This is a genomic window from Thalassobacterium sedimentorum (assembly GCF_031127905.1).
GTDB lineage: Bacteria > Verrucomicrobiota > Verrucomicrobiia > Opitutales > Coraliomargaritaceae > Thalassobacterium > Thalassobacterium sedimentorum.
In genome coordinates, this window is the sequence record NZ_JARXIC010000025.1 from 1 (window position 1) to 57,671 (window position 57,671).

General features: G+C 50.2%; 50 protein-coding genes and 2 tRNA genes (1 of these 52 running past the window's edge). 25 read left to right on the forward strand and 27 right to left on the reverse strand.

The window, feature by feature from the left end; all coding sequences use genetic code 11:
• Positions 1–117 precede the first annotated feature (117 nt).
• Complete coding sequence (locus QEH59_RS13610) at positions 118–1,035, reverse strand: LysR family transcriptional regulator (protein WP_308985925.1); 918 nt, start codon at positions 1,033–1,035, stop codon at positions 118–120.
• Between the two features lie 112 nt (positions 1,036–1,147).
• Between QEH59_RS13610 and QEH59_RS13615 the strand changes: the two genes are divergently transcribed.
• From QEH59_RS13615 to QEH59_RS13640, 6 genes are all read left to right on the forward strand, one after another.
• Entirely contained in the window at positions 1,148–2,587 is a 1,440-nt protein-coding gene (locus QEH59_RS13615; RefSeq protein ID WP_308985926.1) for a catalase, read from the forward strand.
• A 60-nt stretch (positions 2,588–2,647) separates the two neighbouring features.
• Complete coding sequence (locus tag QEH59_RS13620) at positions 2,648–3,151, forward strand: ankyrin repeat domain-containing protein (protein ID WP_308985927.1); 504 nt, start codon at positions 2,648–2,650, stop codon at positions 3,149–3,151.
• Positions 3,152–3,892: 741 nt separating this feature from the next.
• On the forward strand, positions 3,893–4,201 hold the full coding sequence (locus QEH59_RS13625) for a hypothetical protein (protein WP_308985928.1): 309 nt from the start codon (positions 3,893–3,895) through the stop codon (positions 4,199–4,201).
• A gap of 23 nt (positions 4,202–4,224) precedes the next feature.
• Positions 4,225–4,788: a hypothetical protein gene (locus tag QEH59_RS13630; RefSeq protein WP_308985929.1), complete on the forward strand. Its 564-nt coding sequence runs from the start codon at positions 4,225–4,227 to the stop codon at positions 4,786–4,788.
• Between the two features lie 96 nt (positions 4,789–4,884).
• Entirely contained in the window at positions 4,885–6,087 is a 1,203-nt protein-coding gene (locus tag QEH59_RS13635) for a hypothetical protein (protein WP_308985930.1), read from the forward strand.
• Positions 6,088–6,110: 23 nt separating this feature from the next.
• Entirely contained in the window at positions 6,111–7,496 is a 1,386-nt protein-coding gene (locus tag QEH59_RS13640) for an ammonium transporter (protein WP_308985931.1), read from the forward strand.
• A 111-nt stretch (positions 7,497–7,607) separates the two neighbouring features.
• Here QEH59_RS13640 and QEH59_RS13645 read toward each other — a convergent pair whose 3' ends face one another.
• From QEH59_RS13645 to QEH59_RS13665, 5 genes are all read right to left on the reverse strand, one after another.
• Positions 7,608–8,171 (reverse strand): hypothetical protein, encoded by a 564-nt coding sequence (locus QEH59_RS13645; protein WP_308985932.1) that lies wholly within the window; start codon positions 8,169–8,171, stop codon positions 7,608–7,610.
• Between the two features lie 7 nt (positions 8,172–8,178).
• The gene (locus QEH59_RS13650) at positions 8,179–8,454 is read right to left on the reverse strand and encodes a hypothetical protein (RefSeq protein ID WP_308985933.1); all 276 of its coding nucleotides are present in this window, start codon (positions 8,452–8,454) and stop codon (positions 8,179–8,181) included.
• 76 nt (positions 8,455–8,530) lie between these two features.
• Positions 8,531–8,779, reverse strand: coding sequence for a GIY-YIG nuclease family protein (locus tag QEH59_RS13655; protein ID WP_308985934.1), 249 nt, complete (start codon positions 8,777–8,779; stop codon positions 8,531–8,533).
• 7 nt (positions 8,780–8,786) lie between these two features.
• Positions 8,787–9,176, reverse strand: coding sequence for a YchJ family protein (locus QEH59_RS13660; protein ID WP_308985935.1), 390 nt, complete (start codon positions 9,174–9,176; stop codon positions 8,787–8,789).
• A 163-nt stretch (positions 9,177–9,339) separates the two neighbouring features.
• Positions 9,340–10,413, reverse strand: a complete 1,074-nt coding sequence (locus QEH59_RS13665) for an alkene reductase (protein ID WP_308985936.1) — start codon at positions 10,411–10,413, stop codon at positions 9,340–9,342.
• Positions 10,414–10,512: 99 nt separating this feature from the next.
• Between QEH59_RS13665 and QEH59_RS13670 the strand changes: the two genes are divergently transcribed.
• Positions 10,513–10,821 (forward strand): ArsR/SmtB family transcription factor, encoded by a 309-nt coding sequence (locus tag QEH59_RS13670; RefSeq protein WP_308985937.1) that lies wholly within the window; start codon positions 10,513–10,515, stop codon positions 10,819–10,821.
• Between the two features lie 72 nt (positions 10,822–10,893).
• Here QEH59_RS13670 and QEH59_RS13675 read toward each other — a convergent pair whose 3' ends face one another.
• From QEH59_RS13675 to trhO, 13 genes are all read right to left on the reverse strand, one after another.
• Complete coding sequence (locus tag QEH59_RS13675; protein WP_308985938.1) at positions 10,894–11,718, reverse strand: MBL fold metallo-hydrolase; 825 nt, start codon at positions 11,716–11,718, stop codon at positions 10,894–10,896.
• Positions 11,719–11,926: 208 nt separating this feature from the next.
• Positions 11,927–16,174 (reverse strand): DNA-directed RNA polymerase subunit beta', encoded by a 4,248-nt coding sequence (gene rpoC, locus QEH59_RS13680; RefSeq protein ID WP_308985939.1) that lies wholly within the window; start codon positions 16,172–16,174, stop codon positions 11,927–11,929.
• A gap of 41 nt (positions 16,175–16,215) precedes the next feature.
• A complete protein-coding gene (rpoB, locus tag QEH59_RS13685; RefSeq protein ID WP_308985940.1) occupies positions 16,216–20,001 on the reverse strand; it encodes a DNA-directed RNA polymerase subunit beta in 3,786 nt (1,261 codons plus the stop codon).
• A gap of 164 nt (positions 20,002–20,165) precedes the next feature.
• Positions 20,166–20,546 (reverse strand): 50S ribosomal protein L7/L12, encoded by a 381-nt coding sequence (rplL, locus tag QEH59_RS13690; RefSeq protein ID WP_308985941.1) that lies wholly within the window; start codon positions 20,544–20,546, stop codon positions 20,166–20,168.
• Positions 20,547–20,688: 142 nt separating this feature from the next.
• Positions 20,689–21,207, reverse strand: coding sequence for a 50S ribosomal protein L10 (rplJ, locus tag QEH59_RS13695; RefSeq protein ID WP_308985942.1), 519 nt, complete (start codon positions 21,205–21,207; stop codon positions 20,689–20,691).
• 15 nt (positions 21,208–21,222) lie between these two features.
• A complete protein-coding gene (rplA, locus tag QEH59_RS13700) occupies positions 21,223–21,927 on the reverse strand; it encodes a 50S ribosomal protein L1 (RefSeq protein ID WP_308985943.1) in 705 nt (234 codons plus the stop codon).
• 53 nt (positions 21,928–21,980) lie between these two features.
• Positions 21,981–22,406, reverse strand: a complete 426-nt coding sequence (rplK, locus tag QEH59_RS13705) for a 50S ribosomal protein L11 (RefSeq protein WP_308985944.1) — start codon at positions 22,404–22,406, stop codon at positions 21,981–21,983.
• Between the two features lie 6 nt (positions 22,407–22,412).
• Positions 22,413–22,991 carry a transcription termination/antitermination protein NusG gene (gene nusG / locus QEH59_RS13710; RefSeq protein ID WP_308985945.1) on the reverse strand — a complete coding sequence of 193 codons (579 nt, stop codon included), beginning with the start codon at positions 22,989–22,991 and terminating at the stop codon, positions 22,413–22,415.
• A gap of 76 nt (positions 22,992–23,067) precedes the next feature.
• Positions 23,068–23,271, reverse strand: coding sequence for a preprotein translocase subunit SecE (gene secE, locus QEH59_RS13715; RefSeq protein ID WP_308985946.1), 204 nt, complete (start codon positions 23,269–23,271; stop codon positions 23,068–23,070).
• Between the two features lie 11 nt (positions 23,272–23,282).
• Positions 23,283–23,358: transfer RNA gene (locus QEH59_RS13720), tRNA-Trp, on the reverse strand.
• Between the two features lie 96 nt (positions 23,359–23,454).
• Entirely contained in the window at positions 23,455–24,645 is a 1,191-nt protein-coding gene (tuf, locus tag QEH59_RS13725; protein ID WP_308949775.1) for an elongation factor Tu, read from the reverse strand.
• A 58-nt stretch (positions 24,646–24,703) separates the two neighbouring features.
• Positions 24,704–24,778, reverse strand: a tRNA-Thr gene (locus QEH59_RS13730).
• A 246-nt stretch (positions 24,779–25,024) separates the two neighbouring features.
• Complete coding sequence (gene trhO, locus QEH59_RS13735) at positions 25,025–25,861, reverse strand: oxygen-dependent tRNA uridine(34) hydroxylase TrhO (RefSeq protein WP_308985947.1); 837 nt, start codon at positions 25,859–25,861, stop codon at positions 25,025–25,027.
• A 230-nt stretch (positions 25,862–26,091) separates the two neighbouring features.
• Here trhO and QEH59_RS13740 point away from each other — a divergent pair, with 230 nt between their 5' ends.
• From QEH59_RS13740 to QEH59_RS13755, 4 genes are all read left to right on the forward strand, one after another.
• On the forward strand, positions 26,092–28,275 hold the full coding sequence (locus tag QEH59_RS13740; protein ID WP_308985948.1) for an ABC transporter substrate-binding protein: 2,184 nt from the start codon (positions 26,092–26,094) through the stop codon (positions 28,273–28,275).
• Between the two features lie 181 nt (positions 28,276–28,456).
• Positions 28,457–30,082 carry a DEAD/DEAH box helicase gene (locus QEH59_RS13745; RefSeq protein WP_308985949.1) on the forward strand — a complete coding sequence of 542 codons (1,626 nt, stop codon included), beginning with the start codon at positions 28,457–28,459 and terminating at the stop codon, positions 30,080–30,082.
• 124 nt (positions 30,083–30,206) lie between these two features.
• A complete protein-coding gene (nusG, locus tag QEH59_RS13750) occupies positions 30,207–30,737 on the forward strand; it encodes a transcription termination/antitermination protein NusG (protein WP_308985950.1) in 531 nt (176 codons plus the stop codon).
• A gap of 167 nt (positions 30,738–30,904) precedes the next feature.
• On the forward strand, positions 30,905–32,572 hold the full coding sequence (locus QEH59_RS13755; RefSeq protein WP_308985951.1) for a glutamine--tRNA ligase/YqeY domain fusion protein: 1,668 nt from the start codon (positions 30,905–30,907) through the stop codon (positions 32,570–32,572).
• A gap of 53 nt (positions 32,573–32,625) precedes the next feature.
• Here QEH59_RS13755 and QEH59_RS13760 read toward each other — a convergent pair whose 3' ends face one another.
• Positions 32,626–33,690, reverse strand: coding sequence for a TolB-like translocation protein (locus tag QEH59_RS13760; protein WP_308985952.1), 1,065 nt, complete (start codon positions 33,688–33,690; stop codon positions 32,626–32,628).
• 134 nt (positions 33,691–33,824) lie between these two features.
• Here QEH59_RS13760 and QEH59_RS13765 point away from each other — a divergent pair, with 134 nt between their 5' ends.
• Positions 33,825–35,408: a sodium:solute symporter gene (locus tag QEH59_RS13765; protein WP_308985953.1), complete on the forward strand. Its 1,584-nt coding sequence runs from the start codon at positions 33,825–33,827 to the stop codon at positions 35,406–35,408.
• Positions 35,409–35,419: 11 nt separating this feature from the next.
• Here the strand turns inward: QEH59_RS13765 and QEH59_RS13770 are convergent, their stop codons facing one another.
• Positions 35,420–36,697, reverse strand: a complete 1,278-nt coding sequence (locus tag QEH59_RS13770; RefSeq protein ID WP_308985954.1) for an MFS transporter — start codon at positions 36,695–36,697, stop codon at positions 35,420–35,422.
• 225 nt (positions 36,698–36,922) lie between these two features.
• Here QEH59_RS13770 and QEH59_RS13775 point away from each other — a divergent pair, with 225 nt between their 5' ends.
• A complete protein-coding gene (locus tag QEH59_RS13775) occupies positions 36,923–38,317 on the forward strand; it encodes a C39 family peptidase (RefSeq protein ID WP_308985955.1) in 1,395 nt (464 codons plus the stop codon).
• On the opposite strand, the gene rsmG is transcribed toward QEH59_RS13775, so the two are convergent.
• Positions 38,314–38,982 carry a 16S rRNA (guanine(527)-N(7))-methyltransferase RsmG gene (gene rsmG, locus QEH59_RS13780; protein WP_308985956.1) on the reverse strand — a complete coding sequence of 223 codons (669 nt, stop codon included), beginning with the start codon at positions 38,980–38,982 and terminating at the stop codon, positions 38,314–38,316. The two genes, QEH59_RS13775 and rsmG, sit on opposite strands and share 4 nt — an antisense overlap.
• A gap of 134 nt (positions 38,983–39,116) precedes the next feature.
• Between rsmG and dinB the strand changes: the two genes are divergently transcribed.
• From dinB to QEH59_RS13805, 5 genes are all read left to right on the forward strand, one after another.
• The gene (dinB, locus tag QEH59_RS13785; RefSeq protein ID WP_308985957.1) at positions 39,117–40,166 is read left to right on the forward strand and encodes a DNA polymerase IV; all 1,050 of its coding nucleotides are present in this window, start codon (positions 39,117–39,119) and stop codon (positions 40,164–40,166) included.
• Positions 40,167–40,222: 56 nt separating this feature from the next.
• Positions 40,223–41,137, forward strand: a complete 915-nt coding sequence (locus QEH59_RS13790; RefSeq protein ID WP_308985958.1) for a hypothetical protein — start codon at positions 40,223–40,225, stop codon at positions 41,135–41,137.
• Between the two features lie 469 nt (positions 41,138–41,606).
• Entirely contained in the window at positions 41,607–41,972 is a 366-nt protein-coding gene (locus tag QEH59_RS13795; RefSeq protein ID WP_308985959.1) for a DciA family protein, read from the forward strand.
• Between the two features lie 77 nt (positions 41,973–42,049).
• Complete coding sequence (locus tag QEH59_RS13800; RefSeq protein ID WP_308985960.1) at positions 42,050–42,844, forward strand: thymidylate synthase; 795 nt, start codon at positions 42,050–42,052, stop codon at positions 42,842–42,844.
• A 3-nt stretch (positions 42,845–42,847) separates the two neighbouring features.
• Positions 42,848–43,309, forward strand: a complete 462-nt coding sequence (locus QEH59_RS13805; protein WP_308985961.1) for a dihydrofolate reductase — start codon at positions 42,848–42,850, stop codon at positions 43,307–43,309.
• A 9-nt stretch (positions 43,310–43,318) separates the two neighbouring features.
• On the opposite strand, the gene QEH59_RS13810 is transcribed toward QEH59_RS13805, so the two are convergent.
• The 4 genes from QEH59_RS13810 to QEH59_RS13825 are packed head-to-tail and all read right to left on the reverse strand — an operon-like array spanning position 43,319 to position 47,182.
• Positions 43,319–44,134, reverse strand: a complete 816-nt coding sequence (locus tag QEH59_RS13810; protein WP_308985962.1) for a class I SAM-dependent methyltransferase — start codon at positions 44,132–44,134, stop codon at positions 43,319–43,321.
• Between the two features lie 4 nt (positions 44,135–44,138).
• Positions 44,139–44,927, reverse strand: coding sequence for a helix-turn-helix domain-containing protein (locus tag QEH59_RS13815; protein WP_308985963.1), 789 nt, complete (start codon positions 44,925–44,927; stop codon positions 44,139–44,141).
• A gap of 26 nt (positions 44,928–44,953) precedes the next feature.
• The gene (locus tag QEH59_RS13820; protein ID WP_308985964.1) at positions 44,954–46,612 is read right to left on the reverse strand and encodes a DNA repair protein RecN; all 1,659 of its coding nucleotides are present in this window, start codon (positions 46,610–46,612) and stop codon (positions 44,954–44,956) included.
• Between the two features lie 12 nt (positions 46,613–46,624).
• On the reverse strand, positions 46,625–47,182 hold the full coding sequence (locus QEH59_RS13825) for a YIP1 family protein (protein ID WP_308985965.1): 558 nt from the start codon (positions 47,180–47,182) through the stop codon (positions 46,625–46,627).
• A gap of 64 nt (positions 47,183–47,246) precedes the next feature.
• Between QEH59_RS13825 and QEH59_RS13830 the strand changes: the two genes are divergently transcribed.
• The 7 genes from QEH59_RS13830 to QEH59_RS13860 all read left to right on the forward strand — a co-directional run bounded on the left by QEH59_RS13830 (position 47,247) and on the right by QEH59_RS13860 (position 56,583).
• Entirely contained in the window at positions 47,247–49,175 is a 1,929-nt protein-coding gene (locus tag QEH59_RS13830) for an ABC-F family ATP-binding cassette domain-containing protein (protein WP_308985966.1), read from the forward strand.
• 100 nt (positions 49,176–49,275) lie between these two features.
• Positions 49,276–52,317: a tetratricopeptide repeat protein gene (locus tag QEH59_RS13835; protein ID WP_308985967.1), complete on the forward strand. Its 3,042-nt coding sequence runs from the start codon at positions 49,276–49,278 to the stop codon at positions 52,315–52,317.
• Between the two features lie 41 nt (positions 52,318–52,358).
• Positions 52,359–53,465: a tetratricopeptide repeat protein gene (locus tag QEH59_RS13840; RefSeq protein WP_308985968.1), complete on the forward strand. Its 1,107-nt coding sequence runs from the start codon at positions 52,359–52,361 to the stop codon at positions 53,463–53,465.
• Positions 53,466–53,527: 62 nt separating this feature from the next.
• A complete protein-coding gene (locus tag QEH59_RS13845) occupies positions 53,528–54,322 on the forward strand; it encodes a MotA/TolQ/ExbB proton channel family protein (protein ID WP_308985969.1) in 795 nt (264 codons plus the stop codon).
• A gap of 30 nt (positions 54,323–54,352) precedes the next feature.
• Positions 54,353–54,757, forward strand: a complete 405-nt coding sequence (locus QEH59_RS13850) for an ExbD/TolR family protein (protein ID WP_308985970.1) — start codon at positions 54,353–54,355, stop codon at positions 54,755–54,757.
• A 2-nt stretch (positions 54,758–54,759) separates the two neighbouring features.
• Positions 54,760–55,191, forward strand: a complete 432-nt coding sequence (locus QEH59_RS13855) for an ExbD/TolR family protein (protein ID WP_308985971.1) — start codon at positions 54,760–54,762, stop codon at positions 55,189–55,191.
• Between the two features lie 9 nt (positions 55,192–55,200).
• Positions 55,201–56,583 carry a hypothetical protein gene (locus QEH59_RS13860; protein ID WP_308985972.1) on the forward strand — a complete coding sequence of 461 codons (1,383 nt, stop codon included), beginning with the start codon at positions 55,201–55,203 and terminating at the stop codon, positions 56,581–56,583.
• Positions 56,584–56,724: 141 nt separating this feature from the next.
• On the opposite strand, the gene QEH59_RS13865 is transcribed toward QEH59_RS13860, so the two are convergent.
• A protein-coding gene (locus tag QEH59_RS13865) for a homoserine dehydrogenase (protein ID WP_308985973.1) crosses the window boundary here: on the reverse strand, positions 56,725–57,671 show its 3' portion. The gene runs 382 nt beyond the window's last position; 947 of the gene's 1,329 nt are visible here — the last part of the coding sequence; its start codon lies off the right edge, out of view; the stop codon is at positions 56,725–56,727.

Genomic DNA, 57,671 nt, shown 5'->3' on the forward strand with positions numbered 1-57,671 from the left:
ACGAGACTTTCACTCGCGCAAGTGGTCCGGTTCGCTACGCGACCGGTCTTGTCGGCGCTCCGCGCCTCGGAACAAGTCTCGTCTATCCCGCCATTCATAAAAAACTATCAAGCAGGTTCAGTTAGCACAACTTAGGCAGTGAGAATGCGCGGCCTCTAGCAATTTTTTAGCAGCCTTGGAAAGCTGCGTGCCGCTGCGATGCAGCAAGTATATTTTACGTGCAGGGACTGGACTTGCAAACTCGCGAAACACCACATTGGACACCTTACGATCAGCAACTGCAAGTTGCGGCACCACAGCAACTCCAAGATTAGCCGCAACCATCGCAATCGCAGTTTCAAGCTGATCACATTGAAGTCGCGAATGACACTCGTTCAACCCACAGGCCTGCAACACCTGATCACGCAAACAATGCCCATCTTTAAGATGAATCAGCTCATCCAACTGCAGTGATTCTATTAATGGCGCCACTCTCTGTTGCGCCAACGGATGCCCTTCATGCGCAGCAAGTAGTAATGCTTCTGTAAATAAGTGCTGCGTCTGCAAAGAATATTTATTGAGCTCCCGATCTGCCACATCACTAAGGATCGCGAACTCAATCTTGCCAGACACAATTTCCTGAATAAGCGAAGTGGTGCGGTCTTCAACAACTTCAATCTCAATACTAGGGTACTCGCGCTGAAACTCAGCAAAAAGTAGAGGCAATAAATAAGGTGCTAAAGTTGGAATAATACCAAAATGGACCTTCCCCATCTGCAACTCACAGCGAGCACGCAGTTGCTCGCGCAAAATTGACTCTTCCCGCAGTAAACGTTTAGCGTGACGCAAGAGCAACTCACCAGCAGCTGTCAATTCAATGCCACGCGGACGACGCTCCATGAGTTGCTCCCCAATCTCTTCCTCTAAGGACATAATTTGCTGACTGAGCGAAGGCTGACTGATCAAACAGCGTTTCGCCGCCGCACTTATTGAGCCCGTTTCTGCGGCAGCAGTAAAATAGCGTAATTGACGTAAATCCATACATTTTCGTGACACATCCTCAAAGTATAGGCAATCCCTATATTTAGTATTATTATAAAATGTTTTACCTATGCCAAAAAAGCTTACAGATTCTTGTTAATCAATAATCACACCAACCCACGAATCTATGAATCACACACACAAGCAAATGACCACCACAGCGGGCAATCCGATCGCTGATAATCAAAACTCGATGACAGCTGGCGCCCGTGGCCCTGTTTTGATGCAGGACTATCAGCTGTTGGAAAAATTGGCGCACCAGAATCGCGAGCGCATCCCGGAGCGTGTCGTGCATGCCAAGGGCTCCGGCGCTTTTGGCAAATTGACCATCACGCACGATATCACCCAATACTCGAAAGCAGCCGTATTCTCAGAGATCGGCAAAGCAACGGACTGCTTATTGCGCTTCTCCACAGTGGCGGGTGAACGTGGTGCGGCCGACGCCGAGCGCGACGTGCGTGGCTGGGCCTTGAAGTTCTACACCGATGAGGGCAACTGGGACATGGTGGGTAACAACACACCGGTATTCTTCGTCCGCGATCCGCTCAAATTCCCGGATTTCATCCACACTCAAAAGCGCCACCCAAAGACCAACATGCGAAGCGCCACTGCGATGTGGGACTTCTGGTCCTTGAGCCCCGAAAGCTTGCACCAAGTCACCATCTTGATGTCGAATCGCGGCTTACCCAAGAGCTACCGCCACACCAATGGCTATGGCTCACACACCTATAGTTTCATCAATGCCAAGAACGAGCGCTTTTGGGTGAAGTTCCACTTCAAGACACGCCAGGGCATTCAGACTATGACTAACGAGGAGGCCGCCAAACTGATCGGAGAGAATCGTGAGTCTTCACAGAAAGATCTCTACGAAGCGATCGAAGCAGGCGACTTCCCTCAGTGGGACTTCAAGATCCAAGTCATGCCCGAGACCGATGCGGAGCACTACTCGATCAATCCCTTCGACTTGACCAAAGTATGGCCGCACGCGGACTACCCTTTGATTGATGTCGGCACCTTGGAGCTCAACCGTAACCCGGAAAATTACTTCCAGGAAATTGAGCAGGCCGCCTTCTCGCCTTCCAACATCGTGCCTGGCATCAGCTTCTCGCCCGACAAAATGTTGCAGGCTCGCATCTTCTCCTACGCCGATGCCCACCGCTATCGCGTCGGCACCTGGTATGAATCCCTTCCGGTCAATCGTCCCAAGTCACCCGTCAATACCTACCACATGGACGGCTCGATGAATGCGGCGACGCCCTCCAGTAGCGACGCATATTACGAGCCCAACTCAATGGGCGGCGCCACCGAAGATGCACGTTTCGCCGAACCACCACTCAAGATCTCGGGCGACGCCGATCGCTACAATCATCGCGAGGGCAACGATGATTACAGCCAAGCCGGCGACTTGTTTCGCTTGATGAGCGAGGATCAAAAGCAGCAACTCTTCAATAACATCGCCGCTGCCATGCAAGGCGTACCGCAACACATCGTAGAGCGTCAATTGGCGCACTTCGACCAAGCCGACCCCGCCTATGGCGATGGCGTGCGAGCCGCGTTACAAGCCTAAGACCCAGCCATTCAATCTGGGCTACCACACTCAATATAAAAACATTTAAGCAACATTCCTATGATTACCGAAACTGAAGAAAACCGCTATGCCGAATTGCAACAGATTGCCCTCGATGCCGCCCGCAATGGAGATCTGGATACATTACGACCAATGATCCAAGCAGGACTCCCAGTAGAACTCAAAGACGACAAAGGTAACAGCTTATTAATGTTGGCCGCCTATCACGGCAATCTACAAACCGTGCGTATGCTGGTGGCCGAAGGTGCCAACCCGGATGCGCTGAACGACCGCAACCAGACACCACTTGCGGGCGTGGCTTTCAAAGGCTATCTGGATATCGCTAAAATTCTGGTTGAGTCAGGTGCAGACCCGTCCGCCGACCAAGGCGGCGGACGCACGCCGGTAATGTTTGCGGCAATGTTCGGCCATCAGGCGATGGTCGAGTATTTAGAATCACAGACTCAGGTGAAAATCACTTCGCGCATATGGGGAATACGAGTGAACACACTAGCACGCTTCGTCGGAGGGGTGCGTCGGCTCTTCAGTTTAAAGGCAGCTTGAAGCGTCTAACTGCATATTAATAAGGATGCTTGCGGCTTGCGACAAATAACGCCACAAGCATCCTATACACAGTCAGTTACGGGGCAGAATATTCACTCACACGGACAAGTAAGCCTGCGCTCAACAAATCCCCTACCTCTGTTGGGCGCCTCAGACCATAATACCAAATCGTAGCAGTTTTGAAGATGTACGGGCCTTGGCGATTCCTCAAAATGAGCACCTGCTGCCACTGCCAATTTTCCAATCAAATGATCGATGGAGCTCGACTGCAACTGATAGCCTAACCGGAAATGCCGGCACCCCGATCAGGGATACCTCAATAGAAGGTGAAGAGACTGTGTTGATCACACTCGCTTTCCTCTGCAAATTATGCCCTCGCCGCGACCACGGCGGAAATCACCATTGAGAATCTCCCTTTCGATGCCTTTAGGTATAGCTATTTTAATAATTCTACGGTCGGCATCGCGGAAGAGGACGATTTTCTCAAAAACGTTAAGCGTACATTCCTAGCGTAGAGTGGGCGATTAAAGGCCACGCATTATTTTTGCCTCACTGAGATAATTCACTAAGTATTTTCTACGGATTAAAATAAGCATTCATACCAAACATAGCTAGATCATAACCCTCAGTAGAATTATTTACTTGCTATCATTCTCACGAATATACGCCAAAAAAGATGTAAAGCCCTGCTCACAAATGAAAATTACAAAAAATTGGCACCCCAAGTGCTAATTTTACGTTATGTTCGAAAACGCGAATCTAACAGAGCTTAAGGAACGTGGACTCGTCGGAGCCATTGCATGCACATCCACTGGATCCGTCATCGATGCCACCAATGATGAACTCGACGTCTTTGGTAGTATCCTCAGCTATATCTCACAAGTCGCTGACATGATCGGTGAACCCTTCGGAATGGATTCTATCGAGGAGGTGCATCTCATTAGTTCCAATGCCACGGCAATCTGTATCCCTCAGGAAGGCGATTGCCTAGGTGTCCTGTGCTCCAGTCGTGCCAATATCGATGAGATCTTAAATGAACTGCTCGATTAACCTAGTCTACTGACTCCGAAGCAATGATTGAAAAAATAATTAAAAATGTACTCGAGTTACCAGGAGTGGACGGCGCCTGCATACTCGACAAAAAAGGCAATTTACTTCACAATGCGCTACCAGACTTTTTCCTTGAAGACTTCTTAGAGGATTTATCCCGTCGTGTCACAACACTCTATGAGGCCGTCGATGAGAATTACATGCCTTGTGATGACTACATTCTAAAATTCCCACAGAAGTACATTCAGTTAAGGCGCAGTCGCCACATTTACTTATTAGTGGCAGTGGAACCCACCACTAATTTGGTGTCTCTTAGAATGGTGACCAACTTAGTGCTAAAGCACATAACCCCGAAAATTTTAGGCGAACTACGTGCGCAGCTCAAAGCCAGTGCCAATGAAGCGGCAGTAGCCGCACCGCCCCCCCCAGTGGCCCCCACTCCCGCCGAACTCAGTCCGCCCCCAGTGCCACCTGTCGAGGCAAGCCCCGAACCGGACCCCACATCAACTCACACAACCACTGTAAATGGACGTAAACGTCCCGTTCGGCCACGCCCCACAAGATCTTTTCGCGGAAGCACTTATTAGCGACCGCGCCCCACATTCTCGATGCTCAACTAATCGTTTATGATATACGTGCTGACGACTGACCGTCATATAAAAAGTCAATTATCCTTACTCCTTATGGATATGGGGCACTCTCCCAGTTTCCATGCATCTTGGACAACCTTGGCCAAAGCAATAAGCCAATCACCCAATACATCGGATTATCTATTCTTAGACCTCAGCATGCCGATCGACAGTATTGAGTTTGAACAATTAAAAATTGAGCACGCACAACTCCCTCTCATCGGATTCGAATCACTAAATGCGCAACGCTTGGCCAGCAATGAATCTTTATTCACGCAGCTCAGTCAATCGCTGGTACTGCCGCCCCACGCAGAACGAGCGAAGAGTCGTCTAAAATCGGTGCTAAAAAGCGTAAACCGAAACCAAACACAGAATCGATCCGGTGCAGCCAATGGGCTACCACGCCTGACCAGGCCCAGTTTCAAGCGTACCGCGAGCCATTTCATCAACTATTCTAGAAGCTCGTCAGCGCCTACTCAAAGTGCCAAAAGTAGCCAATATACATGCACTAAAAGTCAACAATCGCTCGGCTTTTTGAAGCAAATCCAAAGCCTGGTGTCCCCGAATCTGCTACTGTTAAAAGGTGAAGAAGGCTCTGAATTTGAACTAATTGCACGTGAAATTAATTTCCAATTATTCGATGAATCCCATCCTTTGCTAATTCTTTCGGGTGATGAATTACGCTTAGATACCTTGGAGAAGTTGGAACGTAGCGCCAAAACATCTCAATCAATACAATGTTGCCTAATTGGAAAAACAGAAGATCTCACTGAAGCATCCGCCCGTGAACTAGGCCTATACATCGAGTATTTAAGTCATCTAAGGAACCCATACCTATGCTTAATCTTATGCCATGAGTTAGGCTCCGAAGCCTACTTCCAGGCGGGTATGTTTGATCATTATCGTCAATTCACATCCAAACTACTGATCTTGGACATTCCGCCGATTCGTAAGAGAGCAGAGGACATCCCTTCGTTGTGTCGTCAATCAATCGCCTCGATGCGCACTGCACACCCCTTTTTACAAGTCCATGCCATCAGTAACGAGGCCATCGACTACTTGGTCCAAAACAAAGACAAATTTAGCTATGATAAAATCGTACGCACAATACGTAATGCCATGGCACTGAGCCAACGCCCTCAACTTTGCGTCGAAGATCTGATCAACTACGGCGAAAGCGACCACGTCACACAGCACTTACTCGAAAGCATGGCGGACGAACAATTTTTCCCGACCGCAGAAGCGGCCAATTCCTAACATAACAGATCCAAACAAATCCTATGACGATTCAAGCACGACGCAACATTGGCTGGCTGGCGCTTCTCGCCCTGGCACCAGCGCTAGTATCTGCCCAAGAACCCAGTACGGAGGTCGCGTATCTCCCACAAAATACCGGCGACATTTTATGGTATCTGGTTGCGGCGGTGCTAGTCTTTTTTATGCAAGCTGGCTTTGCGCTTATCGAAAGCGGGCTCACACGCGCAAAGAATGCCTGCAACATCATGATGAAAAACATTCTGGATTTTTCCTTTGGTGTATTGGCCTTCGCAATCGTAGGATATTCATTTATGTATGGTGATACTATCGGTGGTTTTATTGGCTGGAGCTCAGACTATATATTTATGGGTGATGCCTTAATGGTGGGCGATGATCTCGCAGCTACAAATCTAGTTGCAGCCGAATGGCTCTTTCAGGTGGTGTTTGCAGCCACTGCGGCCACCATCGCATCAGGTGCAATGGCCGAGCGCACTAAATTTATCGCTTATATCCTATATTCCATTGCCATTACCTGCCTCATTTATCCCATAGTCGGGCATTGGATCTGGTCAGAAAACGGCTGGCTAACATTAATGGGCATGCGTGATTACGCCGGCTCAACAGTGGTGCACTCCGTCGGAGCCTGGGCTGGCTTGGCCGGCGCCATCGCCCTCGGAGCACGTAAGGGAAAATACACACCGGACGGAAAGCCCTTGCCGATTCCCGGTCATAACATGCCGATGGCCACTCTGGGCTGCTTTATTCTGATCGTAGGTTGGTTTGGCTTCAACGCAGGCTCCACTCTGGGAGCTAGCGACAGCATGGCATACATTGCAATGGTCACCCTCATCGCAGCTTCCTCTGGCTGTATCGGAGCAACCATTGCCACATGGATGAAATTTAAAAAGCCCGATCTTTCCATGACATTGAATGGCTGTCTTGCTGGGCTAGTCAGCATTACCGCCTGCTGCGGCAGTGTTTCGATTATCGGATCGATGGCCATAGGCTTAATAGGTGGCGTCATCGCAGTCTTTGCGGTCCTCTTTTTCGAGCGCACCCTTAAAGTGGATGATCCCGTAGGTGCAGTCAGTGTGCATGGCCTGTGTGGCATATGGGGCACCCTCGCGGTGGGACTCTTCGGAACAACAGCCATCGATAGCGGCTTGACTTCAGATGGTCTGTTCTATGGCGGTGTCGCACAACTGGGCATTCAAGCAATCGGCGTCCTAGCCGTATTCGCCTTCGTCTTTCCAAGTTGCTATGTTTTATTTAAAATAATCAGCGCCACTGTTGGCCTACGAGTTAGCGAAGACGAGGAATTGGAAGGTCTGGACATTTCGGAGCACGGCAATGAAGCGTATGCCGACTTCCAAGTCTATGCCGATCTGCCGGAAGAAGAATTAGCATAAGTTTGTCACTACGCTCATAGGCTCGACATCTTTTTTTTTTAAGCGACTCCTCCCGTTGACTGGAGGAGTCGCTCACAAGAAATGGACACTAAGAGTTGATGATGATCATGGCTATTTAGCTTTAAAGCGCAGCTCATCAGCTTGAGCCGATACAAATAAATCACTCCAAGGCTGCACAGCCTCGATTGTAGCTGGTACCGCATCAATCTGAGTATTTAATACACCAATAACAGCGATACTTTCTTTGCGATTAAACATACGCATGCGTAAGCCTAATTCATCCAGCATGGGTTGCAACTCAGTCACATCGACTCCTTTAGCCAAATGAATCGAAATTTGATCTGCCGCCATAAAACGAAATTGACCGTCAGCAAGTGTTTCAACAGCGCGCACATACGGGTAACTCTCTTCGAAGTTAAGTAACCAAACCCGTTCCCTAGGCTGTTCTGCACTGGGCAAATAACCAAAATCAATAATCTGCCCTTGATGAATCGATTCCGGCATTTCAGGAGGCAATGGCTCAGCACCCGCCTCGATCATCTTGGCATTATGAGCAACCCATGGATCCTGTGCAGCTGCTTCCTTTGCAGAGCGACGTGAAAGCAGCATTGAGACGAGGAGTATGCCGATCAGGCATCCGACTACATAAACGATAATACGATCAGAGTTTTTCATTTCGTGCCTACTCTCCCGATTCTCCGTGAGTCTGCAAGTACTCCTTACGAGCGCGAATGACACATAGTACAATCGCGAACCCGCCTGCCCAGACCCCTCCATATTTCAAGCCATTAGTGAAACCAAAGGCGGCCAAGAAGCTATAGTCGGGCTCTGTCATAAAACAAAGTCCGAAAAATACATGTGTCAGTACTCCTAGCACCGCCCCAATAAAGCAGATGATCAGTACAAAATAAAACCAGGTCAGCAACCAACGAAGCGTTTGAATAAAAATTTGCAGCATGATGCCCAAAACTTGGAACTCTCAAGACAAACAAGCAAGTCATTCATCTATTATAGCAAGCGAAGCTCAGTGCTTCTCACAGATTTGCCACAAGCCGAATCTTTTGAGCTTTTGTAAGCCCTTTAATTCTACATTCTTCAATCGTGGCTTCCGACCGCGTCCCAATCGCTCGTTGATAAATCAATTTCAGAGGTGTGCGTCCCCGCAAGTATTTTGCTGACTTAGGGCTCCCCATCGAATGCTCCATAAAGCGACGCCCTACATCTGTAGAAATTCCAGTATAGAAAGTGCCATCCGCACAGCGGATAATGTAAACCGACCACATACCCTCACTAACTCACATAGCCATCTAGATAATACCACTTGCCGGCATAGCGTTTAAATCGGGATTTCTCATGATGAATCGCTCGTTGGCCATCCTGAATATAACTCGCCCGAAACTCTACCTTACCCATATTATCTGACTCAGCACCATTAAGCGTCTGCAGTATCTCCAAGCCAATCCATTGAATACTATTCGCCGTATGACTATATCCGTTAGCCAAATCTACGTCCCGCTGCGTAGGATGCGTAGTCTCCACTAAAAATGTAATTTCCTTACGCACATAAGCCGCATAGCGAGCACGCATTAAGGCCTCCGCTGTTGGCGCATTTCGCCGCTTTGCATGATAATCTTGGCAGCATTCGGAATATTCTAATCCACTTTCACAGGGACATTTCATAACTCACAAATACAAGCAGTCTCTCGACAAACAGCAATCCAGAAGAAACGGAAAATTATATAGTTCTTCGACTGACTATACTCGTGCACTACGACAACAACTATCCCGAACCGGGTAATAGCCGCTAAAAAACTGCCAACCTCCGGCCGCTTCAGTAATTATTTCATTTTGTATCTGCAGCAAGTGGATAGTCAGTGCAGCCCTTGGCTGCGCCTTGATAAAAGGTATCGCTGTCAGCCTGATTCAAAGAAAGGCCTCGTTCGAAACGTCTAACTAGATCAGGGTTGGCAATCATTGACTGTCCCCAAGCGGCCAAATCAGCATGGCCTTGCTCGATTAATTGCTCCGCGTCCACAGAAGTTAGCTCTTGATTGACAATGAATACACCGCCAAAGCGCTGCTTAAGTTCAGGGCTATGATAAGGAACTGCGCGTGACTCACGTGCAAAAATAAACGCAATGCCTCGCTCACGCATCGCATCCGTCACATAGCCAAAAGTTGCCGCAAGATCCGAATCTCCCATACTATGTGAATCCGCTTTAGGAGCGATATGTAACCCCACCCGATCGGCTCCCCAAACACTGATGGCTGCATCCACGACCTCTAACATAAGACGAGCACGATTCTCCACTCGCCCACCGTATTCATCTGTACGATGATTGGTCGAATCTTGGAGAAACTGGTCGAGTAAATAGCCATTAGCGCCATGCAATTCAACTCCATCGAAGCCCGCTCGTTTAGCATTTTCGGCTCCCTTGCGATAAGCCTCTACAATTGCAGGTATCTCGTCTAGTTCCAAGGCTCGTGGTGTAACGAAGGACTTCTTGGGGCGTATTAAACTGACATGGCCTTCGGCGGCAATCGCACTAGGTGCAACCGGCAGCATTCCATTCAAATACACTGGATCCGAAATTCGGCCAACATGCCAAAGCTGAAGCAGAATACGTCCACCTTTAGCATGCACGGCGTCCGTGACTAATTTCCAGCCCTCAACTTGAGCATCGGACCAGATGCCCGGCGTGTCTGGATACCCCACTCCCATCGGATCGACCGATGTAGCCTCCGAAATAATCAAACCAACACTGGCACGCTGCGCGTAATACTCTGCCATCAACGCATTGGGAACTCGCCCCTCGCTCGCCCGGCAACGCGTCAATGGGGCCATGACGATACGGTTGGGTAGTTTCCACGCTCCGATTTGGATCGGATCAAAAAGCACTGAAGTAGATCTATTCATAATTATCTTAGTTCGAATTTGTTCGAACTAAGCAAGCCCTATGGTAAAAGTCAATTTGTTGTTCGCATTTAATCGAACTAAGCATTTTAATATGAATCCATGGCAGCCAAAGCATACCAACATCCAGATCTTAAAAATGTTTCATTCAGTCAAGTCATGCAGGCGCTGTCTGATCCCTGCCGTATCTCTATCATGCAGGCTCTAATTAGGGAGCAAGAGCTGGCCTGTAATGAACTACCCAGTGATGTGGCCAAAGCCACCCTCTCACACCACGTCGGAGTACTACGCGATGCAGGACTCATCACCACTCGAGTCGAGGGCACTAAATGTCTCAATTCTGTGCGCCACGAAGCATTTAACGATTACTTTCCCGGGCTACTTAATTTGATTCAGAACAGTCATCATTAAGCAGTCGCAATAATAACAAAATTTAAGCTGAAAACTTCAAGTATCTTGAGAGCCCCCTCAAAAAATGAGCGGCTAAAAGAACGGATTATGCTCCAACTCCTGTGCCACCGTCGTCATCGGCCCGTGCCCTGGACACAGTATGGTTGCTGGCGGCAGACTTAATAATTTCTTGCGATTATTATCCAAAGCCAGCTGATAGCCTTGCTTAGTGCCTCCCATCGATAGGCAGAAAATTGAATCACCGACAAAAGCAACTGATTGCTCCAGTCCATCGACCAGATAGCTTAAAGCTCCACGAGAATGCCCGTTTGTTTCCACCGTCTTGACTCGAAATTTACCGACCATCAATTCAGTTTCAGGTTCAAGCAAAGCAGCATTTGCCACAGGTTCATTAGCGGGGGCGTATACCCTGCCGGCGGGCGCTGCAGTAAGCAACTCTGCATAACCTCCGACATGATCACGATGTCCATGCGTAATAAAAACAGCTTGTAACTTCAGGCCTTGTTTTTGCAGGAACTCCAATATCGGCTGTGCACGGGTGCCCGTATCAAAAACAATGGCATCTTTGCTGGTCACGTCGTAGGCCACAAAACAATTAGTAGACGCGTTGGGGTAATTGGCCTCAGGAAAAGGCATACAGATACATTCCAATCCCGCGAGCTCAACCGAGGATGGATACCACTCGCCTCTTGCCATAGCAACGAGTTTATCCACATCTAACTTCAAAACAGGGGCGAGCCTTCGTAAATGGCTCTCGTTTAATTCACCCGCCAACAGTGCACGCACCTCTTTAAGACTCAGGCCCGATCGAATCGAGAGTGCACCATGCCCTAAACGCTGACCAACGGCCGCCTTCATCAATACATCCTCAAAACTATCTTCAATTGGAATACGCATATACTTGGGTAAAAGAGCAAAGCCGAGAAGAGGCAAGCGTGTACCCACCCTTCCAACTGATTCGGAATCGTTCTTCACGTAGTGTACCACATGTGGCTTGGAGCGATTCAAAAAATTAAAATAATCAGGCATACAACCTGAAAGAAGTACACGAAAAGAGCCGCCCGATTACGGGCGGCTCTTGCTCAATTATTGGGTCGATCCGCGCTTAGCTAGCCTCTGCGTCGGGACTATCTGTGGTATCAACATCTGGCTCAACTGCATCCGCTTCCGGAACCATCGCTTCAGCATTTGCAGGGGTGCCTTCTGCATTGAACTCAGGTGTCGGCAAGGCAACGCCTTCTATACGCTCGGCAGCTTCTTCGGGGCTAAGTTGCTCCATTTCAGCACCGAGAGTATCGATACGCAAGTTGCGGTAGGCAGGAAGGCCTGTGCCTGCGGGGATCAAGTGCCCCATGATGACGTTCTCCTTGAAGCCCTTAAGCATGTCGACCTTGCCCAATGTGGAGGCGTCCGTCAATACACGTGTCGTTTCCTGGAAGGAGGCCGCAGAGATGAAGGACTCCGTCTCAAGCGATGCCTTAGTGATACCGAGTAGCACAGGCTCCCCTTCAGCTGGCATACCGCCGGCTTCTTCAATGTGGTCATTTGCAGACATGAACTCGAAGCGGTCTACTTGCTCGCCCCAGAAGAAGTCGGAGTCACCTGGATCGGTGATACGAACCTTCTTAAGCATCTGCGAGATGATAACTTCGATGTGCTTATCGTTAATTTCCACACCTTGTAGACGGTAAACCTTTTGAATCTCAGCGATCAAATAGTCTTGAACAGCCGACGGCCCGAGAATTTCAAGGATTTCATGCGGATCCGCGCCACCTTCAGTCAGGTTTTGGCCCTTGTGTACGAGGTCACCGACTTGAACAACGAGATGCTTACCATGCGGGATGAGGTGCGCTTCTTCATCACCGGTCTCTGGATCGGTAACGAGGAGCTTCTTCTTGCCGCGAACAGTGCCGTCGAGGGAGACGATACCATCGATCTTAGCCATCTCAGCCGCATCCTTAGGACGACGTGCTTCGAACAACTCAGCAACACGTGGCAGACCACCAGTAATGTCCTGCGTCTTGGACGCTTGACGTGGTGTCTTCGCGAGCATGGTGCCGGGAGCGATTTCATCGTCTTCATTCACCGCAACCTGAGCACCGGTAGGAATCGCATAGGTTGCGATCGTCTTACCAGAGTCATCAACGATATTAACAGCAGGGTTTAAATCCTCCTTGTGCTCGATCACCACAGTGGCAATACGGCCAGTTGACTCGTCAAGCTCGCGCTTAACCGTCACACCGGCAATCATATCAGTGAAACCGATACGACCGGCCTTCTCAGAGAGAATTGGAATATTGTGCGGATCCCACATAGCAAGGATTTCACCCTTCTCGATGCTTTCACCGTCGCCCTTGGTCAGCACAGAACCGACTACAATCTTATAGGTTTCGATTTCACGATCGTCTTCATCAAGAATCTGAACGGATCCAGTCTTATTCAAAACAATGTTCGCACCATTTGCAGCCTGAACGATACGTAGGCCCTTGTAAACAACCTTGCCACCTGAACGGATCTTAATCTCCGGATTCTTAAGCACACCCGAGGCAATACCACCGATGTGGAAGGTACGCATGGTCAACTGTGTACCAGGCTCACCAATCGACTGAGCAGCAATAATACCGACTGAGGCACCACGTTCAACCATGGCCGCATACGCAGGATTGATACCATATTCAAGGGCGGTGATACCGACCTTCTTACGTGTGGTGAGAGCTGAAAGAACCTTCACACGCTCCACGCCCACATCTTCAATCTTACGTGCCGCTTCTTCAGAGATCAGCTCACCGTTCTTAACCAGGAACTCGTCTGGATTCAGCGGATTCTTGATATCGTTGGAAGAACAACGGCCAACAATACGATCGTAAAGGGAAACGATCTCATCGTCACCTTCATAGATAGCATACTTCCATACACCATCGCGATTGCCATCGTCGAAGTCTTCAATGATGCAATCCATAGCAACGTCACAAAGCTTACGCGTGAGGTAACCAGCGTCCGCAGTCTTAAGCGCAGTATCGGCGAGTCCCTTACGAGCACCGTGAGTGGAGATGAAGTATTCGAGAACGGAGAGACCTTCACGGAAGGAAGAAAGAATCGGACGTTCAATAATTTCACCGGATGGCTTGGCCATCAAACCACGAGTTCCGCAAAGCTGACGAACCTGTTGTTTGTTACCACGAGCACCGGAATCCATCATCAAGTAAACGGGATTCACAGAGTCTTTACCACCGTTGGACTTAAGCTCTTCGAATACCGCTTTAGCAATATCGTCGGTACAACCTGTCCAGATGTCGATGATCTTATTGTAGCGCTCACCTTCGGTGATGATCCCCTTTTTATACTGACCTTCAACTTCGTCGATCTTCTTACGGGAAGCTTTCACGATTCCCACCTTAGCTGGAGGAATGATCATGTCGTCAATACCGATGGAAACACCTGCGCGTGTTGCAATCTTAAACCCAGTATCCTTCAAGCGATCGAGTGTAATCACTGTGCGCTCACGACCAACAGTATTGTAGGTCTGTAGAATGATATCCCCCAACTTACCTTTCGGCACTGGGAAATTCACGAAACCAAGTTCGTCCGGCCAGATCGTATTGAAGATGACACGACCGACTGTAGTGCGGATCACTTTTTTGTCCGAACGACCAAATACAGTGCCTTCTTTTTCGAAGTCAGGATTGATGAAATTAATCCAGTCGTGAACATTGAGTGCACCATCTACAACAGCAGACTCAAGCTCATCGGCATCCACGACCATCGGCAAGCGCACGCCTTCCTGAGGCTTAACGGGTGGGTCAAGCGTAAGGAAGTATGAACCAAGGACGATATCCTGCGACGGAGTCAAAATCGGCTTACCAGAAGATGGTGAGAAAATATTATGTGTCGCCATCATCAGCGTCTTAGCTTCCATCACTGATTCTAGCGAAAGAGGCACGTGAACCGCCATTTGGTCACCATCGAAGTCTGCATTATACGCGGTACAAACCAGTGGGTGCACACGAATCGCGTCGCCTTCAATCAAGACTGGTTCAAAAGCCTGAATAGAAAGACGGTGCAAGGTCGGTGCACGATTCAAAAGAACCGGGTGCCCAGCAGTCACTTCTTCGAGAATATCCCAAACTTCCGGCGATTGCTTTTCGATCATCTTACGTGCGCCGCGAACAGTGTGCACGAAGCCCAGTTCTTTGAGGCGGCGGATAATAAATGGCTCGAACAGGACCAGTGCCATTTTCTTAGGCAGACCACATTGGTTCAGCTTAAGCGATGGACCGGAAACAATCACGGAACGACCGGAGTAGTCGACGCGCTTACCGAGCAAATTCTGACGGAAGCGGCCCTGCTTGCCCTTGAGCATATCAGAAAGCGACTTGAGTGGACGGTTTCCCGCACCGGTGACCGCACGACCGTGACGACCATTATCGAAGAGCGCATCCACAGCTTCTTGCAGCATACGCTTCTCATTGTGAATGATCACGTCTGGAGTCTTCAGCGAAAGAAGATTCTTCAGGCGGTTGTTACGGTTGATAACACGACGGTAAAGGTCGTTCAAATCCGAAGTCGCGAAGCGACCACCTTCAAGTGGCACCAAGGGACGAAGGTCTGGTGGAATCACCGGCAGAACTTCCAGCACCATCCATTCTGGACGCGTACCGGACTCCATGAAGCCTTGGATAGTCTTCAGACGCTTGGAGATCTTCTTCTTGATCTGCTTCGAGCGAGTCGCATGCATTTGTTCATGCAGCTCTGCAACCGTCGACTCAAGATCTACCAGTGCCAATGCATCACGAACTGCCTCAGCCCCCATACGAGCGACAAAGGAATCTTCACCGTACTCATCTTGCGCTTGTAGGTATTCCTGCTCAGTCAGCAATTGGCGATCTTCCAACGGAGTCTTACCAGGATCAATGACCAGATAGTTTTCATAATAGATGACGCGTTCCAAATTACGCGCAGTGATGTCCAGCAGCAGTCCCAAGCGAGATGGCATGCTCTTCAAGAACCAGATGTGAGAGACAGGAACGGCGAGTTCAATGTGCCCCATACGGTCACGGCGCACACGGGAAACGGTGACTTCAACGCCACAACGGTCGCAGATAACACCCTTATACTTGATACGCTTGTATTTACCACAGGCGCACTCGTAGTCGCGCACAGGGCCGAAGATGCGTTGGCAGAAAAGACCGCCTGGCTCTGGCTTGAATGTGCGATAGTTAATCGTTTCAGGATTTTTCACTTCACCCCGTGACCACTCACGAATGGCCTCGGGTGCGGCGACTGTAATGCCGACACGGTCGAATGATTTAGTGGCTTCATAGCCTAGGACGTCGCGTGCTACTTCGTTACTCATTTAGTAAACCTTATTTTAAATGTTGCGGTGAATGGTGGCCCTTAGACGTCGATCGCAGTGTCGAGCTCGAACTTCCCTTCGGAACCGAGACGCACATCCAGACAGAGACTTTGGATTTCCTTCATCAAAACGTTGAACGACTGAGGCGTTCCCGCTTGTAAACTGTTGTCACCCTTAACGAGCGATTCATAGATGCGTGTGCGTCCGGCAACATCGTCGGACTTGACAGTCAGTAGCTCTTGGAGTGTGTAGGCTGCGCCATACGCTTCCAGCGCCCAAACTTCCATCTCCCCGAAACGTTGACCACCATACTGTGCCTTACCACCGAGCGGCTGCTGAGTGATGAGTGAGTAAGGACCGACCGCACGAGCGTGGATCTTGGAAGCAACCAAGTGATTGAGCTTCAACATATACATGTAGCCCACCACAACCTCTTGGTGAAGTGCTTCACCTGTCTGGCCGTCATAGAGAATACTCTTACCGGTAGATGGCAGGCCTGCTTCTTCCAGATACTGGCGCACCTTAGCTTCAGAAATACCGTCGAACACCGGAGTCGCGACCTTCATGCCGAGCTTCTTACAGGCCCAACCGAGGTGAGTCTCCAAAACCTGTCCCACATTCATTCGCGAAGGAACCCCAAGTGGATTCAAGCAAATTTCGATTGGAGTGCCATCTGGCAAGTGCGGCATGTCCTCTTCAGGAACAACCTTTGCCACCACACCCTTATTACCGTGACGTCCGGCCATCTTATCACCAACCTGCATCTTACGCTTCTTAGCGATATAGACCTTCACGCTCTTGACCACACCTTGATCCGCATCTTCACCGGACTCAACACCTTCAATCTTGCGTTCACGGTCATAGTCGAGCTCGTCAAACTTACCTTGGTAATTGTTCACGATCTCCATGATCTTGATCTTCACTGGTGAAGGATCAATCTCGATGTCCTTAGAGACCGCTGCGAGACGACGGAGTAAGGTCTTAGTGATCTTACGGTTGGCGGGAATAATAATTTCACCCGAATCACCGTTTTTCACATCCAGTGGAATTTTTTCACCCAGCAAGATGTTAGAGAGCGCCTCAGTCAGATCTTCGCGCAGCTTATCACTTTGTGAGCGATATTCTTCGTTGATCTTCTTGATCTGACGACGACGGTCGGAAGCAGACATTTGCTCTGGCTCACCATCAACGCGGGCCGAAACCTTCACATCCATGATAATACCACGGACACCCGATGGAACTACCAATGAAGTGTCCTTAACATCAGCCGCTTTCTCACCGAAAATCGCACGCAACAGTTTTTCTTCAGGCGCGAGCTCTGTTTCGGACTTAGGAGTGATTTTACCGACGAGAATATCGCCCGGTTTGACCTCTGCACCGACGCGTATGACACCGTCGTGATTCAGATCTTTAAGCGCTTCTTCACCGACATTTGGAATGTCACGAGTGATTTCTTCGGGTCCGAGTTTAGTGTCACGCGCAGTGACCTCGAACTCATCGACGTGAATCGAAGTGAAGATGTCGTCCTTCACAATCTTCTCAGAGATTAGGATCGCATCCTCGAAATTATAACCATTCCAAGGCATGAAGGCCACGAGAATGTTACGTCCAATTGCAAGTTCGCCATCCTGAGTGGACGCACCATCCGCGAGGATGTCCCCCTTCTTGACTGGCTGACCACGAGATACGATCGGCTTTTGGTTAAAGCATGTACCCGCATTCGAGCGCATGAACTTACGAAGATCGTAAACGTAGATTTCCTTCTTAGGGTCTGTCTTGATATCCTTGGCCTTGGCAGGAAGCTCGCCGTCCTGAGTCAGAACAATGCGATTCGCATCGACTTGCGCAATAATACCATCAATGTCTGCAACCTCGACGGTCTTCGAGTCGATCGCGACACGCTCTTCAATACCAGTGCCCACGAATGGAGATTCGGACTGAAGTAGCGGCACACCTTGACGTTGCATATTCGATCCCATCAGCGCGCGATTAGCGTCATCGTGCTCGAGGAATGGAATGAGGCCCGCTGCCACCGAAATCAACTGCTTGGGCGACACGTCCATGTAGTGCACTTCTTCTGGAGTGAGCTCCAGCACCTCGTCCTGATTACGGCATGTCACACGGCCTACTAGATTGCCGTTTTCATCCAACTCGGAATTGGCCTGCGCAATCATGTAAGGCTCTTCCTGGTCGGCGTTAAGGTATTCAACATCGTCGAGCACCTTGCCATCGACCACCTTGCGGTAAGGTGTTTCGATGAAGCCGAACTCGTTAATGCGCGAGTACAACGACAAGGAGTTGATCAGACCGATGTTGGGACCTTCAGGAGTCTCAATCGGGCAAATACGACCGTAGTGCGATGGGTGCACGTCACGCACTTCGAAGCCAGCACGCTCACGATTCAAACCACCGGGTCCGAGTGCAGAAAGACGACGCTTGTGGGTCAGTTCTGCCAGAGGATTAATTTGGTCCATGAACTGAGACAGCTGACTGCGCGCAAAGAAATCGCGGATCACAGTGCTGAGTGCCTTCGGGTTGATCAACTTCTGAGGGCTGATCGAGTCCACGCTTTGATCATAGAGAGTCATGCGCTCTTTTACCAGACGCTCTGTGCGGGCGAGACCGACACGGCATTGGTTCGCCAACAGCTCACCTACGGTGCGCACACGACGGCTACCTAGGTGGTCAATATCGTCGAGTGTGCCATCCCCGCGCTTAAGGCGAGTCAAATATTTAGTCGCTTCCACCACATCCTCAGCTCCGATCACGCGGAACTCAAGATCAGTATCCATCTTCAGCTTTTGATTCAGCTTGTAACGCCCTACTCGACCGAGGTCATAACGGCGTGGGTCTTGGAAAAGACGCTTCAACAATGCTTTCGCATTGGCAGTTGTGGGCGGCTCGCCTGGACGGAGACGCTTGTAAATATCCTTGAGTGCTTCTTCCTCGTTTTGAGTCGGATCCTTCTTCAAGCAGCGAATAATCGCTCCATCATCTACAGTCGTGTCGATGGCAATCAGTTTTTTGAGACCAGCCTTTTCGAACGAACGAACGATTGTCTTGGTTAACGGCTCGAAAGCACGTGCCAGCACGACTCCTTTGTCTGCATCAACGATGTCTTCTGTAAGCACCAGATTCGACACAGAATCGCGCTTGAGCGCATCGGCGACTGTAATCTCGTCCATTTCATAGAAAAGGTTGAGAATCTCCGCGTCAGAGCCGTAGCCCATCGCACGCAGCAGTGTCGTCAATAGGAACTTACGACGACGACGGCGGCGGTCGAGGTATACGTAAAGCAGATCGTTTTGGTCGAACTGCACTTCGAGCCATGTGCCGCGGTCAGGGATGATACGGAAGGCATGCAGAATCTTACCGGAAGTATGTACGCTTTCTTCGAAAGCGATACCAGGTGAACGGTGAAGCTGGCTAACGATCACACGCTCCGCACCGTTAATGATGAACGAGCCACGCTCGGACACCATGGGCAATTCGCCCATATAAATTTCTTCGTCTTTAATGTGGTCCTCTTCGCGCAAGCGAAGCTTCACATAGAGTGAGACAGAATAGGTAACCCCCTCGCGAATCGCTTCGATTTCAGTCTCACGAGGCGGAGTCACGTTGTAACTCACATATTCGAGATGACAGCGGCTATCATAGCTTTCGATCGGGAAGACCTCGGAAAAGACAGCTTCGAGGCCGATCGGCTTCCGTTGACTTGGAGCCGCGTCCATTTGTAAAAATTCCTTATAGGAATCGACCTGATTTTCAATCAGATTGGGTGGCTGGATTACTTCCTTGAGTTGACCGAAATTTGTGCGCTTTGACATAATGGATGTCCGGGTGACGGTATATAATGAGAGTGTTCTGAGTGGTGCTGAGGCTTAGTCAGCAGAAAAGCAAAAAACAGCTAGGCGTGGCCCACCCGATTTGGGTGAGCCCACCTAACTGTGAAATTTTTATAACTATTGAATATAACAGGGAGTTCCCAAGATTACTTCAATTCGACTTCAGCGCCGGCAGCTTCGAGCTTTTTCTTGATCTCTTCAGCTTCGTCCTTGGAGCAACCTTCCTTAACAGGTTTTGGTGCACCTTCGACAAGATCCTTAGCTTCCTTCAGGCCGAGACCTGTGATTGCACGAACTTCCTTAATGGAAGCGATCTTGTTAGAGCCAGCAGCCTTAAGGATAACGTCAAACTCATCCTTCTCTTCTACTGCTTCAGCAGCAGCAGCAGGTCCAGCTGCAGCAACAGCTACAGGAGCCGCAGCGCTTACGCCCCACTTCTCTTCGAGTTCTTTAACCAGATCAGCTACTTCGAGCACTGTTTGTGCGGAGAGCCATTCGACGACTTGTTCTTTTGTGATATCTGCCATGATGTTTTACCTTTCAATGGTTAGCACCCCGAGAGTCGGAGTATTTAAAGGGTCGAGCCCTCTAACCTAATTTTTATATGGTTGTGTTGTGAATTAGGCCGCCACCGATAAAAGTGACGGCCCAAAATATTGTTGATAATGATTATTCGCCGTTCTCTTTGCGAACCTTCGCTTGCAGAACATTGACAAGGCCTTGTGGCACAGCGTTGATGACGCGGACGAATCCAGTCGCAGGCTGAGTGAGCAGGCCGAGGAGTTGTGCACGGAGCACTTCCAAACCTGGCAGTTTTGCGAGGGCTTCGATTTCTTCCTTAGTCAAAGCACGCTCGTTCAGGATGCCGGCTTTCATCTCAACCTTGTCCTTCTTCTTAAAGAACTCGCCAATGATCTTTGCCACACCCGATGGATTGTCGCCACCGACGATGATTGCAGTTTGACCGCTCAAGTGCTCACTCAAGTCAGGAAGATCCTTGGCCGCAGCTGCGACACCAAAAATGCTGTTCTTGACCACGTGGAATTCTGCATCGTGCTCAGCAAGCTGGGCACGCAAATCCGCGATCTCTTCCACGGTGATGCGCTCGTAGTTAGTGAGATATACGTAATCGGACTTGTTGAGGTGATTGTTCACCTCTTCAACGAGATATTGTTTTTCTGGTCTCATGTTATATGTCCCTTCTTAAGCTTTGTTGTATTCGACGACGTCAACAGCGAGTCCGGGGCTCATCGTAGCACTCAAAGTGAGGCTCTTAATGTATTTGCCAGTGCTTGCTTTAGGACGCGCTTCGATCAGTGCCTTAACGGCAGCATCCGCATTTTCAGCGATTTGCTCAGGAGTGAAGGAACGCTTGCCAACGACAACCGCGACATTTGCAGTTTTGTCCATCTTAAATTCGACACGACCTGCTTTAACCTGCTTAATACCTTCAGCGATATCGTCAGTCACAGTACCTGACTTAGGATTTGGCATCAGACCACGGGGGCCCAACACACGTGCGACCTTACGCACGCTTTTCATTGCGCTTGTAGTAGAAATCGCAACGTCAAAATCAGTCCAACCACCGGTAACTTTCTCGATGAGTTCATCGAGACCTGCTTCGTCGGCTCCAGCCGCGAGCGCTTCTTCGGGGTTCTCTGTAAAGACGATGACGCGCACTGTTTTACCACTACCATGCGGTAGTTGTAAAGTGCCACGCACCATCTGATCGCTCTTACGAGGATCGACTGCGAGGTGAGCGTAAACTTCGACTGTTTCGTCGAACTTCGCCTTAGGTAGTTTGTTCAGTAACGCAGACGCTTCTTCGACCGAGTAAGTCTTCGTCAAATCAGCCATTTCGACTGAAGAACGATAGCGTTTGCTTCCCTTAATTTGCTGGGTTGCCATTGTTATATCTCTATTGTGGTTAAAGCGACAGCCAGACCGGCTGCCGTATAAAATTAATCAGCAATCTCGAGCCCCATGGAGCGCGCGGTGCCGGCGATGATGCTGAAAGCAGCGTCTTCATTTTTCGCGTTCAAGTCAGCTTTCTTGATCTCACAGATTTCGAGAATTTGCTTACGCGTGACAGTGCCAACCTTATCTTTATTGGGCACGCCCGAGCCTTTCGCAATCCCCGCGGCTTTCTTAAGTAGCACAGCAGCAGGTGGTGACTTAAGAATGAAACTGAAAGAACGGTCTGCATAGACAGTAATCACGCAAGGCAAAATCATGCCCGCTTGATCCTTAGTCTTGGCATTGAATTCCTTACAGAACCCCATGATGTTAACACCTTGAGCACCAAGAGCGGGTCCAACGGGAGGAGCTGGATTTGCGGCGCCTGCTGGCAGTTGGAGACGGATTTGTCCTGTGATTTTCTTAGACATGTCGGATTAGCTTTCTTCTGTTCTCTGGACTTGCCAGTATTCAAGTTCAACAGGCGTGAAACGCCCGAAAATAGATACGGAAACCTTGAGCTTGCCCCGGTCTGGGTCGATTTCCTCAATTTTGCCAACAAGGTTCGCGAAGGGACCATCGTTGACTTTGACCATTTCGCCGATCTCGTATTCGATCTTCGGCTTTTCCTTACCTTCGGCCTCTTCAACCTGGTTAATAATGCGATCGATTTCACTCTTCTTCAACGGAGTTGGGCGATCGCCGCCTACAAAATTAATAACACCATGTGCTTCACGGACAAAGTACCATGGCTTTTGTAGCAATTTACCATCGTCGTCGTAGAGACACATATTGACGAAGATATAACCTGGATAAAATTTACGCGTCTTGGTGCTTTTCTTGCCACTCTTGACCTCAGTCACTGTTTCAGTGGGCATCAGCACGTCAAAGACGTAGTCTTCCATCTCTTCGACAGCAATAAACTTATCGAGGTACTTCTTGGCCTTCCCCTCTTGATTGGAAAGAGTTTGAACGGCATACCAACGAGGGCCTGTGATGGAAGAGGAATCTGACATTGTGGAGTCTAAGACGAAAAAGATGAAGCCGACGAGCGGCAGAAATACTATAAAGTGTCAATCGACAGCTGCGATCCTAGCGAACCCAGGAAGTCAGCAATTCGACACCATTCATTAACGAGAAGTCGATCAGCGCGACGTAGAAGCCAAGGATAACTGTGGCGAGAAGAACAACAATTGTTGAATCACGCAGCTCTACCTTAGAAGGCCATGAGGCTTTCTTTAGCTCAGTCAAAGTCTCCTTATAAAAGAGACGTATGCTAGTGAATGGATTTTTCATGGAATTAAAAATGGCAGGAGAGGAGGGACTCGAACCCCCAACTTACGGTTTTGGAGACCGTTGCTCTACCAATTGAACTACTCTCCTGTAAATGTCTTGGGCAATATTCTATAAAATAACAGTGAAGCCGAGGACCCATGTAGAGCCCTCGGCAAAAACTGGAATCTAAAAAGTCGAAACGATCTACTTGATCACTTCGGCAATACGACCGGCACCGATCGTGCGGCCACCTTCGCGGATCGCGAAACGTTGACCAGCTTCCATAGCGATCTTCTTACCGAGCTCGATCTCAACAGTAAGGTTATCACCAGGCATGACCATTTCAACACCCTCTGGGCACTTAATGATACCTGTCACGTCAGCTGTTCCGAAGAAGAACTGTGGACGGTAGCCATCGAAGAAAGGAGTGTGACGGCCACCTTCATCCTTAGAAAGGACGTAAAGCTCAGCCTTAGCAGTTGTGTGAGGAGTGATCGAACCAGGCTTAGCAATAACTTGGCCACGCTCGATAGCGTCCTTATCGATACCACGAAGAAGGATACCAACATTGTCGCCGGCCATACCTTGATCGAGTTGCTTACGGAACATTTCAACACCAGTAACAGTTGTCTTCTGTGTGTCGCCCATACCGACGATTTCGATTTCTTCGCCAACCTTAACAACACCACGCTCGATACGGCCAGTTGCTACTGTGCCACGACCTGTGATAGAGAAAACGTCTTCAACAGACATCAAGAGAGGCTTGTCGATTTCACGAGCAGGCTCTGCGATGTCATTATCGATTGCATCCATAAGCGCAGTGATTGCATCTGCACCACCTGGCTTGTCTTCAAGAGCAGCTGTTGCAGAACCACGAACGATAGTGATATCATCGCCAGGGTACTCATACTTGGAAAGAAGGTCACGAACTTCCATCTCAACAAGCTCTAGCAGCTCCTCGTCATCAAGAAGGTCCACCTTGTTCAACCAAACAACGATGGTAGGCACACCGACCTGACGCGCCAAAAGGATGTGCTCACGAGTTTGTGGCATAGGGCCATCCGCAGCAGAAACAACAAGAATTGCGCCGTCCATTTGAGCAGCACCAGTAATCATGTTCTTAACGAAGTCAGCGTGACCTGGGCAGTCAACGTGTGCATAGTGACGGGTAGGAGTCTCATACTCGACGTGCGCCACAGCAATCGTCACAGTCTTAGTCGCGTCACGAACTGTGCCACCCTTAGCGATATCCGCATAAGACTTGAACTGAGCAAGGCCCTTGTCTGCTTGAACCTTAAGGATCGCAGTAGTTGTAGTTGTCTTGCCATGGTCAATGTGACCGATTGTGCCGACATTGACGTGTGGTTTTGTTCTTTCGAATGTTTCCTTAGCCATGATTAATGTTATTTAGTGTTGAGAGATTGTTTAGTTGAGTTGTTCGTTAATTCCAAGATGGAGCCCTCGAGCGGGATCGAACCGCCGACCTCATCCTTACCAAGGATGCGCTCTACCACTGAGCTACAAGGGCACATCGCAAATGATGATATAGAATGTAAAGAGCCGGTGATCCAACCACATGAGGGTTGAATTTTGGAAAGCCCGCGAAAGTGCCTCCAGCCCCCTACCCAGTCAACACTTATTTCAAAAAAATGTACTTGCCTATAAATTCACTATTGGTGCGGGCTAGAGGCGCAGATTAAGCTCTACACCTCCCCCTTCCCCGCTAAAGCACATGTCTAAATCTGCAAAATGACAGGGCGCCCCACTCAGCGCCTTATACTGTATATGGCTTCTTAAAAATAGCTCCACTACGACGTCGCTCAGCGATCTTCTCGATTTCGTCATCCGACATCCGCTTTGGCTGACTCGTCTCAGGGTCAATTTTCCACTTAGCTGGCTTCAACTCATGGTCAACAGCCACACGATAATCAAACACAAAGCAGTCCCCCTCCCAAAGGCTTTGATCCTGCGGCACCTCCTCTAAATAACGCAAAATCCCTCCTTTTAAATGGTATACCTGCTCAAAGCCCTTCTTCTTTAAATAAGCAGTCGACCGCTCACATCGGATGCCGCCGGTGCAATACATGGCGATCTTTTTCTCCTTCTGCGCAACCAGATGCTCATCCACAAATTTAGCAAATTCGGTAAAATCTTCAGTTTTAGGGTTAATCGCCCCCTTAAAGTGCCCCACTTCAACCTCGTAGTCATTGCGCGTATCAATGGTGATCACCTCCGGATCCGCGATCAAATCGTTCCATTCTTCAGGGTCCAGGTAAGTGCCCACGTCTTCACGAGGATCAGCCCCCTCCTGCCGGAAGGTCACGATTTCCGGCTTCTTCTTTACCTTAAATTTTGGAAATGGATTAAAATCTGCGTAGGAATACTTGACCTCCATAGCCTCGAAGCGTGGATCGAACTTAAGCAGGGCAATCGTCGCATCAATCGCCTCATGCGAACCGGCGCATGTGGAGTTCACCCCTTCGGGAGCAAAAATAAGTGTCCCACGGAGACCGACCTTAAGCCCATGATCAACCATGCGCTCGGCCCACTCATCGCGGTCGGGCAGATCTGTAAAATGATAGAAAGCGGCAATTTTCCATGAATCGGGCATTTCCTTGGCATAGTATCTGATCCAGCCACAAATCAAGGGTGTAATTCAAAGTGCGAAAAATTTCCCCACTTATCAACGATCACGTGCTGCAGTGGCCAAAATAAGGTATAACACTTACATCTTTACTTCCAAAGACACTAGGACAGACTCGCAGCTAGAAAATGAAGCTCACCTGCCTCTTCACAGCCGTACGACTACTTGCCTGCTCAACTGCAAGCATAGCCTCTGGCATGGAGACAATCACTCTCCAGCTAAAATGGTCACATCAATTTCAATTCGCAGGCTATTATGCAGCCATTGAAAAAGGTTACTACAGCGAGGCAGGCTTAGACGTACACGTGGTTGAAGCACAAGCAAACAAAGGAGCCGTGCAGGCCGTAGTGGATGGCGATGCAAACTACGGCATCGCCACCTCAGAACTGGTTCAATTCCGCTCACAAGGAGCGCCAGTAGTGGCACTCGCGGCCATTTTTCAGCATTCACCGCACGCACTTATATCTATGCGGGAAGCTGACGTCTCCACGATCCAAGATTTGGTGGATCAAAAGATAATGATCCAGAACAGCAGCGCAGATTTAATCTCCCTGTTAAAACAGGCCAAGGTTCCATTCGAAAGTGTCAATTACGCACAACACGCAACAGCCTGGCAACAACTGACCGAAGGCAAGATCAAGGCACTCGCTGGATATGTCACCAACGAACCCTATGCACTGAGCCAAGCTGGCTATCAACCACTCATTTTCAGCCCTCAATCAGTAGGAATCGACTTTTACGGGGACTGCTTATTCACAACTGAAAGTCGAATACGCAAACACCCCCAGCAGGTCGAGGCTTTTCGAAAAGCGAGTCTGCGCGGTTGGAACTATGCACTGGACCATCCCGAGGAGATCATTGACTTCATTGTCAGCAAATACACCCAACGCAAATCCAAGGCAGAGCTCACCTTCGAAGCTGAAAAAACGCATGCTCTCATTCGCCCCGATCTAGTGGAACTCGGGCATATGAACCCCCGTCGCTGGGAGCACATCGCAGATATTTTACAGGAAGAAGGCCTGTTAGCGCAGACATTCGACATCCACGAGATGCTCTACCAGAATCAGTATAGCTTTCCACTCGCGCCCTTCCTACAGATGCTGTCCCTGTGCCTGCTAGCCCTACTAGTACTTGCAGCATTTACCTATCATCAAATCAAACTGAGGCGGCAATTACAGGCAGAAATCACACAACGCAAACTGGGCGATCAAACACTGCGGCAACGCGAAGCCGAATATCGAAATTTATTTCAAAATGCACCGATGGCATTTATAGTCTGGGACAACGAATTACGTATTTGCGAATGGAACCATGCGGCCGAAAAACTATTTGGTTGGAGCGCCCCGGAAGTGATTGGTAAAGCAGCCACCCATTTCCTCGTCCCCGAAAGTGCACAGTCGAAAGTCACCGAGGGTAGAACTCGTCTACATCAGGAGTCATCACTCACACAGATCAACGACAATCTAACAAAAGATGGGCGCATTATCACATGCAGATGGCACAATGTATCCAGGCGTAGCCCCGACGGTCGAACGATAGAATTCCACTCCATCGCCTTTGACGTCAGCAAAGAGGAACAAGAGCGGGCCCGCTTAAAAGAAGAATGCTCTCAGGCACGCAACGCCAGCGAAGCCAAGGATCAATTACTCGCCCGTACCAGCCATGAAATACGCAACCCCTTGAATGCCATCATGGGCTTCACCCAGCTGCTTTACTCCGACCTGCAGGACCCGGAAACCAAAAAAATGGCCAAAGTTATACTCGATGGGGCCGAAGGCTTGCTGGAAATACTGAACGACTTATTAGATAGCGCAAAAATCGACGCAGGCAAGATGGCAGTTAACTGGCAGTCTGTCGACCTGATCAACATCTGTGAGAAGGCCATTAAACTCTTCAGTCAAATCATCGCCAAACAAGGCCTGAAATGTGAGCTGATCATCCAAGCACGCCAAACAGTCATTGTCAGCGCCCCCCGTTGTCTTCAACAAATCCTCAGCAACTTAATCAACAACGCACGCAAGTTTACTTTAGCAGGCGGCATTACAGTCACCCTAAAAGAAGACAACGAATCGGAACTCAGCCTGCAAGTGAGCGACACGGGGATCGGGATGAGCCCCACAACCCTAGAACAAGTCTTTGAACCTTTCGTGCAAGCCGACAGCGAAATCAACCAAAATTTCGGCGGTACCGGGCTCGGCCTCACTCTGACCAAAAAACTCTCATCATTGATCGGCGGCAGCCTCAGCGCAGAAAGCGAATTGGGGCGCGGAAGCACCTTCACCCTACAACTCCCCCGGGCCCCGCACATTCCCAAGCTCCAAACGGCGCACATCCCCGATGTAAATCAAACGCCACACCAGTCCGCGCGAATAGCCAACTAACAGACTGCAGCGAATAAAAGAACACCGAACAAGTGGACTTTCCCTTTTAATCCTTGTCATCTGTCACTGACCTGTCAAAGCCCTGCGCCTCACTAAATGGAAGGCCGAAAAGAAATGGCAAATTCCAAAACGCGCTCAAGTATCGGTAAATATCCGGTCAACGGGCATATTTACAGATATTATGGACACAAAATTTACGGACCTCGGCCTACGCGCTGAACTCATCGAAGGCATTCAACGCCTCGGCTTTGAATCGCCCTCTCCTATTCAAGCACAAACCATCCCAGTTGCGATGGAAGGCCACGACATCGTCGGACTCTCACAAACTGGTTCAGGAAAAACCGCCGCATTCGGCCTGCCCGCGCTGAACTTGATCGACATCAACCGCGACGAGACGCAAGTACTAGTACTTTGCCCCACGCGTGAACTCGCAGTGCAAGTCTGCGAAGAGATCCACCGTCTCGCCTCAGCACTCAAGGGCCTGGTCGCCGTTCCAGTTTATGGCGGCGCACCACTCGACCGCCAAATGCGCGCACTCCGTAAAGGAGCGCACATCGTCGTCGGCACACCAGGTCGCGTGATGGACCACCTACGTCGCAAGACCCTCCGCACCGACAACATTCGCCTCTGCATCCTCGATGAAGCGGACCGCATGCTCGACATGGGCTTCCGCGAAGACATGGAAATCATCCTCGGCGACATGCCGGAAGATCGCCAGACGCTCTTCTTTTCCGCGACAATGAATCGTGCCGTCGAAGGTTTGATTAAAACTTTCAGCCACCAAGCCAAGCAAATCTCAATCGAGCGCAAGTCGCTGACAGTCGACACCATCGAACAGACCTACTACGAAGTGCGCAATCGCTCAAAGATCGAGGTGCTGTGCCGCCTGCTCGACCTGGAAACAAACCCACGCGGCATCGTATTCTGCAATACCAAGCAAATGGTAGAAGACGCGACTGAAGCATTGAGCGCACGTGGCTATGTCGCCGATCGCATCCATGGCGACATCACGCAAGCCAACCGCGAGCGTGTGATCAAACGCTTCAAAGACGGCTCCGTCGAACTACTCGTCGCAACAGACGTGGCAGCGCGTGGACTGGACATCGACGACGTTGATATTGTTTTCAACTACGACCTCCCCCATGACCCGGAAGACTACGTGCACCGCATCGGCCGCACCGGTCGCGCAGGGCGCTCGGGCAAGTCAGTCACATTCGTGTATGGGCGCGACATCTACCGCTTGGAAGCAATTGAACGCTACACACGCCAAGTCGTGCGCCGTATGCCAATCCCTAGCCTGGAAGACGTCGAAGGCCGCAAAGCCGATAAAGTCTTCAATCAAGTCCGCAGCACCCTTGAAGAAGGCAAGTTCAAGCGACATGATGACCTAGTCGATCGCTTACTAGATGCAGGTCACACCCCCACAGACATCGCCAGCGCACTCTTCGATCTGCTCGGTAACGATGAAGGTCGTGAAGGCGAAAAAATCGCCGAAGACAATGAAGCATTCGACCCCAACCCACCACGCAAGGGAGGCAAAGGCGGCGGTGGCGGCAAACGTAGCGGTGGCTACAAGGGCGGCTACAAAAAGAAACACGGCGGAGGCAGCTACCAAAAGCGCAGCAACGATGGCGGCGATAAAAAATGGAACGAAGGCGGCAAGCACAAGCAGCCCTTTAAAACCAAAAGCAAAATCGCTGGTGGAAAGTTCAAAAAATCAGAAGGCGGCGCCCACACTGGCAGCTATTCAGCCAGCAAGCCTGCAGGCGACAAAAAGCCCGCCCGCCGCTTCAAACGCCCGGATTAAAGTCAATACATCCAACAATAGTGCGGCCACATATCGTAAAAATACCGTCGACGACACTCAGTCCGATCGTTTTTACCGTTGAATTCCGTCTATCGTGGCCTACTTTTAAGTTTTCTGTCATTCTATGCTCCAGAATACCTCAACGTCCCAGAAAGAATGGTTCTGCTTACGTACTCAAACCAAACGTGAGCACATTGCTGCAGCCATTCTGGATCGCGTTGAGGAAGTGGATGTTTTTTGCCCTCGCGTCAGCCAAATAAAAAAAACACGTAAGGGGAAAAAGCGCTTTATCGAAGCCATGTTTCCGGGTTATATCTTCGCGAAATTTCACTATCTGACGCACTCACGTCAAGTGATTCATAGCCAGGGTATCACGCGTATGGTCGAGCTCGGCGAACGCAGAGTCATACCTGAACATATCATTCAGAACCTGCAAGCAAGTCTGCCAGCAGGTATCATCGAGGCTCCTGACTTGAGCATCGAACCGGGCGCAGAAATCGAAGTCATTACCGGCTCACTCAAAGGGCTAAACGGTCAAGTAATTGCACAGCTGCCAGCCCAGAACCGCATTCAGGTATTACTCGAATTCTTAGGACGTGAAATTACCGTCGAGGTCAAGCCCGAGGACATACTGCTTGCGCGCGACAAAGACTAAGCAGTTCACAGTCCATGTAAATGGATCCCCCCGAACAGCTGCAAAAGCGTAGGCTTAAGCCACAGCCAACCACTCTCCGACCTCAGACGCTGCAGTCAAAGATATGCAATGATTCCACTACTTTTTGACTGGCGCAGAGCAATACGCTGCGTTTGTCTAGCACGCTTATGTCCGACGACACTACAGAGACTCCAACTGATTTTATCCGCCAAATGGTAGCTGCTGACGTAGCCGCTGGTAAACACGATGGCCGCGTCCAGACGCGTTTTCCACCCGAACCAAATGGCTACCTGCAAATCGGCCACGCAAAAGCACTTTGCCTCAATTTTGAGATCGCCAAGGAATTCGGCGGCCTTTGCAACCTCCGCTTCGACGATACAAATCCAGAAAAAGAAAGCGATGAATTTGTACAAGCCATTCAGGAGGACATCAAATGGCTAGGCTATGACTGGGCCAATATGTGCTTTGCCAGTGATTATTTTGAGCAACTGTTCCAATGGGCATGCCAACTCATCGAATCCGGTGACGCCTTTGTGGATGAACTCAGCTTCGAAGAAATGAAAGCCTACCGTGGCTCGATTACGGAACCGGGCAAGCCGAGCCCCTACCGTGAGCGCCCGATCGAGGAGAGTCTCGACCTATTCAAACGCATGCGTGCGGGCGAATTCGAAGATGGTAGCAAAGTACTGCGCGCCAAAATCGACATGGCGCATCCGAACATGAATATGCGCGATCCCGTGATGTACCGGATCAAGCGCATGCATCACCATCGGGTCGGCGATGCTTGGCCCATCTATCCCAGCTATGACTTTACCCATGGACAAAGCGATTCCCTAGAAAAAGTCACCCACTCACTCTGCTCACTTGAATTCGAAGATCATCGCCCGCTCTACGAGTGGTTCATTGACAAACTCGGCATCTTTCCATCCAAACAAACTGAATTTGCCCGCCTCAATTTGACCTACACTGTGGTCAGTAAGCGTAAGTTGCGCACCCTAGTCGAAGAGGGCCATGTCGAAAGCTGGGATGATCCACGCATGCCCACACTTCGAGGAATGCGCCGCCGGGGCTATCCCGCCGCTGCAATCCGTAGTTTCTGCCAGACAGTCGGCATCACCAAGACACCTTCAACCAGCGATGTCGCCCTGCTGGAACACGCGGTGCGTCAGGAATTAAACCGTAGCGCTTGCCGGCGTATGGCCGTCATCGATCCTCTGGAAATTGAACTGACGAACTGGCCGGATGGGAAGGTATTGGAAGTCGAAGGGATCAATAATCCAGAAGATGAAAACGCAGGCACGCGCAAGATCCCCTTTGCAAAGCGTATCTATATCGAACAAGACGATTTCAAGGAAGTCGCCAACAAGAAGTTCTTCCGCTTGAAAAAAGGTGGCGAAGTACGCCTGCGCGGCGCCTACATCATAAAATGCGAAGACTGCATTAAGGATGCAGCCGGCAATATTCAAAAACTGCTCTGCAGCGTCGACCTCGACACGCTCAACAAGAACCCTGAAGACCGTAAAGTAAAGGGCGTCATTCACTGGGTCAGTGCCGAGCACGCAGTCAAAGCCAAGGTGCGCCTCTTCGATCGCCTCTTCTCCGTAGAAAAACCAGAAGCCGATAAAGAACGTGCCTTCACTGAATTTGTGAACCCACACTCCCTCTCCGAGACGACGGCACTCTGCGAACCAAGTCTGGCCGCATTACCAGTAGGCGAAACCTGTCAATTCGAGCGCATCGGCTACTTCTGCCTCGACAACAAACTCAGTCAACCAGGCGCTCTCGTATTCAATCGCACAGTGGCACTGCGCGACTCATGGGCTAAAAAATCGTAGCACCATGCACTGCTCACTCATCTTGCCCAGCTGACTGGGGCAGGATGAGTGATTCAATCCGCCCAGTGAAGCTGGCTCGCATAGCCCTCGCGGCCCCAATAAACCTGTTGCTTCACATCCAACACCACTAGCTGATGGTCGTGCACATAAACACGTTCGCGTGCTCCTGTTGCGCTGCCCTTCAGACTGACTCCGCGCAACACTTTCTCGGTGATTGAGAGTGCTAAATAACAACCATTGCGCGAGAGACAAACAGGACGCGCATGCCAAAATTCCGGATGCCGCTGCTTCGGTAACGCAAGAATTCTCTGAGTCTCATCTTTCGCCAAATCATAATAGTGTAGATCTGCACTACTCTCACGGTACCAAATCCCCTGACCATCGGGTGCCCAAACTGGATAACGACCGTTACGCGTCAGGCGACGACACAAATTACGCTCTAAATCCCAGAGGTGTAAACCGTCTCCGCCGATCACCACCTGGGCGTCGCCTGATGGGCTGAAGGCAGCCCCCTCTCCACCGACATCCTCAACAGAGGGCAAACTCAACTTACGCTCGCCTTTCAAGCCAAGGAGGTAAATCCCCTCCGCCCCTGAAAAGATAAATTCGCCCCGCCGTCGACTAAACGCCAACGGCTTATAAGCATCTCGACAGATCGGCCGTAACCGCAATTGATCGGCTCCCAATTTCAAACTAAACAAGCGGTGTTCAATTACAACACGATCATCCGCGGCTCGATCCATGGCATGCAAGCCCAATAACTGCCCCACATGCCCCTGCCCCGAAGCAATCCACTCCAGCATCCACAGCGCCCATTGATTGAGCGGCAAATCGATCAATGGATAGGATTCTCCCCGTGCCACAGAAAACGCGCGCAGTTGACTAAAATCACGCCCGCGAAAGCCCGCAGCACAAACATAGCGAAAAGCCAATCCACGTACTGGGTCATACGCGATCGGGCATTCGACCGGGCCAACCGCACCGAAGTCATGCTTCAGCCCCAAGTCAGCTGACAGCAAACGTAGCCGTCCACTTTCCTCCGCAAGTAAATCAGGCACATTTGTACTGGGCGCAGCTTCGTACCAACCTGCTGTGAAATCTATTTTAAGGGCACTCATTCAAATAATGAACTAGCCTAGAAACCAACAGCTGACATGCAAGCCGTAGTCTGTATGCGCACCGTTGTATCTATGCATAAACACGCTAGACAACCTACTCGCATTCGATTTGCATTGTATGTTACACTCGGACAATGCCCATAGAATACAGCTTAGCACCGCTCGATCTGGCACTGATCGGTCTGTATGCGCTCATCGTATTATGGATCGGCTGGCGCCTAGCAGGAAAACACCACTCCGCTGAAGATTATTTTCTAGCTGGACGCGGCATGCTCTGGCCCTTGATCGGCATCTCACTCTTTGCTTCTAATATTTCGTCCACCACGCTCATCGGACTGGCGGGCGACGCCTACCACACGGGCATCTCCGTCTTCAACTACGAATGGATGGCTTCCGCCGTCCTCGTTTTTTTCGCGATTTTCATCCTCCCTTTCGTCTTACGCGCTCAGGTATTTACTCTACCGGAATTCTTAGAACGCCGCTACGACGGACGCATACGCAGCTATTTTTCAGCACTCACGCTATTCCTCAACATTATCGTGGATACTGCAGGCAGTCTCTTCGCTGGTGGCCTATTACTACAACTGGTCTTCCCACAACTGGACATGGGGCTGACCATTGCCATCCTCGCCATCGCAGCGGGCCTCTACACCATCGCTGGTGGTTTGGCTGCCGTCATCTACACCGACGTCATCCAAACAGTCCTACTTCTGATCGGGGCCGTGGTGATTACAGTGGTAGCCTTCGACAAGGTCGGAGGCTGGAGCGGAATGACCGCCGACCTCGACCCGTCGCGGCTCAGTCTCATCCGCCCACTCGACGATCCTGGGGTCCCATGGCTGGGCCTCATCACAGGTGTCCCATTGCTCGGATTCTACTTTTGGTGCGCCAACCAGTTTATGCTCCAACGGGTATTGAGCGCGAAAAGCGTCCATCACGGCCGCTGGGGTGTGCTACTGGCTGCGGCGCTTAAATTGCCCGTGCTCTTTATTATGGTGCTGCCTGGCACCATGGCGATCCACCTCTATCCAGATCTGGCACGCCCAGACCTCGTCTACCCGACGCTGATGTTTGATCTCTTACCGACTGGATTACTAGGCCTGGTCATGGCTGGCTTTATCGCTGCGCTGATGTCGCAAATCGACTCCACTCTAAACGCAGCATCGACCTTGGTCACGATGGACTTCGTGCACAAGCGACGCCCTGAATTAAGTAGCGCGAGCCTGATGAAGGTCGGGCGTTGGGTCACTGGTGTCTTCATGATTCTGGCCGCGCTCTGGGCACCACAAATTGAGAACTTCGCCTCACTCTTCAAATATTTACAGATGGTGCTCTCCTACACTGTCCCACCAATCTGTGCGGTCTATCTAGTCGGTGCCTTCTGGAAAGGTGCCAATGCCCAGGGCGCATGGAGGGCGGTCCTTTGCGGCACGACCACTGGCGCACTCCTCTTCGTGGCCAACGAAGTCACTGGTCTGACCGACCTGCACTTTCTATACGTCGGCCCCATCCTATTCTCGGTCTCAGTGATCACGCTCTGGTTCACTAGCCGCACAGGAGACGCGGCCAGCGAGGAACAAATCGCACTCGTCTGGACGCCCGCATTCTATCAAGAGGAAACGCTCGAACTAAAGAAGCTCCCGATCTGGCAAAACTACCGTCTGTGGTCCGTGCTCTTGCTCATCGCCACTGGCGTGCTGGTGATTTGTTTTGCGTAGTTTGAAGGCGCTCAGTCTTCTTGCTCGCTGCGCGGGAAAGGCGCATACCATGCCGCAAAGAAAGAGGGAATCGTCGCAAACATGACGATGACAAAGAAGGTTAAATAACCGTATGTATCCGACAAATACCCACTCACTGCAATCGTCGGCCAAAGCACCAGATTCATTAACGCGGTGCAGAAAGCATAATGTGTCATATGGTATTTCCCGGGGCTGATCTGCTGCATCATATAGAGCATATTAGCCACAAATCCGAAGCTATAGAAAAACTTTTCGATCACCACCATACTAGTCACAGTGACCAAAGAAATCGACACATCGGGTGCAGCCACATAAGCCAAATACACATAGGTCACATTCGGCACGTTCAAACAAATCGCCATCGTGAAGAGGGTCTTTTTCAAACCATAGCGAGAAATAAAGAGCCCTCCCAACAAGCCACCTGCCAGTGCCATAATGATGCTTAGGCCGCCATCGATAATACTCTTCTCCGCCAAGGTCAGCCCGACGCCGCCCTCTGCCAGTGGCGCTTGCAAAAATAAATGCCCCACCCCCAGCAGCAAGCCCTCGCCGCTACGAAACAGAAAGACAAAAGTCAGCATCCCCCAAATCTGCGGCTTACGAAAGAAGTCCACCCAAGCATCCAGAAAAGTGGAGTACACCTGTTGAAAACTCTCCGGTCGCTGGGCCTCATCACCCTCCGGCAAGAAGAACATATGGTATCCCGCCAGCGCCGCCATCACCGCCGCCGCGACCATCCATGCAATCGTCCACGAAGACGGCTCCGCCTGTCCGAAATAGGCCGCCACCAATAAGATCACGGTCGACGAAAAAAAGCGGCCGACATTCCAAAACATGCCCTGAATGCCAACAAACTTAGCCTGTGAGGTTTTATCCAAGCTCGTCAAATAGGTGCCATCCATACAGATATCATGCGTGGCCGAGGCAAAAGCCATCAGCCACAGGATACCAATCGACACCGTGAAATAACTCGGTAATTGCAGACAAAAAGCCAATGCCGCCAACAAGCCGACCAAACTAAATTCCATCGTCATCACGATCCATTTCTTGGTCTTGAACATCTCCAGAAATGCGGCCCACAGCGGCTTAAGCGACCACACTAAGGTGATATTCCCCACCCATAAGGTGATGTCGGTATTATCGTGACCGAGGTATTTAAACATCGTCGCGGCCACCCAGGTGATCATGACATAAGGGAGCCCTTCGGCAAAATAGCCGGTGGGCACCCATGACCATGGGCTTCGGGTAGAAGCTGTGTGTTGACTCATAGAATAAGGGCTGGAGATACTCAGCGCAGCTTGATCGAGCCGCCAAGTGACGAGCAAGCATTTTAATACAAACAAACCGTCACAAGCACGGCATCACGACAGTAAACGGTGGCCGTCGCGGTGCTGGCAAGCCTACGCCACCACCGCTGACGTGGTAACACCCAGATGGGGATCCGAAAGAAATCAAGCTGGTCGAACTAGCAATCTTCGCATAAGCATTGAGTCGTGAATTTCAAAATCCTCCTTCGTTTACTCCCCCTCGCTCTAGTCTGTCTTTCTTCCCTGCACGCCCTCCAGCTCTCGAATCGAACAGGCAGCACGATCGAGGTCGAAATACTGGCAATCGAGGCGGAGCGAATTCAAATTCAAATGTCGAACGGACAAATCACCTGGTTGCAGCGCGAACGTCTCTCCGATGACAGCCAAGCCCTCATCGCCTCCCAGGCGACTGAGGAACGAGAGGTGTATCTCACAATCAATTCCTTACTCGGCATAGATCTTTTCGCCGACAGCCAGCTCTGGGACGATAGCGTCGATCACGTCGCCGAACGCCTGCACTGGCCACAGGAATCTGAAACCGCGTACCAAACAAGCTATCGCTACTACCCTCCGAGTGAGTATCGTATCCTAGACACACGCCCCTACTCAGCCGTGCTGTATGGTCACTCGGGCAAGCCTCAACGTATCAGCATCGTATTTGCGAATAAGGGCGACTTCCCATTTAGTGATCCACCCAGCACAAACGAAATTGCCACGATGGAACAGGCCATTGAGCAGGACGTAGAACACCTCCAAGCACTCCTGAGCCAACAATTCGGAGAACCGGAACGCCAACAATACGGAGCTGGACGCGGCATCAAACAACTCATCGAACGCTGGGACTGGAAGGGCCATGCATTTTTACTCGCCGCACAGGATGGCGAATACACCAACCTAAAAATCATACCAACCGACCTCGCCGACAATAAAGGGCGTGGAGACAAATTATCCGATGCATCTTTGCGTCAACTAACAACCGAAAACATCGTACACGTCCCCAATGGCGATGTATTCATCAACAATATTCCAATGGTAAACCAAGGCCCCAAAGGATACTGCGTTCCCGCAACCTTTGAGCGCTACCTGCGCTACATGCAGATCCCGGCCGATATGTATATTTTGGCCATGGCTGGACAGACGGCAATCGGCGGAGGCACCTCGCTATCCCAAACAATTGAATCCATCGATGGCTACGTCAGTTCACACAACCGTTCGATGAAAAAGATTAACCGCGAAATAAAACTACGGACCGTGCAGAAATATATTGATCGTGGACTCCCCATCATCTGGACCATGTTCTCCTCTCGCGATTATAATGAATTCGTGAATGAACGCAGCATTCAGCGCCTACAAACCAGTCATTGGGACGAGTGGAAGACGCGCTGCAAAGACGAATCACGCAAGGTCGAGCTACGTAAAGATTTCCTATCGGCACACGCCTGCATGATTATCGGCTACAACAAAGAAACTGAAGAAGTCGCAGTCAGCGATTCATGGGGCCCCAATTACGCGCTACGCTGGGTACCGGTCGATCAGGCCGAGCAAGTTTCCCAAGGCTCAATCTATTTGATCGAATTTTAAGAAAGCGCCTTTTTAGGCTTTCGAGCACGCGGCACATCGCGGGCATCGAAGTGCAGAATATATTTTTTCTCAAAATACGAATCACTAAAAGTCTGCTCTAAATCGATCGTTTTGCGCGGGCGAATCCCCAGTGCAGCGAGTTCATCATCCAGTTCGCCCCCCTTCCAATAAAGAACACCATTGGGAATCGAATTACGCTCGCCACGACGAACGTTGCCTTTGATCCAACTAAAATACTCCGGCAAATTCTTGACAGCACGCCCGGTGATAAAATCGAACTGTTTCTTAATCTCTTCCGCCCGACATTGGCGCGCATCGACATTCTTCAGTCCCAACTTATCTGCAAGATCTTGCACCACTACAATTTTCTTACCAATCGAATCGATCAAAGTAAAATGTGCCTGCGGATAGCAGATCGCCATAATAATTCCCGGGAAACCGCCCCCGGTGCCCACATCCATGATACGAGTACCCGCCATCAATTTCAAATGGTTGGTAATCGCCAGGCAATGCGACAAATGCCGCGCCTCCAAATGCTCGATATCCTTACGTGAGATAAGGTTAATTTTCCCATTCCATTCACGCAAAAGAACAGCCCATGCTTCGAGTATAGACCAAGCTTCATCGCTGACGTTGGGGAATTGTTGTTTAATCGCGTCCATCATTATAATCGGAAAATTGCTTCAATTGAATCTCTGAATGACGTCAAAGGAATGCCAATTGTCGTCATGATCATGAAACTTCGTCATAAGCACGTTGAAAAGTCAAAGCCCGCCTCTAAGAATCTACACATTGATTCATGAAAACCAATCGCCGCATCATACACATCGACATGGACTGCTTTTACGCGGCGGTAGAAATGCGTGAGCGCCCAGAACTCGCCAATCGCCCACTGGCTGTCGGCGGTTCATCGGAGCGGGGCGTATTAACCACCTGCAATTACCCAGCGCGCGCATATGGCGTCCGCTCTGCAATGCCAGTCTTTAAAGCAAAAGAACTTTGCCCACAGCTCCTCATTGTCCCTGTCCGCTTCGATCTCTATCGAGCCGCCTCCAAAGCAGTACGCGAGATATTCGCACGCTATACGGACATGATCGAACCGTTATCACTGGACGAGGCCTACCTCGACGTCAGTCATATTAAGCGCCCGGGATCCGAGATCGCAGCAGAGATCCGAGCCACAATTGAACAAGAAGTTGGACTCACAGCCTCGGCTGGCATTGGTCCTAATAAACTCATTGCAAAAGTCGCCAGCGATTGGAACAAGCCCAATGGGCAATGCCTAGTCGCCCCCTCGAAAGTGCCTCTCTTCATGCAGACGCTGCCCGTTCGGCGTATTTGGGGAATCGGCCCTAAAAGCAGCGCGCGCCTAGCCGCCCACGGCATCGAAACCTGCGCCCAATTACAGACGCGTGATAAAACATGGCTGGCTCAAGAATTCGGCAGCTTCGGCCTAGAACTCTACGACCTCTGTCGTGGCATCGACGAACGGCCCGTCCAGGCAAATCGCATTCGAAAAAGCCTGAGTAACGAGCGCACCTTTGCTCAAAACCTAGAAAGCCTCGAAGAATGCCGGGAACAACTCATTCGGCAACACCATGAAATGATGGAGGACCTACGGAAAATTTCTCCCGACCGCCAGATTGCAAAACTACTGGTAAAATTAAAATTCAGCAATTTCCGTCGCACCACCGCCGAAATGCCCGGACAACAGCCGGAGATACCGCACTACTTAAAACTTCTCAACGAGGCATGGGGACGTAGCGGCGAACCCGTACGTTTGCTGGGTGTCGGAGTCAGGTTCGCCGAAACCACCAATAACACAGAACAACTTGAACTGGGAATCTAAAGTAACATTTGTATAATAATTGAATATAAACCTGCACTGCAGTTCTATTTATCAGCATGAGCGGCCAACCCCCAAACCCAAGAAAATACAAGCTATCTAAACGCTCCGAAAGCGAGAACGCCAGTACAGCTGCCACCAGCTCGCATTCAAAAACCTCTACGCAGCCGCAGTACCCCGCCCCTCCGTTGCAGCTACGTCCAGCCCAAACACATACGATGGCTGAGGATTCAATGCGAAGCACTGCGGACCTACTCGAAGATGCTTATGGGGCAGAAACCGGCAAACGTCGACGCGGCCAGTTACTGACCTGGATCATACATTTTTTCATTACACTTACGACCATTTTACTCTTCGCCGTAGGGACACTCGCTTATGCACATGTCTATAAGGCGTGGCCACAGCTAGAACCAATCAGTTGGTATGCTCCATTCTTAGTAGTTGCCGCGCTCAGTGCGTGGATTTGCGTACAAGCACTCCAGTTTTTAAAAAGAAGAGAGCTATCGCTACTAATCACAGGCCTAATGCTTGCCGCAGCCATCACCTATTGGAATCTCTATGTATTCGAATACGCCACCCGCAATGCAGCTATCATACCACAAAACGGACTTTGGGCGCCCGAAAGCGTAGAAGACTTGCTCCTCACGACTGAAATAAACGCTTCGCGCGGTATTAGTAACCACGCAATCGCCTATACTCAACTGAGCAAGCAGCAATATTACCAAACCTTTAACTCAATATCTAAAGAAAATTGGCGTGCTCCCTTTCAACGCTTTCTGAGTGCCAAAGAAATAAAAACGATCAATTCAATCAATATTCAGGATAAAATGCACTTGGTTGTTCAACGTATTCAGGAACAAAGAACTCGTATCTGGACAGAATTACAGCAACAGCACCAACAGCCTGAATTACAATTCCGACTCCGCAAAGCCCTGCTAAAGCCCTACACATGGGCCCTAAGTCACTTACAATAACGAAGCAGAGCATAAAAAAACCGACTCTAGGATGAAGTCGGCGAAAAAATCAGGGATTTTATAAACAAAATGGCGCAGTCCCTACCCCTAAGGACTGCGCCAACCATTGTCTACTTTATGTCCTCCGGAGAGGACTTATTCTGTTACCCCAAACTCCCTTGCGGGAGTAAAGTTGATGGACGGAATAGAACACGTGAATTCCGCCGCTGCAAGTTTTATTTGATTCTTTTCCTACAATACTTATTGCGCTTATAGTAAGAATAAGTTCAACTTATCAAAATTAAATTCAGAAAGTGGCGCGAGGCATACCCCTAAACCCCGCGCCACACTGTTTTCTGCTTTGTCTTATTACCCCAACTCCCATACACGGGAGAAATAGAAATACTAGAAAGAACTGATATAGACTATAACAGTAATCGTGCCAACATCCTGGACATACTCATAATTGTCCTCTTTTTTATAGCGAAACGTGAAATTTACCAAAAACGTCGAAGATGTCATAGCCAACTTCCGTGGCCTACCGCGCACGGTCAGTGCGGCGGCACGGCGCGATCCCACTCCGCTGGACAACATACTCGCGGTCTTACAAGAAAAATACAAACTGGAGAAACCCAGCCCTGAACGTACTTTAGTCGAAAACTGGGAAAAAATCTTCGGCCCCAGTATGTGCGAACGCTGTCACCCAGTCCGCATCAAAGACGAACACACTCTGGTCGTCTCGGTAACCAACCAAACACTACGCTCTGAATTACAATTCATGAAGCGCTCGATACTCAAAAAAATCCAGAAACTAGAACATTGCGAAGACATCAATGAATTAGTGATCCGAAGTTGAGCACAGATCTACAAGGTAAGGCTGACTTTGAACATTGAACCACTCGAGGACTTCAGCAAAGTGCTTCTCATCCACACATGAAAAGCTACCTTGATTTACTTCGCACAGTCCTAGAAACCGGCACCTATCGTGACGATCGCACCGGCACAGGCACCTACTCCATTTTCGGCGCACAGGCTCGCTTCTCGCTAGCGCCAGACTTCCCGGTCCTGACAACAAAAAAGCTTCATCTACGCTCAATCATCCATGAGCTACTGTGGTTCATTCAAGGCAACACCAACATCAACTACTTAAAAGCAAACAAAGTGCGCATCTGGGACGAATGGGCCGACGCAGACGGCAACCTCGGCCGTGTCTACGGCGCACAATGGCGCGACTGGGCTGCGCCAGGCGGCGAGCGCGTGGATCAACTCGCCGAAGTCATCGACTCGATCCAAAATAACCCCGACAGCCGCCGCCACATGGTTTGCGCGTGGAACCCTGGGGAAATTAAGCACATGGCCCTCCCTCCTTGCCACGCGCTCTTTCAATTCTACGTTTCCAACGGCGAGCTCAGCTGCCAACTCTATCAACGCAGTGCCGATATCTTTCTAGGTGTGCCTTTTAATATCGCCTCCTACGCACTGCTCACGCAGATGATTGCTCAAGTATGTGGGCTCAAAGCAAAGGAATTCATCCACACCTTTGGTGATTTACACCTGTACTCCAACCACGTCGAGCAAGCTAAAGAGCAACTCTCGCGCGAGCCACGTGCACTGCCTCAAATGAAGATCAATCCCGCGATCAAAAACATCGATGACTTCACATTTGAGGACTTCGAATTAGTGAACTACAATCCCCACCCTGCCATCAAAGCACCAATCGCCGTTTAAACGATGAATACCTATAAAGCAATCGCCGCCATGTCCGAAAATCGAGTGATCGGCAACTCAGGAGACATCCCCTGGCACCTGCCAGCAGATTTTAAGTGGTTTAAGCAAACAACCATCGGCGGCATCCTCATAATGGGACGCAAGACTTACGAGTCGATCGGTCGTCCACTTCCAGGTCGCGATACCTATGTACTCAGTCGCACGCCACAGCACATCCCAGGTGTTCAGGTTTTTGATGATCTCAAAGAACTCGATCAACTCGAAACTCAGAAAACGATTTGGATCGCAGGCGGTGGTGAAATTTATACACAAATGCTCAGTAAATGCAGCGAGCTCTACCTAACCCGAGTACACCGCACTGTGGAAGGCGACGCCTTCTTCCCTGAATTTGAAGATCAGTTCATCTTCGACACCACTCTCGAAAAGAATAAAGACTTCACCATCGAACGTTGGCTGCGAAAGTGAGATACAGCTTCAGCCATTACTTCCACTCCCCAGTCCTGCAGCCTTTCTTCCAGTATAAACTGATATGGGATAGGTGAAATGGATTTCCCCATCGACCAATCGCGTTTTAATCCCGAGACGATTCACAGTCAGATCCTCCCGAAAGATGCTCCTCAACTTCTCTTCATCTCCGGGATTCGGAAAAGAAGCAGCCAACTGACTTTCCAACTCCAGATTCACCTCGTAGCCTGACCTGTGAATCTCAACCAGTCCCGAGGAGGTAATCATCGAATCAAATTCTTCGACGGAAAGCGCCTGTGTATGAGAGGGATCCCGTAATCGTTCCATCTCATTATAGGCGTCCACAAAGTGCGCAGGAAGGACAGGATCGGCAATCAAAACCCATCCATTGGGCCTGCACACACGGATCATCTCCGACAAAACCGATTGAGGCCGCGTGAAATGGTGAAATGTATAGCGAGAAATAACGACGGAAAATCTGTCATTTTCAAAGGGTAACTCAGTCGCCGATCCGATCCGCCAATCCATATTAGAAAGCGCTTCCGACGCCTGACGACGACGTGCTTCCTCAATCATTTTTTCCGTCAAGTCGATCCCTGTTACGTTCTTTGCGAATCGAGCGAACTCACAGGCCACTAGGCCAGGGCCACAGGCAACATCCAGAACCGTGTCGTCAGAGCCCACCTTCGACAGGTTAATCAGGAGATCCACCGAATCAAGATGCCCTTTCAACTGAGTGAAAGGAATTGCCTGCTGAGTGAACTGCTCACGGATACGTTTATTATGCTCTGCTTCTGAAGTCGTCATGGGAGCATTGTAATTCATCCCCTCACAAATTTCTTGTATTAGACTGATCGAGATTTTTACACCTCTGTTTACGGTATTCCGCTGGAGTCAGCTGAAAAATACTCTTGAATGCCTTGGTTAATTGGCTCTGATCGTAAAAACCTGCTTCAGACGCCGACTCTGCAACCAGTAGTCCTCTTTTCAGCAGCTGCCTTGCCTTCTCGGTGCGCACATCGAGACCATAGCCTTGAATGGTCGTGCCGTAACATCTCTTAAACAAGCGATTGCAATGCTCCTTCGAAAACGGCATGTGCTCTTCGATGTATTGAAAGCAACTTCCCATGTCGGCACCACTCTCGATCATCTCTTTGATCTTCGTCGGTACCCAGTGAAATGAAGCCCAGCTTTTCGCTTCGCATCCGCTGCTAAAGTACACATCTCTTTTCTTTAAAAACAGCAAAATAGAGCGAACGAGCATCGTGTGCTTCCTCTCATCAGCATCATCAAAATCACGCATAGCTTTGACAAACTGATGCTGCCAACCTCGGTCGCTGGCTAGAATTCCTGTCGTCGCCCTGCTCCCGGAGGAAAGCATAATCGTACAAGCAAGTGAGAGAGTATGCACTCCAGAAAAATCATCAGACGTTGAAAGCACTCGATGAGTTACCCCGCTGGGAATGAGACAGAGCATACCTTTCTCCAGCGTCACGCGCTGATCTGCGATACTCATCTCAATCGTGCCGCCTTCAACCGTTGCGAGCACTGAATAGTCATGGCTGTGAGCTCGCTCACAGCCAATTCTCTCAGCGGAAAATCGAACGTCTAATATCATTGTTCTGAGAGAGAAATGGAACGACGCTAGCCGAGCAACTCTTCGGCGTGCGCTCTGGCGGAGGCGGATTTGCGGTCGCCGAGCATGCGAGCGAGCTCTTCCAAGCGAGCCTCGCGACTGTCACCGAGTGGAGCGATGGTGACGGCGGTCGAATTTTCATCTTGGGACTTGGTGACTACGTAGTGGTTATGTGCCAGTGAGGCGACTTGCGGCAAGTGGGTGACGCAGAGCACTTGGTGTTTCTTCGCAAGACGGGCGAGCTCGGCGCCGACAGCGCGGCCGACTTCGCCGCCGACGTTGGCATCGACTTCGTCGAAGACGAGCAGCGGCGTGGCATCGGCCTCGGCCAGCACGGTTTTGAGCGCGAGCATGACCCGAGCGGTCTCGCCGCTGGAGGCGATTTTATTGAGCGGCTGTAGGTCCTGCCCAGCGTTGGGGGCAAAGAGGAATTGGCAATGACTGTCGCCGTGTTCGTGCAACTTAGTGTCAGCGATCAATTTGATCTCTAGCCGTGCTTTTTTAAAGCCGAGGGCTTGCAATAAGTCGGCCGCTTTTTGGGCGAGGGCCTTGGCGGCTTGCTTGCGTCCAGTGGTGAGCTTGGCGGCTTGCTTGCGCAGCTCGGCTTCAAGTGCGGCGGCAGCTTTGCGTTTTTGGGTCAGCACGCCATCGAGGTCTCCCTGGATGGCTATTTTTTGTGCGAGCTCCTCACGCTTGGAGAGCACGGCTTCGACGCTGCCGCCGTATTTTCGACGCAGTTCTTGCCAGAGGCTCATGCGCTCAGTGGCCGCCTCGATCGCCTCTTGATCAAAGTCGAAATCTCCAGCCAACTGGCCGACCTCTTCACCGAGATCCTGGAGTTCGAGTTGTAGGCTGCGCGCGCGCTCAAGTAACGACTGTGAGCCGTCGTCCAACTCGACCAACTCTTCGAGTCGCAAAAGCACCGCGCCCAGCTGATCGTTGATACTTTGCTCCCCGATCAGTCCTTCAGAACAAGCGGAAGCGAGGCCGACCAGTTCCTGAGCACTGGACATGCGGGTGTAGTCACGCTCGAGTTCCTCGATAGACTCTTCGCTGACATCGACGGCATCGATTTTTTTAATTTGTTGGCGTACAAACTCCAGCTCATCGGCATCGAGACGGTCCCCTGTTTCGAGGGCTTCGATCTCACGCAGGGCACTACGCCAGTTGGCATATTCTTCGGCAAAGGTGATGAGTGCCTTGATATTGCCCGCGTAAGTATCGAGCATTTCGAGTTGGCGCTTTTCTTGGAAGAGTTTTTGCGGCTCCCCGGGGCCGTGGAAGTCGATCCACGATTCGCCGAGCACTTGCAGCTGCGCCAAGGTAGCCATGCTGCCATTGACTTGAATGCGCGGAATCTTTTTGCGATGTACGCTACGCTGCAAAAGCAATACACCGTCCTCACAGGCGGGCAAGCCGACACTCTCAAGCAAGCCATCAATCACCTCGACATCAGCGAAATAAAGCGCCGCTTCGACTTCGAGCAAGTCTTGGCCTTGGCGAATCATGCCCTTATCGGTGCGCGCGCCGGAAAGCAGGCCCAAGGCTCCCAGGAGCACACTTTTACCTGCGCCGGTCTCGCCAGTAACAGACGTAAAGCCAGACTCAAACTCAAGGGTAACTTCTTCGAGTAGCGCGAGATTCTTGATGCGAATATGTTGAAGCATTGGTGACGGTTCCTAGAGAGCTGAAGCGACAAGTTGAATAAATAGTGTCAGCGGAAAGAGACTGACCAGAAAAGTGACAATGAGACAGAGAAAAGTTTTCAACACAGACAAGCGTAATGCAGCAGCCAGTGAAAGTAGTAGAATTACATAGCCATACAAAAACCCCAGAAAGAAGAGCCAGTAATAATTGGCTAGAGCTGCGGCATCCTGCTGACTGCCTAACACGAAGATGAGAGCGGTAAACAATAAGAGCCAGGGCAAGAGTCCAAGCCCGATCGCGACCCGCACTTCACGCTGCTCGGCCTGCCCACCGAACCAGCGACCGAAATTGCGCAAGAGCCAGGCAAACAGATAGAGCCCCAGTAGACCGGCCAACGCGCCGATCACGTAATAAGTAATGCCCGCGTCCGGATTGGTCAGGTAAAAACGGTCCGCTTGCACTAAACCAAAGAGCATCGCCAGCACTAGAGCGAGTCGGTGGCCCGCGCCTGATTTAATTAGGCCTTGCATCGTTTGCCCCGGCTTATACCAGAACGTAAGCACATAGAATGGATTGGTTTGTTCAGTCATGAGTCTGCCAGCAAGGAAGACCGAAGAAACGAATCAGGCAAGTCTGTGTATGCACTATCGACATATGCTTACCGTTTCACAGATCAGCAAAGGCTTCGGCCAGAAAACACTCTTCACCGACATCTCTCTTCGCCTACTACGCGGCGAACGGATCGGCCTAGTCGGCCCCAATGGGGCCGGTAAAACCACTCTATTTTCCATTATTATGGGCGAACTGGAAGCGGACAGCGGCGAGATCGAGCTGGAACGCGACACCCGGATCGGCTTTCTCCCCCAGGAAAGTGCGCCCGCAGGCGACGAGACGGTGGCCGAACTGGCCACCTCGATCAGTCCGGAAATGACCCAGATCTATAAGACCCTGCGCGAAGTGTCCGATCCCGATGCGCCGGAACGCCTCGCTGCGATCGAACGTTTTATTGAGCTGGACGGCTACAACCTGGAGGCCAAGGCCAAACGCATACTTGCGGGCCTGGCCTTCCGCCATGAGGACTACGACATGCCCGCCAGGACCTTGAGTGGCGGCTGGATCATGCGCGCCCACCTGGCTCGCCTGCTAGTGATGGAGCCGGACCTGCTGATGCTGGACGAGCCGACTAATCACCTGGACCTCGAAACTCTGAGCTGGTTTCAGAACCAGCTCAAGCGCTACTCGGGCGCGATTCTAACCATTTCGCACGACCGCGAATTTCTGAATGCAATCTGCGATGGCATCGTGGAGATCGCCCACAGCAAATTACATCGCTATGTCGGCAACTACGAAAAGTATCTGAAAGAAAAAGCCGAGCGCGAAGCTCAGCACCTGGCCGCCTATAATAACCAGCAACGAGAAATCGCACATTTGGAAGACTTTGTGCGCCGCTTTCGCGCCAAGGCCAGTAAGGCCAGCCAAGCGCAGGCACGGATGAAACAACTGGAAAAGATGGAACGCATCGCACCGCCCGAAAGTGCCGCCGACACCATCCATTTTAAATTCCCACAACCACAGCGCAGCGGCCAACGCATCGCGCAACTCGATCAGGTCAAGCAAGCCTACGGTGAGCATGTCGTCTACGAAGATCTCAGCTTGGAAATCGAAAAAGGCCAGCGCACCGTACTGGTCGGCCCCAATGGCGCAGGAAAATCCACCCTGCTGAAGATCCTCGCGGAACTGGTCCCGATCCAAGCCGGCTCCCGTGAACTCGGACACCATGTAACAGTGGGCTACTTTTCGCAGCAACGAGTGGAAGTGCTCGACATGGAGCGCAGCGTGTTGGACGAGGCCATGGACCGCACCTCCGGCACCAGTGAGCAGAACGTGCGCAGCATTCTGGGGGCCTTTCTGTTTCGCGGCGACGACGTCTTTAAGAAGGTCAAAGTACTCAGCGGTGGTGAGAAAAGTCGCTTAGCCTTAGTAAAATTACTACTCGCCCCACCAAACTTCCTACTACTTGACGAGCCGACCACTCACTTGGACATGCCAAGTATCGATGCGCTGATCGGCGCACTCAAAGACTATTCGGGCACGCTACTCTTCGTCAGTCACGACGTACACTTTATCCGCGCCATCGCCGAGACCACCATTCAAATACAAGCCGGACAGGTCACTCACTATGCGGGCAACTACGACTACTACCTACGTAAGTCCGGAGCCGAATCAGAACAGAGCGGACTCATCGCAGGCCTAAAGAATGCACGCCCGGACGGCACGCCAATCAGCGAAGGTAACCACTTGACTATCAGCGCAAAAGAGCGCCGCCGCATGGCGGCCGAAGAACGCAAAGCAGCGGGTAAAGCACGTAAAAAAGTGGAAGCGCGCGTCGCCAAAGTAGAGGCCGAGATCATGAAACTCGAGGTCGAGCAAACCGAAGTCTCACGCCAACTGGAAGATCCCAAAGTGTATGCTGACCCCTCCACGGCGAAAGAATTGAACATCAAGGCAGCACGAATCGCTAAGTATTTAGAAGAAAAAAACTACGAATGGGAGCTCGCAGCCGAAGAGCTAAATCAGCTTTAATCCGCTCGACAACTGCGCGATTACGTATTTTCGCTTTACAAGCTACGTTGAAAAGCGAACCTTATACCCTTTCGACCATTTATCCCCCCGTCCACTTGTGATGCTGTTTCGATTTACTTTTAAAGGTTTAACTTCCGCCGCACTGATTTTCAGCTCGGTTCATTTTGCGAGTGCACAAGCAAATAATGCCAGCCAAGATGCCAGCCAGCTCGGCTTTACGGGTCTACAGACTCAGGCGAACTCACTCGTCGAAGACGGCAAGCTGATTGAAGCAATGCCGCTGCTGAAGGAATTAGTCAAACGGGTCGAGGCCGCAAATGACACGAACTCAGATATCCAACTCGATTTCCCACTGTTCTTAATCGGCACCGGACATATCCAACAATACGTCAATTCAGGGAAGAACAACGAACTACTCGAGGCACTCAAGTGGTATGATAAACTGGAAAAAGAATTTCCGGATTCGCCCAAGATGAAGGATATGCTGCTAAAGCGTATTGATGTCTACCGCGTGCTTAACCGCAACGACGATGCCATTGCACTGATGCAGCGGATTTTATCCGGCGCGTATAGTAATGTCCGGCTGAGCTACGCAGAGCAAACCAAGCTCCTCAAGGACCTCACTCAGGTTTATTACAGCACCGGGCAACTCGCAGCGGGACTCCCCTATTTTGGACAGTTACTGGATGTGGCACGCTCCGCAGAAGACCAGGCCTTGGCTGCAGCAGCAAGTTTCGAAGCACTCATCGAAGCGAAACGCTTGGATGGAGCGCTACGCTTGTTGCCGACGCTCGCGAGGGAGTCGGCAGTACGTTACCGCCCCCGCCTGAATGTCGCTCTGCTCAAAGCGAGTGACACTCTAGTCGATGCAGGACGTATGAATGATGCCGCATTGACGCTCAATTTGATCAAAACCACCGATATCATGATCGAGTGGCATGAGGCACAAATCGAAACAAAGACAGCACGCATGGAGCAGCGCATCGCGTTCGGCAACAGTCAGGAAGAAGTTGAACGCCTGCAACAAGAGCTCAAAACCTTAAAAGGTAATTTAGCGCATCTACGAAACCTGCCCACATTGCGCAACGAGCTACTGGTGCGCCGCGCCCGCAATTACACAAATACTGCACGCCGTTACGAAGCCTTTTGGATGTTCAACGATCTAATGGTTGAAAACCCGAAGGACCCAGAATCTGAATTTTACCATTATGCGACTTTCTCCAATGCACTGCAAATCGGCAAGAGGGAAACCGCAATCACCGTGGGCAAGCGTTATCGCAGCCTATTTCCAGATGGAGATTATTATTCTGATGTCACTGGTGCCCTCGCCAACGAGTTGAAGGAATCGGGACAAGTTGAAGAATTTATGGCCCTGGCCACCCATTTCTTAGGCAGCCGCCCACAGGATCCTATCGGATCCAGCCTATTCGCGCAATGGGCGAGCTATCTGATTGAACAACAACGTTACGCTGAACTAATCAATCAGGCCGCAGAATGGTATAACGCCCACCAAAACACTATCTACGAAGATGGCATCTTCTATTGGGGCGGCTTAGCCGAGTTACAATTAAGCCAATTCGAAGATTCAGTCGGCAGTTTCACACGTTTGGTCGAGCAGTATCCAAACAGTGTGTATGCTGAAGACGGCCTATTGCGCAAAGGCGCCGCGCTCTTTTATGCACAACGCTTTGAAGAAGCCCGCGATACACTATACGGATATGTGGACCAGTATCCTAAGGGACAGGCCTTGGATCAGGCTTACTTTTTCCTAGGTGAGGTCGAATATCTGGCAGGTAAATTTGAGCTTGCGCTCGAACATTTCTATAAAGCGAACGAAATCACAGGGCTGCAGGACGTTCACAACGGTGCAAGCTTCCGCATCGGTAGCGTTCTGGAAGAACTTGGACGCTACGAGGAAATGGCTCAACACTTCATCCACTACATCAATCAGTATGGAGAAAAAGGAGACCTAACCCGCGCGGTGCTTCAACTGGGTCTCGCCTACGAATATTTAATGCGTCCAGTTGAAATGCTCGCTCTTTATCGAGAAAATATCGAGAAATTCGCACAAGATATCAATAATGTAGGTGTCGATGCACTCATTGAAGGCTATGCGGAAAAATACAGCCAAAATTTAGCAACACTCACTGCCACAGTAGCCTTCTTTGATCGTCTGGAGGATGACCTCGAATTCCGCGAAAAAATTGTTAGTGATCGCGGTTTCCTATTCGAACACTTCTACGTTAATTCTGACCTGGATCAAACACTCTACAATAAGTTGCGCCAACACGCAGCCTTCACACCCGAGCTAATCAAGGACCTCACCCCCATAGAATCACTCATCACCCCCTATCGCACACAACTGGAGAGCTATCCAAGCGAGTCCCCCGAAAGCTACTTCAAAGCCCAGCTCACCAGAGCCCGGGCACAGAACGACTTTTTCCGGGAAATTCGGATGTTGATGGGACTGTATCGCTTAGGTGTTGAAATGGCTCCCAGTCGGAGCTACGACAGTGCACTCATTGAAACGCTCACACCACGTGCGATTCTCTATGTCGCAGATTACGAACGCGACAAACGTCTGGAATTTGCGGAACAGGCTTGGAATCAACTGCTAATCAACTATCCAACCGACGCCACAACAATAGTCGCTTTTATGCGCCTAGCAGATGTAACCGCGGAAAAAGGCGACACCTTAGGCGCCCTCAACTATCTTGAACAAATCGTCACTCAGTTCCCAGGATCGCCTAAGGTCCCCGCAGTTATGCTGCGCCAAGGTGAACTACTCAGCGAATTAAACCGCGGCAATGAGGCCCGTGAGAAATATCAATACATCCTGCGCGTACCTGAATGGCGCGGCGTACTCCACGCACAGGCATTGCAGCAAATCGGAGAGTCCTATATGGCTGAACAAGCCTACGCGGAAGCACACGGTTTCTTCGAACGCACCTTCCTAGGCTATCCTCACCTCGCTGAATGGAGTGCACGCGCCTACTTATCCGACGCCAAAGCACTCTTGGCCATGGGAGAAAAACAAGATGCCATCCGCACCTTACAGGAAGCAATTGATGAGCTGTCAAGCAATGCCCCCGAAGACATCCTACAAGCAATCAAAGCCAAATTGAAGGAGCTTCAACTATGATTTTTGCCCCAGTTAAAAACCGACGCACAATGATGAAGCGCATGTCCACCTTTTTGCTTTCCGCTATACTGCTCACTACAGCTATAGCCCACAGTACGGCGACCGCTCAAGAGGTAAACCCCTATTGGATTGAATATGGCAACGAGCCGGTGCTAATGCAGCAAAACAATAATGGAGTCAGGCAGACACTTAAATTTGTCGCATACAAAGATAACATGCTAGTCGCTGAACTAGATGGCGGTGTCGGTGAGATCTCGCTGCCAGTTAGCGAATCGATGGTGCAGAGTCTACGATTGGACAATTCTTTCATGCCTGAGATTAACCGCATGATTAATAATGGCAACTACACCGGCGCGCTCACACTGCTGCGTCCCAAAGCCTATCCTTTGATCAAATTTCACACGGTCCCTGAGAGTTTAACTCAATTACACGTCCCAATCCGCACCTTGATCGACACCTTGATTAAAGAAAACGAATTGAATGAAGCCCATGACATCGTAAATCGCATACAACTGAATCAAGTCAGCTTAAAATATAGCGAGAGTGCGATTGCACTGATGAACGCCTATCTAGCTCAAGAAAATTTTGATGCTGCTGCACAGATCACCAAGATCTTACCCGTCGATGGTCAATACTCAGCGAACATTCGCCCAATCGTGGACGCGGCCGATGCTCTAAGAGCGGCGGGAAAATATAAAGACGTCATTCCACTTTATCAACAAATTGAAAGTGTCGTTCCCGAGGATGTCAAAAAGAACGTAAAAATGTGGTTGGCCTACAGTCTGGTTCTCGACAACCGCGTGGAGGAAGCCACGCCCATGATCGACTCCCTGGAAGAACCCGAGCCTAACGAACGCCTATTTTCACTCTACAAACTCCTGCAAGGCTCGCGTGAACATCGCAACGAAAACTATGGTAAAGCACTTGATTTACTCACGCGCGGCTTTGTGCGAGCACAAACCTCCTACGTTTGGGTACCGGAAATGCTTTATCTAATCGGGGACTGCTATGCACGCTCCGAAGATTATATTGCGGCACGCAACGTCTGGACAGAAATTGTCACACTCTATCCCGAATCTCCATGGACGCAACTTGCCGACACCGCCTTGGCAAAACTTCCCCAACCCGAACAAACTGAAGACGAATAAGGCTACCTTGCTACGACATCCTATTTAAATACAAACTACATATCTGACTTTAAATTATAATCATGAATACATCAAAGTTACGCCTCCTCCCCACCTTCTTTGCGATCGCACTCTTTGCCATTGCGACACAGTGGGTACTCACACAGCCATTGAGTGCTCAGGACTCTGAGCAAACCGAAACGACTGAAGTCACAGTCGAAGAAGTCGCCGCAACTGGTGGTGAAAAGTCACTTATCGACATGTATAAAGCAGGCGGCTGGGCCATGTATCCACTCACGATGCTCTCGATCGGTGGATTCGGCTTAATCGTTTATAACTTTATGGCAGTACGTCCAGAGCCGATCCTCAACACTGAAGCCACCATTCAAATCGATCAAGCACTCCAGAACCTCGATATCGAGAAGGCCAAAAATATCTGCCAAGAAAATCCATCTCCGGTCACCAATATCATCGATTCAGGAATGAACCGCGTCGATATCAACAATTACGATGCCGAACAGGTCAAAGAAGCGATCGAAGAGTCCAGCTCCGAAGAACTCGCAGGCCCCTTTGTATTAATCAACTATCTCTCCGTAGTCGGATCCCTATCGCCAATGGTGGGGCTACTCGGAACGGTTTCTGGTATGGTCAAAGCCTTCAACGTAATCGAAGCAGAAGGCGCAGGCAGTGCTCAAGCACTGGCTGGTAACATTTCGGAAGCTCTGATCACTACAGCGACCGGAATGATTGTAGGTATCCCTGCAATGTTCTTTTTCTTCTTTTTTAAGAATCGCTACGGGAAAATCACTTCCCGCATTGGTCGCGTAGTCGGCGACCTTCAATTCACTCTGAATAAGGCGATTAAAAACCGCGCCTAATCAATTCTCCTAGCTCATCCCCCAAAAACTATGGCAATGTGGACCCCAGAAGAGGTTGATCCGGAGTTTGAATTAACTCCAATGATCGACGTCGTCTTCCTGTTGATCGCGTTCTTTATGACATTGATCAGTTTCATCAGCGCCGAGCTGGTGCAACTGGAATTGCCAGAAGCCGAACAAGCGACCATTCCCGAGGAACCAGGCGAGCGCCAATACATCTCTGTTGATATCGACGGGCAACTCTACTTAGGTGCCGCACCGATTACCGCCGAAGCGCTCACGGCACAACTGATCGCCTTAAAAACGGAGCTTCCACAACTTAAGGTTTTCTTACGTGCCGACGCACAGACCGCTCATCGTCACGTCAACCGCGTAATGGAGGCGACTGCTAAAGCCGGAATTTTCGACCTCATCTTCGCATCAGCTAAGGACTAATTATGCAAGTCAGCTCTGTACTCGAATCTGAAGATAAAGTCGACATCACTCCGATGATCGACGTGGTCTTCCTACTCCTGATCTATTTCATGTTCTTGCCACTGCAACAAGAAGCCGACATTGGGATCAAATTACCCAGTAATGCGCCTCCTGCGGAAAACTTGAATCTCCCAAGTGAGCATATTGTAGAAATTTTCCCAAATGGTTTAATCCTGCTAAACGGTGCACCTATGGATGGAATAGACGATCGGAATATGAACCGTCTAAGCACCACACTTACACGTCTGAAACTCTCCTCAGACCGTGCTGGTATCGACACCGTGGTCAAAATTCAAGCCGACCCAGACTCTCCCCATCAACGTGCAATCGATGTATTGAATGCATCTGCCAAAGCGAAAATCAGCAAAGTGTCGTTTGCTGCCTACGCCGAGTAAACCAGACCCATGATTACTGCACCCAAAAAGCGTAAGATGAACCCCATGCTGCTCAACGTTCTGTTGATCAGCGGCGGTGTTCACGCGATCGCCCTATTCATTCTCGGATCCATTACTGTTTACAAGTATATCATCCCCGATGACGCCCAATTCGAAGAACCTCCCGCAGTGGAGGAAGAGCAGCCTCCACCCGATGTCAAAATTGAAATAAAACAACAAGCTGCCCCACAGGCGCAATCCATGAATAACTTACGGATGAAGCAGGTGGGGAACATCGCAGTGCGCGCAGTGGATGTGCAACTCCCCAATATGCAGGAATCCTTCACGGTAAGCACAGGGCTGGGAGGTTTTAGTGGCGGCGCCTTATTGGGAGGCACACGCGGCAGCATCGGTATCGGCATGTCTGACGTGAGTGTCTTCGGCCTGAAAACACGGGCTGAACGCATCTTATTTGTCATTGATGCCAATCGCCAAATGGTGACCGATGCCAAGGGAGGCCTCAATAGCTACAAAGTTATTAAGAATGAAATCACCGACATGGTTGCCAACCTATCGACTGGCACGCTCTTCAACGTGATGTTGCAGGACCGCCGCAAAACAATGCTGTTTAAAAACAACTTGGTTCCCGCCGGTGCTGACATACACATGCAATTGGTTAAATGGATCAGTCCAATTAACTCCAATGCCAGCAAACCTGGCTTAGAAGGAGTCAGCGCAGCTCGACAACCAAAATTGACGACATTTCCAGAAGATGAAATCCAGCAAGCAGCAAGTTACTCCGGAGATCGTGGCAATGAAACCGCATTCCTCACCCAATATGCCTTAGAGCAGAACGTGGATGCAATTTTCTTTATCACTGGATATCACCGTGGCTTTGAACGCATTCGACGCCAACCCAATGAACGGGAAAACAAAGAATGGCAAAGAACCACCAGCTCCAGAAAGTACCAACAACAGCTAGAGGAACATAAAAAAGAAATTCCTAAAATGGAAGAAAAAATCAAAAAAGAGCTGGCTAGGCAAAACGCGGAACGTAAGTCCAAAGGACAGCCACCACGCGTACTTGCGCAGCGCTACGGTGTCTATTCAAATGCAAGAGAACTCGATCTAAAGTGGGAAACCCCGCACCCAGGTTGGCAACCTGCATACTGGGTTGATGAACGGGATGTCGAAAAATACTTCAGCAAAGTCATCGACACCCTATACACAGACAAAGGAGGGCAAGCTCCCTCCATCAACGTGATCCTCTTCCTGGCAGGTGACGAAAAATTCAGCAACGATGCAGAAAAATCGCTAAACAGTTACGTTCGCTCTTTTTCGGGCAAGAATCGTGTGATTCGGGGTGAAGACGAAATTAAAAGTGCACGTAGCTCTAAAAATACCAAAAACTAACTGCACACTTTCTTAAATACAAAAAGGGCATAATCGTAACTGATTATGCCTTTTTTGTAATCGACGAGCACGTACTACAAACCACGGACACGTACTATTGGCAACAGAAATACTCACTGGCAGGGCTTGCCAAGCCTCACCTCACTGAGCAGGATCGAAAATCCGCAAACTCACAGGTACTCCAATCACAGAATTTTCTGCAGTCAACGCGGCCTTCGCAGCGGCAATCGCGACTTCGTTCGTCTTATGCGTGGTGACCATCAACTTTGCAGTATCATCAGCCAATTCCTTCTGATTCACTGTCGCAAAACTAATATGTTGGTGCGCTAGAATATCAGAAATTTTAGCTAATACGCCCTCCTCATCCTTTACGTGAACGCGCAGATAATAACGACCACTCAAATCTTCTCGAGCCGCTAATTCCAGACCATCCGCGAGTTTCTGATAGGTCGCTTCATCTTCCTCCGAAATAGCAGGAGCGGGCGCGCCCTGTAGCATAAATACTGCATCTGCAATGTCGCTAATCACCGAGCTAGAGGTGGCATCTTGCCCAGCACCACGGCCAATCAAAACTGTAGTGCCGACGACATCGCCGGTCACACTCACCCCGTTATAGACTTCATCAACTCCAGCAATCACTTCCTTCTTAGAAATCAAAGCAGGATGCAGACGCACGGATAGCTTATTCAAATCGAAGTCCCGCGCAATCACGGCCAGAAGCTTAATCTTATATCCCAGTTGCCCTGCAATCTCGATATCTTCCCCAGTAATATCACGAATCCCTTCACAAACAATTTGATCCAGGGAAACCCATTTCCCATGAGCTAGATAGGCAAGAATCACCGCTTTATGTGCCGCGTCGATTCCATCTAAGTCGAGCGCTTCATCGGCTTCAACATAACCGAGTTGACGCGCATCGCCAAGTGTCGCGTCAAAACTCAAGCCCTCTCGCTCCATCCGCGTCAAAATATAATTTGAGGTGCCATTCAATATGCCGAAAATAAGCTTAAAGCGATTGGCCACTAAAGCCTCACGAATCGTCTTAATGATCGGAATCCCTCCAGCTACAGAGGCTTCAAAGAAATAAT

Bases quoted from the DNA above. Each gene is read 5' to 3' on its own strand.
- QEH59_RS13615 (WP_308985926.1), top strand. From the start codon at position 1,148: ATGAATCACACACACAAGCAAATGACCACCACAGCGGGCAATCCGATC.
- QEH59_RS13620 (WP_308985927.1), top strand. From the start codon at position 2,648: ATGATTACCGAAACTGAAGAAAACCGCTATGCCGAATTGCAACAGATT.
- QEH59_RS13625 (WP_308985928.1), top strand. From the start codon at position 3,893: ATGTTCGAAAACGCGAATCTAACAGAGCTTAAGGAACGTGGACTCGTC.
- QEH59_RS13630 (WP_308985929.1), top strand. From the start codon at position 4,225: ATGATTGAAAAAATAATTAAAAATGTACTCGAGTTACCAGGAGTGGAC.
- QEH59_RS13635 (WP_308985930.1), top strand. From the start codon at position 4,885: ATGGATATGGGGCACTCTCCCAGTTTCCATGCATCTTGGACAACCTTG.
- QEH59_RS13640 (WP_308985931.1), top strand. From the start codon at position 6,111: ATGACGATTCAAGCACGACGCAACATTGGCTGGCTGGCGCTTCTCGCC.
- QEH59_RS13645 (WP_308985932.1), bottom strand. From the start codon at position 8,171: ATGAAAAACTCTGATCGTATTATCGTTTATGTAGTCGGATGCCTGATC.
- QEH59_RS13650 (WP_308985933.1), bottom strand. From the start codon at position 8,454: ATGCTGCAAATTTTTATTCAAACGCTTCGTTGGTTGCTGACCTGGTTT.
- QEH59_RS13655 (WP_308985934.1), bottom strand. From the start codon at position 8,779: ATGTGGTCGGTTTACATTATCCGCTGTGCGGATGGCACTTTCTATACT.
- QEH59_RS13660 (WP_308985935.1), bottom strand. From the start codon at position 9,176: ATGAAATGTCCCTGTGAAAGTGGATTAGAATATTCCGAATGCTGCCAA.
- QEH59_RS13665 (WP_308985936.1), bottom strand. From the start codon at position 10,413: ATGAATAGATCTACTTCAGTGCTTTTTGATCCGATCCAAATCGGAGCG.
- QEH59_RS13670 (WP_308985937.1), top strand. From the start codon at position 10,513: ATGGCAGCCAAAGCATACCAACATCCAGATCTTAAAAATGTTTCATTC.
- QEH59_RS13675 (WP_308985938.1), bottom strand. From the start codon at position 11,718: ATGCGTATTCCAATTGAAGATAGTTTTGAGGATGTATTGATGAAGGCG.
- rpoC (WP_308985939.1), bottom strand. From the start codon at position 16,174: ATGAGTAACGAAGTAGCACGCGACGTCCTAGGCTATGAAGCCACTAAA.
- rpoB (WP_308985940.1), bottom strand. From the start codon at position 20,001: ATGTCAAAGCGCACAAATTTCGGTCAACTCAAGGAAGTAATCCAGCCA.
- rplL (WP_308985941.1), bottom strand. From the start codon at position 20,546: ATGGCAGATATCACAAAAGAACAAGTCGTCGAATGGCTCTCCGCACAA.
- rplJ (WP_308985942.1), bottom strand. From the start codon at position 21,207: ATGAGACCAGAAAAACAATATCTCGTTGAAGAGGTGAACAATCACCTC.
- rplA (WP_308985943.1), bottom strand. From the start codon at position 21,927: ATGGCAACCCAGCAAATTAAGGGAAGCAAACGCTATCGTTCTTCAGTC.
- rplK (WP_308985944.1), bottom strand. From the start codon at position 22,406: ATGTCTAAGAAAATCACAGGACAAATCCGTCTCCAACTGCCAGCAGGC.
- nusG (WP_308985945.1), bottom strand. From the start codon at position 22,991: ATGTCAGATTCCTCTTCCATCACAGGCCCTCGTTGGTATGCCGTTCAA.
- secE (WP_308985946.1), bottom strand. From the start codon at position 23,271: ATGAAAAATCCATTCACTAGCATACGTCTCTTTTATAAGGAGACTTTG.
- tuf (WP_308949775.1), bottom strand. From the start codon at position 24,645: ATGGCTAAGGAAACATTCGAAAGAACAAAACCACACGTCAATGTCGGC.
- trhO (WP_308985947.1), bottom strand. From the start codon at position 25,861: ATGCCCGATTCATGGAAAATTGCCGCTTTCTATCATTTTACAGATCTG.
- QEH59_RS13740 (WP_308985948.1), top strand. From the start codon at position 26,092: ATGGAGACAATCACTCTCCAGCTAAAATGGTCACATCAATTTCAATTC.
- QEH59_RS13745 (WP_308985949.1), top strand. From the start codon at position 28,457: ATGGACACAAAATTTACGGACCTCGGCCTACGCGCTGAACTCATCGAA.
- nusG (WP_308985950.1), top strand. From the start codon at position 30,207: ATGCTCCAGAATACCTCAACGTCCCAGAAAGAATGGTTCTGCTTACGT.
- QEH59_RS13755 (WP_308985951.1), top strand. From the start codon at position 30,905: ATGTCCGACGACACTACAGAGACTCCAACTGATTTTATCCGCCAAATG.
- QEH59_RS13760 (WP_308985952.1), bottom strand. From the start codon at position 33,690: ATGAGTGCCCTTAAAATAGATTTCACAGCAGGTTGGTACGAAGCTGCG.
- QEH59_RS13765 (WP_308985953.1), top strand. From the start codon at position 33,825: ATGCCCATAGAATACAGCTTAGCACCGCTCGATCTGGCACTGATCGGT.
- QEH59_RS13770 (WP_308985954.1), bottom strand. From the start codon at position 36,697: ATGAGTCAACACACAGCTTCTACCCGAAGCCCATGGTCATGGGTGCCC.
- rsmG (WP_308985956.1), bottom strand. From the start codon at position 38,982: ATGATGGACGCGATTAAACAACAATTCCCCAACGTCAGCGATGAAGCT.
- dinB (WP_308985957.1), top strand. From the start codon at position 39,117: ATGAAAACCAATCGCCGCATCATACACATCGACATGGACTGCTTTTAC.
- QEH59_RS13790 (WP_308985958.1), top strand. From the start codon at position 40,223: ATGAGCGGCCAACCCCCAAACCCAAGAAAATACAAGCTATCTAAACGC.
- QEH59_RS13800 (WP_308985960.1), top strand. From the start codon at position 42,050: ATGAAAAGCTACCTTGATTTACTTCGCACAGTCCTAGAAACCGGCACC.
- QEH59_RS13805 (WP_308985961.1), top strand. From the start codon at position 42,848: ATGAATACCTATAAAGCAATCGCCGCCATGTCCGAAAATCGAGTGATC.
- QEH59_RS13810 (WP_308985962.1), bottom strand. From the start codon at position 44,134: ATGAATTACAATGCTCCCATGACGACTTCAGAAGCAGAGCATAATAAA.
- QEH59_RS13815 (WP_308985963.1), bottom strand. From the start codon at position 44,927: ATGATATTAGACGTTCGATTTTCCGCTGAGAGAATTGGCTGTGAGCGA.
- QEH59_RS13820 (WP_308985964.1), bottom strand. From the start codon at position 46,612: ATGCTTCAACATATTCGCATCAAGAATCTCGCGCTACTCGAAGAAGTT.
- QEH59_RS13825 (WP_308985965.1), bottom strand. From the start codon at position 47,182: ATGACTGAACAAACCAATCCATTCTATGTGCTTACGTTCTGGTATAAG.
- QEH59_RS13830 (WP_308985966.1), top strand. From the start codon at position 47,247: ATGCTTACCGTTTCACAGATCAGCAAAGGCTTCGGCCAGAAAACACTC.
- QEH59_RS13835 (WP_308985967.1), top strand. From the start codon at position 49,276: ATGCTGTTTCGATTTACTTTTAAAGGTTTAACTTCCGCCGCACTGATT.
- QEH59_RS13840 (WP_308985968.1), top strand. From the start codon at position 52,359: ATGTCCACCTTTTTGCTTTCCGCTATACTGCTCACTACAGCTATAGCC.
- QEH59_RS13845 (WP_308985969.1), top strand. From the start codon at position 53,528: ATGAATACATCAAAGTTACGCCTCCTCCCCACCTTCTTTGCGATCGCA.
- QEH59_RS13850 (WP_308985970.1), top strand. From the start codon at position 54,353: ATGGCAATGTGGACCCCAGAAGAGGTTGATCCGGAGTTTGAATTAACT.
- QEH59_RS13855 (WP_308985971.1), top strand. From the start codon at position 54,760: ATGCAAGTCAGCTCTGTACTCGAATCTGAAGATAAAGTCGACATCACT.
- QEH59_RS13860 (WP_308985972.1), top strand. From the start codon at position 55,201: ATGATTACTGCACCCAAAAAGCGTAAGATGAACCCCATGCTGCTCAAC.